50 protein-coding genes, 2 riboswitches and 1 other annotated feature (2 of these 53 cut by a window edge) are annotated in these 57,671 nt (G+C 41.4%); of the genes, 48 read left to right on the top strand and 2 right to left on the bottom strand.

Annotated elements, in window-relative coordinates; genetic code table 11:
- The 42 genes from mraY to ACQV1I_RS17905 form a co-directional block, all read left to right on the top strand.
- On the top strand, positions 1-877 hold the 3' portion of the coding sequence (gene mraY / locus ACQV1I_RS18110; RefSeq protein ID WP_018671863.1) for a phospho-N-acetylmuramoyl-pentapeptide-transferase. Its footprint begins 89 nt before the window's first position; the window shows 877 of its 966 coding nt (coding positions 90-966); the start codon falls outside the window, past its left edge; its stop codon occupies positions 875-877.
- 1 nt (position 878) lies between these two features.
- Positions 879-2,252 (top strand): UDP-N-acetylmuramoyl-L-alanine--D-glutamate ligase, encoded by a 1,374-nt coding sequence (gene murD, locus ACQV1I_RS18105; RefSeq protein ID WP_116333440.1) that lies wholly within the window; start codon positions 879-881, stop codon positions 2,250-2,252.
- A gap of 67 nt (positions 2,253-2,319) precedes the next feature.
- A complete protein-coding gene (gene spoVE, locus ACQV1I_RS18100) occupies positions 2,320-3,411 on the top strand; it encodes a stage V sporulation protein E (RefSeq protein ID WP_018671861.1) in 1,092 nt (363 codons plus the stop codon).
- Between the two features lie 30 nt (positions 3,412-3,441).
- Positions 3,442-4,542 carry an undecaprenyldiphospho-muramoylpentapeptide beta-N-acetylglucosaminyltransferase gene (murG, locus tag ACQV1I_RS18095; RefSeq protein ID WP_116333439.1) on the top strand — a complete coding sequence of 367 codons (1,101 nt, stop codon included), beginning with the start codon at positions 3,442-3,444 and terminating at the stop codon, positions 4,540-4,542.
- Positions 4,543-4,641: 99 nt separating this feature from the next.
- On the top strand, positions 4,642-5,547 hold the full coding sequence (gene murB, locus ACQV1I_RS18090; protein WP_116333438.1) for a UDP-N-acetylmuramate dehydrogenase: 906 nt from the start codon (positions 4,642-4,644) through the stop codon (positions 5,545-5,547).
- 15 nt (positions 5,548-5,562) lie between these two features.
- Positions 5,563-6,819: a UDP-N-acetylglucosamine 1-carboxyvinyltransferase gene (gene murA, locus ACQV1I_RS18085; protein ID WP_094699527.1), complete on the top strand. Its 1,257-nt coding sequence runs from the start codon at positions 5,563-5,565 to the stop codon at positions 6,817-6,819.
- An 89-nt stretch (positions 6,820-6,908) separates the two neighbouring features.
- Entirely contained in the window at positions 6,909-8,030 is a 1,122-nt protein-coding gene (locus tag ACQV1I_RS18080) for a cell division protein FtsQ/DivIB (RefSeq protein ID WP_438769617.1), read from the top strand.
- A 71-nt stretch (positions 8,031-8,101) separates the two neighbouring features.
- Complete coding sequence (locus ACQV1I_RS18075; protein ID WP_026315174.1) at positions 8,102-8,815, top strand: DUF881 domain-containing protein; 714 nt, start codon at positions 8,102-8,104, stop codon at positions 8,813-8,815.
- Between the two features lie 11 nt (positions 8,816-8,826).
- Entirely contained in the window at positions 8,827-9,567 is a 741-nt protein-coding gene (locus tag ACQV1I_RS18070; protein WP_018671855.1) for a DUF881 domain-containing protein, read from the top strand.
- A gap of 2 nt (positions 9,568-9,569) precedes the next feature.
- Complete coding sequence (locus ACQV1I_RS18065) at positions 9,570-9,920, top strand: small basic family protein (RefSeq protein WP_003336699.1); 351 nt, start codon at positions 9,570-9,572, stop codon at positions 9,918-9,920.
- Positions 9,921-10,089: 169 nt separating this feature from the next.
- The gene (ftsA, locus tag ACQV1I_RS18060; RefSeq protein ID WP_031413478.1) at positions 10,090-11,349 is read left to right on the top strand and encodes a cell division protein FtsA; all 1,260 of its coding nucleotides are present in this window, start codon (positions 10,090-10,092) and stop codon (positions 11,347-11,349) included.
- Between the two features lie 117 nt (positions 11,350-11,466).
- On the top strand, positions 11,467-12,615 hold the full coding sequence (gene ftsZ, locus ACQV1I_RS18055) for a cell division protein FtsZ (protein ID WP_116333436.1): 1,149 nt from the start codon (positions 11,467-11,469) through the stop codon (positions 12,613-12,615).
- A 227-nt stretch (positions 12,616-12,842) separates the two neighbouring features.
- Positions 12,843-14,225, top strand: a complete 1,383-nt coding sequence (locus ACQV1I_RS18050) for a radical SAM/SPASM domain-containing protein (protein ID WP_094699525.1) — start codon at positions 12,843-12,845, stop codon at positions 14,223-14,225.
- A gap of 46 nt (positions 14,226-14,271) precedes the next feature.
- Positions 14,272-15,735 carry a radical SAM/SPASM domain-containing protein gene (locus ACQV1I_RS18045; protein WP_116333435.1) on the top strand — a complete coding sequence of 488 codons (1,464 nt, stop codon included), beginning with the start codon at positions 14,272-14,274 and terminating at the stop codon, positions 15,733-15,735.
- A gap of 372 nt (positions 15,736-16,107) precedes the next feature.
- On the top strand, positions 16,108-17,340 hold the full coding sequence (locus ACQV1I_RS18040; RefSeq protein ID WP_116333434.1) for a peptidase: 1,233 nt from the start codon (positions 16,108-16,110) through the stop codon (positions 17,338-17,340).
- Positions 17,300-18,019, top strand: a complete 720-nt coding sequence (locus tag ACQV1I_RS18035) for an ABC transporter ATP-binding protein (RefSeq protein ID WP_236645710.1) — start codon at positions 17,300-17,302, stop codon at positions 18,017-18,019. Before ACQV1I_RS18040 ends, ACQV1I_RS18035 begins: the two co-directional genes overlap by 41 nt.
- Before the next feature lie 4 nt (positions 18,020-18,023).
- Positions 18,024-20,582 carry an ABC transporter permease gene (locus ACQV1I_RS18030; protein ID WP_116333433.1) on the top strand — a complete coding sequence of 853 codons (2,559 nt, stop codon included), beginning with the start codon at positions 18,024-18,026 and terminating at the stop codon, positions 20,580-20,582.
- A gap of 27 nt (positions 20,583-20,609) precedes the next feature.
- A complete protein-coding gene (locus ACQV1I_RS18025) occupies positions 20,610-23,483 on the top strand; it encodes an SAM-dependent methyltransferase (RefSeq protein WP_116333432.1) in 2,874 nt (957 codons plus the stop codon).
- A gap of 199 nt (positions 23,484-23,682) precedes the next feature.
- On the top strand, positions 23,683-24,699 hold the full coding sequence (spoIIGA, locus tag ACQV1I_RS18020; protein ID WP_094699520.1) for a sigma-E processing peptidase SpoIIGA: 1,017 nt from the start codon (positions 23,683-23,685) through the stop codon (positions 24,697-24,699).
- 1 nt (position 24,700) lies between these two features.
- Positions 24,701-25,423 carry an RNA polymerase sporulation sigma factor SigE gene (sigE, locus tag ACQV1I_RS18015; protein ID WP_018671850.1) on the top strand — a complete coding sequence of 241 codons (723 nt, stop codon included), beginning with the start codon at positions 24,701-24,703 and terminating at the stop codon, positions 25,421-25,423.
- 193 nt (positions 25,424-25,616) lie between these two features.
- On the top strand, positions 25,617-26,396 hold the full coding sequence (gene sigG / locus ACQV1I_RS18010; RefSeq protein ID WP_018671849.1) for an RNA polymerase sporulation sigma factor SigG: 780 nt from the start codon (positions 25,617-25,619) through the stop codon (positions 26,394-26,396).
- A gap of 211 nt (positions 26,397-26,607) precedes the next feature.
- Positions 26,608-26,886, top strand: coding sequence for a YlmC/YmxH family sporulation protein (locus ACQV1I_RS18005; protein WP_094699519.1), 279 nt, complete (start codon positions 26,608-26,610; stop codon positions 26,884-26,886).
- Between the two features lie 116 nt (positions 26,887-27,002).
- Complete coding sequence (gene pgeF / locus ACQV1I_RS18000; RefSeq protein WP_116333431.1) at positions 27,003-27,833, top strand: peptidoglycan editing factor PgeF; 831 nt, start codon at positions 27,003-27,005, stop codon at positions 27,831-27,833.
- On the top strand, positions 27,830-28,534 hold the full coding sequence (locus tag ACQV1I_RS17995) for a YggS family pyridoxal phosphate-dependent enzyme (protein WP_018671846.1): 705 nt from the start codon (positions 27,830-27,832) through the stop codon (positions 28,532-28,534). The genes pgeF and ACQV1I_RS17995 overlap by 4 nt, the downstream gene beginning before the upstream one ends.
- Before the next feature lie 39 nt (positions 28,535-28,573).
- Complete coding sequence (locus ACQV1I_RS17990) at positions 28,574-29,008, top strand: cell division protein SepF (protein WP_094699517.1); 435 nt, start codon at positions 28,574-28,576, stop codon at positions 29,006-29,008.
- A 25-nt stretch (positions 29,009-29,033) separates the two neighbouring features.
- A complete protein-coding gene (locus ACQV1I_RS17985) occupies positions 29,034-29,297 on the top strand; it encodes a YggT family protein (RefSeq protein WP_018671844.1) in 264 nt (87 codons plus the stop codon).
- Positions 29,298-29,313: 16 nt separating this feature from the next.
- The gene (locus ACQV1I_RS17980) at positions 29,314-30,087 is read left to right on the top strand and encodes an RNA-binding protein (RefSeq protein ID WP_094699516.1); all 774 of its coding nucleotides are present in this window, start codon (positions 29,314-29,316) and stop codon (positions 30,085-30,087) included.
- Between the two features lie 105 nt (positions 30,088-30,192).
- Positions 30,193-30,675 carry a DivIVA domain-containing protein gene (locus ACQV1I_RS17975; protein ID WP_018671842.1) on the top strand — a complete coding sequence of 161 codons (483 nt, stop codon included), beginning with the start codon at positions 30,193-30,195 and terminating at the stop codon, positions 30,673-30,675.
- Positions 30,676-30,757: 82 nt separating this feature from the next.
- Positions 30,758-31,008: a binding site (T-box leader), on the top strand.
- Positions 31,009-31,124: 116 nt separating this feature from the next.
- Positions 31,125-33,905, top strand: coding sequence for an isoleucine--tRNA ligase (gene ileS / locus ACQV1I_RS17970; protein ID WP_201747395.1), 2,781 nt, complete (start codon positions 31,125-31,127; stop codon positions 33,903-33,905).
- A 154-nt stretch (positions 33,906-34,059) separates the two neighbouring features.
- Positions 34,060-34,830 (top strand): TraR/DksA C4-type zinc finger protein, encoded by a 771-nt coding sequence (locus ACQV1I_RS17965; RefSeq protein WP_094699514.1) that lies wholly within the window; start codon positions 34,060-34,062, stop codon positions 34,828-34,830.
- A 15-nt stretch (positions 34,831-34,845) separates the two neighbouring features.
- Positions 34,846-35,967, top strand: a complete 1,122-nt coding sequence (locus tag ACQV1I_RS17960; RefSeq protein WP_094699513.1) for a mandelate racemase/muconate lactonizing enzyme family protein — start codon at positions 34,846-34,848, stop codon at positions 35,965-35,967.
- Between the two features lie 45 nt (positions 35,968-36,012).
- Positions 36,013-37,503, top strand: a complete 1,491-nt coding sequence (locus ACQV1I_RS17955; RefSeq protein ID WP_116333429.1) for an MFS transporter — start codon at positions 36,013-36,015, stop codon at positions 37,501-37,503.
- 167 nt (positions 37,504-37,670) lie between these two features.
- Positions 37,671-37,772, top strand: a riboswitch (SAM riboswitch).
- Between the two features lie 192 nt (positions 37,773-37,964).
- Positions 37,965-38,891, top strand: a complete 927-nt coding sequence (locus ACQV1I_RS17950) for an ABC transporter permease (RefSeq protein ID WP_116333428.1) — start codon at positions 37,965-37,967, stop codon at positions 38,889-38,891.
- A gap of 3 nt (positions 38,892-38,894) precedes the next feature.
- Positions 38,895-39,848: an ABC transporter permease gene (locus ACQV1I_RS17945; protein ID WP_094699510.1), complete on the top strand. Its 954-nt coding sequence runs from the start codon at positions 38,895-38,897 to the stop codon at positions 39,846-39,848.
- A gap of 15 nt (positions 39,849-39,863) precedes the next feature.
- Entirely contained in the window at positions 39,864-40,877 is a 1,014-nt protein-coding gene (locus tag ACQV1I_RS17940; RefSeq protein WP_116333427.1) for an ABC transporter ATP-binding protein, read from the top strand.
- A gap of 2 nt (positions 40,878-40,879) precedes the next feature.
- Positions 40,880-41,872: an ABC transporter ATP-binding protein gene (locus ACQV1I_RS17935; RefSeq protein ID WP_116333426.1), complete on the top strand. Its 993-nt coding sequence runs from the start codon at positions 40,880-40,882 to the stop codon at positions 41,870-41,872.
- 33 nt (positions 41,873-41,905) lie between these two features.
- Positions 41,906-43,531, top strand: a complete 1,626-nt coding sequence (locus tag ACQV1I_RS17930) for a peptide ABC transporter substrate-binding protein (RefSeq protein WP_116333425.1) — start codon at positions 41,906-41,908, stop codon at positions 43,529-43,531.
- Between the two features lie 194 nt (positions 43,532-43,725).
- The gene (locus ACQV1I_RS17925; protein ID WP_018671832.1) at positions 43,726-44,025 is read left to right on the top strand and encodes a DUF3899 domain-containing protein; all 300 of its coding nucleotides are present in this window, start codon (positions 43,726-43,728) and stop codon (positions 44,023-44,025) included.
- 54 nt (positions 44,026-44,079) lie between these two features.
- Positions 44,080-45,273 carry an amidohydrolase gene (locus ACQV1I_RS17920; protein ID WP_094699506.1) on the top strand — a complete coding sequence of 398 codons (1,194 nt, stop codon included), beginning with the start codon at positions 44,080-44,082 and terminating at the stop codon, positions 45,271-45,273.
- A gap of 24 nt (positions 45,274-45,297) precedes the next feature.
- Entirely contained in the window at positions 45,298-46,548 is a 1,251-nt protein-coding gene (locus ACQV1I_RS17915) for a M20 family metallopeptidase (RefSeq protein ID WP_116333424.1), read from the top strand.
- 117 nt (positions 46,549-46,665) lie between these two features.
- Positions 46,666-47,157, top strand: a complete 492-nt coding sequence (locus ACQV1I_RS17910) for a hypothetical protein (protein WP_147304247.1) — start codon at positions 46,666-46,668, stop codon at positions 47,155-47,157.
- Positions 47,158-47,293: 136 nt separating this feature from the next.
- Positions 47,294-47,377, top strand: a complete 84-nt coding sequence (locus tag ACQV1I_RS17905; RefSeq protein ID WP_018671828.1) for a putative holin-like toxin — start codon at positions 47,294-47,296, stop codon at positions 47,375-47,377.
- A 198-nt stretch (positions 47,378-47,575) separates the two neighbouring features.
- Here the strand turns inward: ACQV1I_RS17905 and ACQV1I_RS17900 are convergent, their stop codons facing one another.
- Together ACQV1I_RS17900 and ACQV1I_RS17895 are read right to left on the bottom strand one after the other, a co-directional pair.
- Positions 47,576-48,058: an NUDIX domain-containing protein gene (locus tag ACQV1I_RS17900; RefSeq protein ID WP_018671827.1), complete on the bottom strand. Its 483-nt coding sequence runs from the start codon at positions 48,056-48,058 to the stop codon at positions 47,576-47,578.
- Position 48,059: 1 nt separating this feature from the next.
- On the bottom strand, positions 48,060-48,974 hold the full coding sequence (locus tag ACQV1I_RS17895) for an NAD(P)/FAD-dependent oxidoreductase (protein WP_116333422.1): 915 nt from the start codon (positions 48,972-48,974) through the stop codon (positions 48,060-48,062).
- Positions 48,975-49,184: 210 nt separating this feature from the next.
- Here ACQV1I_RS17895 and ACQV1I_RS17890 point away from each other — a divergent pair, with 210 nt between their 5' ends.
- From ACQV1I_RS17890 to ACQV1I_RS17865, 6 genes are all read left to right on the top strand, one after another.
- The gene (locus ACQV1I_RS17890) at positions 49,185-51,446 is read left to right on the top strand and encodes a DNA topoisomerase III (RefSeq protein ID WP_094699501.1); all 2,262 of its coding nucleotides are present in this window, start codon (positions 49,185-49,187) and stop codon (positions 51,444-51,446) included.
- Between the two features lie 53 nt (positions 51,447-51,499).
- Complete coding sequence (locus ACQV1I_RS17885; RefSeq protein WP_116333421.1) at positions 51,500-52,678, top strand: DUF418 domain-containing protein; 1,179 nt, start codon at positions 51,500-51,502, stop codon at positions 52,676-52,678.
- A gap of 96 nt (positions 52,679-52,774) precedes the next feature.
- Positions 52,775-52,963: riboswitch (Lysine riboswitch) on the top strand.
- Between the two features lie 222 nt (positions 52,964-53,185).
- Positions 53,186-54,586, top strand: coding sequence for an amino acid permease (locus tag ACQV1I_RS17880; protein ID WP_376786035.1), 1,401 nt, complete (start codon positions 53,186-53,188; stop codon positions 54,584-54,586).
- 323 nt (positions 54,587-54,909) lie between these two features.
- Positions 54,910-55,569, top strand: coding sequence for a DUF4912 domain-containing protein (locus ACQV1I_RS17875; protein WP_197261407.1), 660 nt, complete (start codon positions 54,910-54,912; stop codon positions 55,567-55,569).
- A 189-nt stretch (positions 55,570-55,758) separates the two neighbouring features.
- On the top strand, positions 55,759-57,186 hold the full coding sequence (locus ACQV1I_RS17870) for a phosphoglucomutase/phosphomannomutase family protein (RefSeq protein WP_116333418.1): 1,428 nt from the start codon (positions 55,759-55,761) through the stop codon (positions 57,184-57,186).
- A 228-nt stretch (positions 57,187-57,414) separates the two neighbouring features.
- Positions 57,415-57,671, top strand: partial view of a serine/threonine protein kinase gene (locus ACQV1I_RS17865; protein WP_116333417.1) — the beginning only. 421 nt of this gene lie beyond the right edge of the window; 257 of the gene's 678 nt are visible here — the first part of the coding sequence; its start codon is at positions 57,415-57,417; its stop codon lies beyond the right edge, outside the window.

Raw genomic sequence — 57,671 nt, 5'->3', positions numbered from 1 at the left:
CCGATTAAAGTTTGGTCAAAGCATTCGTGAAGAAGGCCCCAAATCTCACCAGAAAAAAGCGGGAACACCTACTATGGGGGGAACCATCATTGCCATGGCTCTCCTATTAACCGTGTTAAAATTTTCGAAGTGGAACACGGAGTTGTTGTTTTTAATTGTTGTTACGTTTGGATACGGACTTATCGGTTTTCTTGATGACTTCATTAAAATTAAAAGAAAACATAATTTAGGCTTAACTGCGAAGCAAAAGTTCTTAGGCCAAATCCTATTAGCGATTGGTGCTTATTATTTACTATTGCAGATGAATCATCCAACAACGCTGACCATTCCAGGAACATCTTTAGGGATTGATCTGGGATTCTTCTATTTCCCTTTCCTCGTTTTTCTACTCGTGGGAAGTACAAATGCTGTTAACCTTACAGACGGCTTAGATGGATTGCTGGCAGGCACAAGTGCCATTGCTTTTGGAGCCTACGCGATCATTGCTTGGAATGCGTCAAATATGGATACGGCTATCTTCAGTGCAGCTGTGGTTGGCTCTGTTCTGGGCTTCCTCGTGTTTAATGCTCATCCAGCACGGGTATTTATGGGTGATACTGGCTCACTTGCCTTAGGGGGAGCGTTAGCAGGGATTGCGATCATGACCAAAACAGAATTGCTACTGGCGATTATCGGAATTGTTTTTGTCATTGAAACGCTATCGGTTATTATTCAAGTTGTGTCTTTTAAAACTCGCGGAAAACGAGTTTTTCGTATGAGTCCCTTACACCATCATTTTGAGCTAACTGGTTGGTCTGAATGGCGTGTGGTGGTAACATTTTGGCTTGTGGGCATTCTATTTGCCGGATTAGGTGTTTATTTAGAGGTGATACGTTAACATGGATATGTATAAAGGAAAGCTCGTTGTTGTATTAGGTCTGGCGAAAAGCGGTGTGGCGGTTGCAAAACTGTTACACCGTTTTGGTGCTATTGTCATCGTAAACGATCAAAAATCACGTGAGGAAGCTACTGGCTATGAAGAGCTGGAAGAGCTAGGGGTACAAGTTATTACTGGTGGACACCCGAATGATCTCATCTCCAAGGATGTAGCATTAGTGGTTAAAAATCCTGGGATTCCTTATGAATCAAAGCCTGTTCAGCAGGCTTTAGCAATGTCAATTCCAGTTATTACAGAGGTAGAGCTAGCCTATCGTTTGTCCAAAGCACCATTAATCGGTATTACTGGCTCTAATGGGAAAACCACGACGACTACCTTAGTAGGACTTATTTTACATGCAGCTTCAGTGGATGCTATCGTCGGTGGAAACATTGGCACGGTGTTATGTAGTTTGGCGGAAGAGATGAAGCAAGATCAGTATTTAGTGGCTGAATTAAGTAGTTTTCAATTGATGGGGACCGATACGTTCCGTCCTCATATTGCTACGATCTTAAATCTGTATCCGGCGCATCTGGATTATCATCATTCGTTTGAAGAGTATACCAAGGCAAAATGTAAAATTTTTGCCAATCAGACGAAAGACGATTATGCAGTTCTGCCATATGATCATGAACCCGTGATGCAGGTTTGCCAAAACATTCGAGCAAAAGCCTTTTATGTGAGTATTAAACAAGAGGTCCCTTGTGGGGCATTTATCAAGGATGATATTGTCTACTTTAAAAATGAGGATGGCAAGCTAGATGAGATTATGAAAGCTACAGAAATCTCATTGCCTGGGGAATTCAATCAGGAAAATGCACTGGCGGCTATCGTAATGAGTAAATTAGCTGGTGCAGACTATGATGCAATGAAGCATGTATTACGTAGCTTTAGTGGTGTTGAACATCGTTTAGAATATGTCGATACGATTGATGATGTTAAATATTATAACAATTCCAAAGCTACTAACTCCGAAGCTGCTATTCGTGGTATTGAAGCATTTGAGGAGCCGGTTGTCCTTATTGCAGGTGGACTAGACCGGGGGGTAGATTTTGCTGAATTAGTTACACCATTGAAAACCAAAGTAAAAGCAATTGTGACTTATGGGCAAACCTCGCCCGTTTTACAGAAAAGAGCCGAAGAAGCAGGGATTGAACTTCGTTTTGCCGTCGATACTGTAGATAGTGCTGTTAAACAAGCAGCGGCTATCGCGGAAGCGAACGACGTGGTCTTGTTAAGCCCGGCTTGTGCTAGTTGGGATATGTTTCCTTCCTATGAAGTAAGAGGGAGCATGTTTAAGGATAGCGTGCATAAACTTAGAAACAAGCCTATATAAACATGTCCCTTTGTGAGCTAAGACAAAAATGAAATCAAAGGGACGAGGTACGAAAGGATGGCTTGCTATGAGTAAAGTACGTTCCGCCCCTGATTTTGTTATCGTTTTTGTCACTCTGCTCCTGTTAGGAATAGGGATTGTGATGGTTTACAGCGCCAGTGCCGTATTTGCCCAACATAAATTCCAGGACCCGTACTTTTTTACCAAGCGGCAGATCATCTTCGCGATATTGGGTATTGTTTCCATGTATGTGATGATGAATATTGACTATTGGGTATGGAAGAAATGGGCCAAAGTCGGATTTATCATAAGCATGGCGTTGCTCGTTGTGGTTCTGATTATCGGGCGAGAAGTTAATGGTTCAAAAAGTTGGCTTGGATTTGGCTCCTTCGGTATCCAGCCTGGGGAATTTGCCAAATTTGGGGTTGCTGCTTTTTTAGCCAGATGGCTATCGGATAATCAAAAGAATATCGTTTACTTTAAAAAGGGATTGTTTCCTGCATTGATAATCCCAGTTGCATGTTTCGGGTTAATTATGTTACAACCTGATTTAGGGACTGGAAGCGTGTTGATGGGTATGGCGGTTCTAATGATTTTTGCCTCTGGAGCAAGAATAAGTCATTTTATCGGGTTGGGGATGATTGGAGTCGCTGGTTTTGTTGGCTTGATTCTTTCAGCACCATATCGAATGGCCCGGATTACCTCATTTCTTGATCCATGGTCAGATCCATTAGGCTCGGGCTATCAAATCATTCAGTCACTATATGCAATTGGGCCAGGCGGTCTGTTAGGACTTGGATTGGGAGAGAGCAGGCAAAAGTTTTCCTACTTACCTGAGCCTTATAATGACTTTATTTTCTCCATTATTTCTGAGGAATTAGGCTTTGTTGGCGGGACGCTAGTGCTGTTATTATTCTTGCTGCTATTATGGCGAGGTATGCGAGTAGCGATTACTGCTCCTGACCTGTTTGGGAATTTGTTGGCTCTTGCTATTATCGGCATGATCGGCATCCAAGTAACGATTAATGTAGGCGTTGTAACGGGGATGTTTCCTGTAACGGGTATTACCCTGCCATTTTTAAGTTACGGTGGTTCCTCGTTAACGCTAATGCTTACACAGGTAGGCATCTTGCTAAACATCTCCCGCTTTTCCAGATGACAGATAACATAAATAGAGATGGGTGATATTATGAGAGTCGTGTTAACAGGGGGAGGAACTGGAGGACACATCTATCCGGCGCTTGCGGTTGCAAAAGAAATTTTGCGTCATGAACCGCAAGCTGCCTTTTTGTATATCGGTACCCATAAAGGGTTGGAATCTACTATTGTCCCCAAATTTAACATTCCCTTTCAAGCAGTAGAGATAGCAGGCTTTAAGCGAAAACTCACTTTTGATAATGTGCGCACAATCATAAAGTTTATACGTGCGGTCTCTGATTCAAAACGGATGCTAAAAGAATTTAAACCAGACGTTGTTATTGGAACAGGCGGATATGTTTGTGGACCAGTTGTGTACGCAGCAGCAAAGCTTGGTATTCCGACGATTATTCACGAACAAAATATTGTACCTGGTATTACAAATAAATTTTTATCTCGTTATGTGAAGCAGATAGCAGTCTCTTTTGAGGAGTCCTTGCCATTTTTTCCACAGGCAAAAACAAGCTTTATTGGTAATCCGCGAGCTACGGAAGTCATACATAGCGATCCTAGTAAAGGAAGAAGCATGCTAGGACTACCACGCGATAAAAAGATAGTACTAGTTGTTGGGGGGAGTCGTGGGGCTAAAGCGATCAACGAGGTGACGCTCGCATCACTAGCTCAGTTTCATACGTATTCTGACTGCCACTTTGTCTATGTAACGGGTGCTGTTCATTATGAATCGATTAATGAACGTGTTGAGCAAATGACAAATCGACCAAGCAACTTTACGTTGGTTCCATACGTCGATCATATGCCAGACCTACTTGCAGCAACACATGTGATCATTAATCGAGCAGGAGCCTCTTTTTTAGCAGAAATCACGGCACTTGGTATACCGTCGATTCTCATTCCATCTCCGTATGTAACGAATAATCACCAGGAGAAAAATGCACGAGGATTAGAAAGAGCCGGTGCGGCAGCCGTCATAGTCGAAAAAGAGTTAACATCAACAAAACTGATGTCCACGCTTCATAGCATGTTGACAGACGAACAAAAGTGGAGCAATATGCAAAAGGCGTCACTCTCATTAGGAATGCCAGAAGCTGCAAGTAGTCTTTATCAACAGATAGTAAAAGTAGTAAATCGCTAATAATAGGCGTTTGTCACGCTAGATCGGAAATGCGCATAGTATGAGAGCAAACGCGTGATTGAAAAAGTTCCGACCTAGCATTTGTGTCAGGAGGTTCTTATGAGGCATGTAGCAGAAGCATTAGAACAAGCAAATGTTGGAAAGGTTTGGGTTGAAGAACCTCTCGCCAAGCATACCACATGGCGAATAGGGGGACCGGCAGACCTGATGATCCAGCCTACAGATAAAGAAGCGCTCATTCGGGCGGTTCAAATTATCCATCAACATGAAATTCCCTGGACTGTTATTGGGCGCGGTTCCAACCTTCTAGTGAGGGATGGAGGGATACGTGGAGCCGTGTTTAAAGTGGCTCAGGGTTTAAGTCACTGCGAGTTTCAGGGAGAAACGGTGTGTGTTGGTGCAGGGTACTCTATGGTACGCTTAGCAGTAGAGGCAGGAAAGCAGGGCTTGACTGGATTAGAATTTGCAGGCGGGATTCCTGGATCTGTTGGAGGAGCTGTCTACATGAATGCCGGGGCGCATGGATCTGATCTTTCACGTATTCTAACAAGTGCCGAAATCCTTTTCAACGATGGAGAGACGAAGATAGTTAACAAGGAAGAGATGCAGTTTAGCTATCGCACTTCCCTATTGCAACAACGCAAGGGTATAGTTATTGAAGCTACTCTTCAATTGCAGACCGGTGACCGCAGAGAGATTGCAACGTCGCTGGCAAAGTTTAAAGAGCGCCGGCTCAGTACGCAACCTTTCAACTCACCTTGTGCGGGTAGCGTGTTCCGTAATCCGCCTGGAGATCATGCAGGGCGTCTGATTGAAGCGTCAGGGCTAAAAGGCTTTACCATTGGGGGGGCTCAAATATCAGAGATGCATGCTAATTTCATCGTAAATCGAGGAGGAGCCACGGCGACCGACGTCCTCACCTTAATTGAGCATGCTCGTGCTACGGTACTGAAACATTATAACGTAGATCTGCATACGGAGGTTTTGGTGATCGGCGAGGGGTAACACGGAGGTGAAAGTTTGGAAGCTTTTGCTATCGAAGGTGGAAAACCTCTGTCCGGAACGCTACGGATTCATGGAGCCAAAAATGCTGCTCTGCCGATTCTAGCTGCGACTGTACTCGCTGAAGGGCAGTTTCATATCTACGATGTACCACATTTGAAGGACATAGAAGTAATGCTCAAAATTTTGAGCGAAATTGGAGCGAAAGTAAGTCACGAAGATCATACTGTCACGATTGATACAGTAGGTATCAATCAGACTCAAGTACCTGAAGATCTAATGGGACAAATGCGTTCTTCCATTTTCCTTATGGGCCCACTATTAGCTCGTTTAGGGGAAGTAACAATTTCACGTCCAGGGGGCTGTGCCATCGGGGAGAGAAGAATTGATCTTCATCTTTCAGGCCTAGCTGCTTTAGGTGCCCAATACATTGATGCTGAGGGCTACATTACTTTCCGTTCACCAGCGCTCGAAGGTACTAAAATATTCTTAACGTTTCCAAGTGTAGGTGCAACGGAGAATATTATGATGGCTGCTGTTCTGGCAAAAGGTACAACCCGGATTTATAATGCCGCACGCGAGCCCGAAATCATTGATCTGCAAAATTTCCTAAATTCAATGGGAGCAAAAGTCCGCGGAGCAGGAACGGATACCATAGAGATTGACGGTGTTCCAAGGCTGAGAGCCATCAGTTATCGTGTTATCCCGGACCGGATCGTGACGGGCACGCATCTGTTAGCTGTAGGATTATCAAAAGGTCATATAGAACTTAGTAATACGATTCCAGAACATTTAACAGCTTTGGTTGAACTGGTACGTGGTAGTGGTGTTGAAATCAAGACATACCATGATATAATGGAAATAAAAAACACTTCTCGTCCACGGGCGATTAATCGCATTATGACGTCTCCCTATCCTGGTTTTCCAACCGATTTGCAAGCACAGATGATGGTGTTTCTATCTTTAGCAAATGGAACCAGCTTGATGAAGGAGACAGTGTTCGAAGGCAGATTCAGGCATGTTACTGAATTAGAGAGAATGGGTGCTTCCATCTTTGTTGACCTAGGAACAGCTTTTATCCGTGGTGTGGATAGGTTTTATGGGGCTACAGTGGAAGCTACAGACTTGCGTGCAGGAGCTGCACTCGTATTGGCTGGTTTAGCTGCCCAAGGCACTACTTATGTTGAACAAACGCAGCATATAGATCGAGGGTACGAACGTATCGAGAGACAACTGCAACAGTTGGGTGCCTCTATCTCTCGTATAACCATATAGCATACAAAAGTGGGGGAGCGGCATGGATGTTATGCCGCTTTTCACGCTGTAAAAGGATAGGGAATAGCGAACCGTAGGGGGGAGAATATTTGAATAGGTATAGAGACGACAGAATACCGCTCGTTAAAAATGCTACGCCGCGCAAGAAAAAAGGAAACCGCCGTTTAATTATTATTCTGGCTATCTTTTTCTTACTAGTCTTAGGCGTGGTATTCTTCCGCTCTCCTTACAGTAAGGTAACTGATATTCAAGTCTATGGTAATATTTTATACACCAAGGAGCAGATTATTCAGGCGTCCACTCTTACCAACGGCATGCAGTTTTTAAATGTATGGGATAGCGATGTTGAAGCAGGTATTTCCACATTAAAGGGTATCAAAGATATCTCTATCTCTCGTGATTTCCCTGGTATCATTCGCTTAAATATTCAAGAATACCGCCGAACGGCCTTGTATGTAAATGGACAAAAGCAGCCTAGCTATTTATTGGAGGATGGGACGATCTTAGCTCCTCCAACCCAAGTCCTTATGATGGACAGACCCATTATTCAATCTTGGGCAAGTAAAGATCCAAAAATGTTAAAGCAGTTGGCTGAAGCTCTTGTTTCACTACAAGGAGGCGTTTTACACCAAATCTCTGATCTATCGCTAGTACCTACCAAATATGATAATCAGCAAGTGGTGCTAAATATGCGGGATGGGAATGAGATTCGTAGTACTCTCTCGCAATTAAAGAAAAAACTACCCTGGTACCCGTCCATTGTTCAGGAGATTCCTAAGGAGCAAAAAGGAATTGTTAACCTATTAGATGTGACATGGTTTGAGGAATACGGTCATCATGTGACTAACCAACAACAGTTACAACAACTAACAAATCCTGATGGTAGCTTAACGAATGAGTCAGGCACAGGTACAGATACGTCTGCTAATGGAAGTACTGAGAATCGTACGCAGGATCAATCTTCACAATCACCGGACAACAACGGTCAAAATAATAATAGTAACCAAAAGAATGGACAAAATACCGACAATCAACAAAATGACATTCAGAATAATGGAAATGATAACCAGAATGAAGGTAGTCGGAATACCTCGAGCACAAACAATAATCAGAACCAGAATCAGAACCAGAACCAGAATCAGAACAATAACCAGGCTAATAGTAATCAAAATAACCATTCAACAGAAGAAACAACTACTTCTTTTGAATAAAATTCGAGGAGTTCAAGCAACTAATAGAGCCAGCTAAGTGTCTAGAAGGAAAATGAAAGGTGACAAAAGGCATGCGAGTTAGGAAATTTCATGTTTATCTTACGCTGGTCATGTTTAGTACCGGATTTCTGATGGCTAACTCCATCGAGCTGACCCAGCTACACAAAAAAGTGGTGCAAACAGAAAAAGAATTTCAGCAGGAAACCAAGCTGAATGAACGCATTATTGCCGAACGGGAAAAGAATCGGGCACTTGAGCAGCAATATACGGAAACTCAGCGTAAAATATCTCAAGTAGAGACAGCTATGGCCAATCATCAATCTGAAGCGGCATCGCTCCTAACAGCTTTAGACCGCTCGCGTCTACTGGCTGGAACGGTACCGGCGACAGGAACTGGTTTAATGGTTACCCTTCGAGATAACCCTAGTCCAATTAGCACTAATGTTGTACAAAATATTGTCCACGAACAAGACATTTGGAGAGTGGTAAATGAGCTATTTGTTGCTGGGGCAGAGGGAATTAGCGTGAATGATCAACGCTTGGTTACCAGCTCCTCGATCCGTTGCGTTGGACCTACTGTTATTGTAAACGGGGTAAAATCAGCAGCGCCTTTTGTAATTAAAGCAGTGGGAGATCCTGTTACTTTAGAAGGAGCGCTTCATTTACCAGGCGGGGTGATTGATTCATTTGACGGATTTATAAAAATTGAAACGGCGAAGAAAGATTCCATAGAACTACCTGCTTTTGTAGGTGAAGTGAAAATGGGAACAAGCTCTTCCTCCTAACAGGTGATACCATGCTGGAAAACCGTAAAATTACGTTTATATTAACCATTATTAGTGCTATCATAGGAATTATGCTAGCAACCCAAATTCAGAGCACAAAGCATCCTAAACAAGCGGATGCGAGAAGTGTGATTGAACTTCGTAAAGCTCTACTGAAAGAACAAGAAAAAAGTAAGAACCTTTTAGCCGATATATCTAAACAGGGAGAACTTTTAGCCCAATATGAAGCATCTCTAAGTTCTGTAGAGACAATCGGTGTTATGAAAGAAGAATTAAACCGAACCAAAAAATTAGCAGGTCTTGATGTTGTAGAAGGAAAGGGTATTATCATCCGTATTGAGAACATGGAGGTGCCAACTGGCAATCAGTGGGAAGAGGATGCTCCTCACGAATCAGCATCGAGCCTGATGCTGGATGTTGACTTGCGTTGGTTGACCAATGAGCTTTTAGCAAATGGAGCTACTGTGATTGCTATTAATAATAATCGGCTTATTTCTAATAGTTCAATCCGAAATGTAGGCGAAGAAATCCAAGTGGACACAAAAACGATTCGCTTGCCGTATGAAATTAAGGCGCTTGGAGATCCAGATACCTTACTGAGCAGTATGAAGCTAGAAGGTGTTGAAAGCACGTTTCAATCGATGAATAAAATTGTAAAAATGGAAGCACAGGATCATCTTATTATCCCGCCGTTCACAGGGAACAAGCAGATGCGATTCATGAAACCGGTGAAGTCAAAAGGAGATTCATAATAATGTGGTTGCCGATTGTAGGGTTGATTGCAGGAGTAATAGCGGGATTTTATCTAAACATCAATGTACCTCAAGAATATAGTAGCTATGTATCAATTGCATTGTTAGCTGGTTTGGATACAATTTTTGGTGGCATTCGGTCCTATTTGGAACGAGTGTTTAATGTTCGGGTCTTTTTATCTGGGTTCTTTTTCAATACGCTGTTTGCCGCTGGACTAGCTTTTTTAGGAGCTTTTCTCGGCATTGATCTATACATGGCAGCGATTGTTGCATTTGGGGTACGCTTATTTAATAATCTGGCTATTATTCGTCGCATTCTGCTGGCAAAATGGTTAAATAAGCGCGATGTGTAAATAAATGAGCATCGGGTTCAACAAAATTATAACTTGGTTACAATTACCATTGTGATTTTTAAAAAAGATTGTAAGAAAAAAAAGGGAATGGGTATCCTGTGTGGAATAAAATATGCAGATGTCATCACTTATTTAAAGTACAAGTTGAACTAGGGGAGGTGTCACTGGTTTGGTAAACAGTCAAAATGATCTTATTGTCAGCATCGATATTGGTACCTCTAAAGTACGCGTTATGATTGGGGAAGTAAATAACGGTAATATCAATATTATTGGTGTAGGCCAATCCCATTCAGAAGGCATTAGCAGAGGAACTATTGTAGATATCGACCAAACCGTGCATGCAATCCGAGAAGCAGTCGATCATGCTGAACGTATGGTAGGGGTAACAATTGAAGACGTTTATGTCGGAATATCTGGCACCCATATAGAGCTATTCGAAACGCAGGGCGTGGTAGCCGTTTCCAGTGAAGACCGCGAGATTCGTGAAGAGGATATTGATCGTGTTGTTCAAGCTGCAAAGGTTGTCGCACTTCCGCCAGATCGTGAAATTATCGATGTCGTACCGACGGAATTTGTTGTTGACGGTTTAGGAAAGATAAAAGATCCTCGGGGAATGATCGGCGTTCGTCTTGAGATGGAGGGTACCATTGTCACAGGATCCAAAACAGTGATCCACAATGTTGTACGATGTGCACAACGAGCTGATTTGCAGGTTGCTGGTATCTTTTTGCAACCATTGGCTGCAAGCTCCGTCGCTTTGACTAAGGACGATAAGAATCTAGGTGTCGTTCTAGTCGATATTGGTGCGGGCTCGACCACCATCGCAATCTTTGAACAGGGTCAATTAGTAGCTACTTCCACGCTCGCAATCGGTGGAGACCATATCACCAATGATATTGCTCTCGGTTTACGCACACATACAGAAGTAGCAGAAAAAATGAAACGAAAACATGGGTGTGCTCTGATTGATGAAGCATCCGATGAAGAAAAGTTCAAGGTAACACGTATCGGCAGCGAAGTGGAGAAACAATTCACTCAAGTCGATCTTGCCAATATTATCGAACCACGTGCCGCAGAGATTTTCAATTTGATTGAAGACGAAGTGTATCGTCTTGGGTTCCAGAATGAAATCGCTGGTGGATATGTTTTAACCGGTGGCACGGTTTGCATGCCAGGTATGTTGGAGCTTGCTAATGAAGAGCTTGCAGCACCTGTCCGCATTGCTATACCGGATTATATTGGTGTGCGTGACCCGGGATATACCATCGGTGTGGGCCTCATTCAATATGCCTCGATGCTGACGAATTATACGGCCAAGAAGCCTGCCCCTGCAAAAGCGGCAAGCCGTCCGGCACCATCAGCACCGAAACGGGATTCTCAAGGGAATTTCATTGAAAAGATGAAGAATTGGTTTAGCGAATTCATTTAAACAAACCAACCGAACAGATAAAGAAGTTCAATAAAATTCGCCCCGTCGTCCTACAACAACGGGTTTTTAACAAAATTGAGAAAAGCGTGTATGAATGAATGAGGAGGAACTTTCAAGATGCTCGAATTTGACTTGGATATGGAACAATTAGCGCAAATCAAGGTTATTGGTTGTGGCGGCGGTGGCAGCAATGCTGTAAACCGAATGATTGCAGGCGGTGTAAAAGGTGTTGAATTCATTACGGTGAATACTGATGCCCAGGCGCTACACCTGTCTAACGCTGATATCAAGCTACAAATTGGGGAAAAGTTGACACGTGGTCTTGGTGCCGGTGCGAACCCTGATGTAGGTAAGAAAGCAGCAGAAGAAAGCCGCGAATTGGTTGAGAATGCACTGCGCGGGTCTGATATGGTATTTGTTACGGCAGGAATGGGTGGAGGTACTGGTACTGGTGCAGCTCCTGTGATTGCTGAAATTGCTAAAGAATTAGGCGCCCTAACAGTTGGTGTAGTAACAAGACCGTTCTCTTTTGAAGGCCGTAAACGCTCTTTGCAAGCCGAAGCAGGTATTGCTGCTTTAAAAGAAAAAGTAGATACACTCATTGTTATTCCAAATGATCGTCTACTTGAAATCGTTGATAAAAATACGCCTATGCTAGAAGCTTTCCGAACAGCTGATAATGTACTAAGTCAAGGTGTACAGGGTATCTCTGATTTGATCGCAACCCCTGGTTTGATTAACCTTGACTTTGCTGATGTCAAAACAATTATGACTGAACGCGGATCTGCTCTTATGGGTATTGGTGTAGCTAGTGGAGAAAATCGTGCAGCAGAAGCCGCTCGTAAAGCAATCTCCAGTCCATTACTAGAAACTTCTATTGATGGAGCTCGTGGTGTATTAATGAATATTACAGGTGGTAATAGCCTGAGCTTGTATGAGGTAAATGAAGCAGCTGATATCGTTTCCTCTGCAGCTGATCCAGAAGTAAATATGATTTTCGGTGCGGTTATTAACGAAGATCTAAAAAATGAAATTCTTGTAACAGTTATTGCAACTGGTTTTGCTGATAACCAACGCCATGTTCCGACGGCAACACGTCGCCCACAGGCTGAACTACAACAACAAGCTACTCGTAGCACAGCACCGCAACAAACATCCGCTCCGTCACGTTCACGTGAAATGGAAGAAGACAAGTCTATTAATCTAAGCAATCTGGATAATCTAGACATCCCGGCATTCTTGCGCAATCGTCGTCGTAAGAAATAATAAATCGGATAAAATAGAGTGGAGGAAGAATCATCTTCATTCACATCTAACAAACATAGAAAAACCTTGTTTTCTGTAAAGAGAGCAAGGTTTTTTGTTATTTTATTTATTGCATATTCAATTAAAAGATTTAATGTTAGAGAATATTTAATACATTGGACTTATTTTACTTATTTTGGTATATTAGCATAAATATGTTTGTTTGAAAGGAGAGATAATAAAAGGGTATGCACACTAATCGTTATCGTTTAGAGTACCCACTTAAGGAAGAAACACTACTCATAAATACGTTGAACGGTGCCATTGATATTATTCCTAATGAATTGCACCTGTTGCTCCGCCAGCTTCCCCATATGGATGAACATAAATTGACAGCAGAACAAATGGAAGCTGTTTCCTATCTTAAAAAACGAGGGTATATTTATCATTCAGAGCAAGAAGAGGACGAGATTCTTGAGCAAGCAATGATGTTTGCCAGAAAAACAGAGGTCATGCAGTATGTAATTTGCCCAACTTATACTTGTAATTTTCGTTGCCCATATTGTTTTGAAAGTCATGACCTTCATGAGAAAATGTCTCTCCTAACCGATGAACAACTACAGGAAATCTGGAAAGCCATTGATTTCTTTCACCAAGAGAGTGGTTTGAAAAAAGGTATAATTAATCTCTTTGGTGGCGAGCCATTATTGCCATTTACAGATGGAATTGTGCGCAAAATTTGTGAAAAAGCTGTTGAACTAGATTTTAAAATAGGCTGTAATACAAATGGATATCATTTGCCACTTTTTGTAGAGCTCTTGGAAAAATATAAGGATCGACTTCACTTAACGATCACAGTAGATGGGCCAGAGCATGTTCATGATCAGAGACGAATTCTTGTAGGAGGAAAAGGTACCTTTCAAAAAATTGATAATAGTATTTTAGATGTACTAAATCGCGGAATATCAACTACAGTCCGTGTTAACATCGACAAGACAAACATAGACTCTGTTTTCAGTTTGATAGAGCATTATAAAAGAAAAGAATTATTAGGTAGAGATGGTTTTACGATACATTTTGCACCCGTGACAGATCATACATGCCAAAGTACAGGGGACAACCTTATGCAAGGAATTGAGATCCTGAGACATTTGCATAATGACATTTCCAATCTTGAGGAATTGGAGGCTCAACAGAAAATTGTAGTTGGCTCCGATTTGTATCGATACATCTATTCTGTATCACAATTAGATCCCGAATTACAAAAAAAAGCAATTCCATTTCTGCCAAACATCGTGTTTTGTGAATCTGTACAAGGTAGGAGCATTTCTTTTGGTCCTGATAATCACATGTATGCTTGTGCAGATTTGATTGGACGTGCTGCATTTAAGATTGGTGATTTTTATCCCGATTTTCACCTAAATGAATGGAAATGGGAGAAGTGGAAACAATTTAATTCACTTACGATACCACAATGCCGTAGTTGCTCTTCAGCACCAATTTGTGGAGGAGGATGCGCCGCTGAAGCATTGGTGGTTCATGGAAATTTAGATCAACCGAATTGCACGCATGCAGGGAAACAAGTTCTATCATATCTTGACTCCATTCGAAATGAACTCACCACTATTTAATTATAAGATTAAGTAGAAATCCTTTGAGTATAGAGGGAGGATAGGCATGTTTTATAGTACGTATAATTCATTTCATAAGCTTTCAAATGGAAGCTATGTTATCGTCAATTCTTTAAGTGGAGCAATTGATACAATTGAGGCAGATGTAAAAGAAGTACTAGATCAGATAAAATCAAAAACATTACGTGATTCTAATGAAGAGCTAGACAATCTTATATCTTACTTATATAAGCGTGGATATCTATTTGATAGTAGGGAGCAAGAATGGGAGAAATTGATTAAGCTTAGGGATGAAATGAATGCGCAGTTACAAGCCTCTTCATTAGGTGTTGTATTTAGTGTTTGCATTACGTACATGTGCAATTTGCGATGTCCTTATTGCTTCCAAGGTCATGATATTCACAAAATCAATCATTCGCTTTCAAAAGATGAAATAGATAGCATGTTTTTTGCTGTTGACCGTATCCTCGATTCTGAACAGACGAGGGGGAGGTTTCAGAATGCTCAGCACACCATGCTATTATATGGTGGCGAACCATTACTTCCTACCTCAAAGAAGACTGTGCATGAAGTAGTACATCGTGGTATTGAAGAATACGGGTTCCGTGCTTATGCAATTACAAACGGTACTTTCTTACATGAGTATTTACATTTTTTTCATCAATATAAGGAGATGTGGGATTTTTTTCAAATATCAATTGATGGACCCAAGCGTATCCATGATCAAAGAAGAATGACAGCTGGTGGCCAAGGAACCTTTGAGAGGATTGTTTCTAACATTGACTTGGCACTCTCACATGGATTCAAGATTGCCCTTCGTACAAATGTCAACAAGGATAATGTCCCCTATCTATATGAATTAGCCGAATTAGTTGAGCAACGTGGCTGGCATGATCATAGCTTGTTTGCTTGGCAAATTTCACCGGTCTACGATCATTATGCAGAAAACCTTCCTAATCATATGCCCGAACATCATCTACTCATCGCTCTACAGGAACAATTCGGAGAGTTAGAATCGTTTATGGATAAATTTAACGCCACCCTTGGTACAGACCTGCGGATGAGAACTTCTAGAATACGTCAAGCTCTAAAAGCAAAAGGCTGGTCAAATAATCCTTGTGATTCCTGTAGCGCCTCTATTCCTTCCTCCATTCCTATATTCAAACAATGTAGTGCTCGCGATCATCGCTATTATACTTTCGGTTCAGAAGGGCTTATATACGCCTGTCCAGAGACTGTTGGACGCAGGGAATTAGCAGTAGGTAGCTTTTATCCAAGTTTCAAGATGAATTCAGACAAGCACAATATGTGGAATCAAGATTTCACTACTTCACAACAATGTAGCTCCTGTAGTATCTCTATGTTCTGTGGAGGCGGTTGTGCTTATTCTAACCTGATGAGAAATGGTGCTGTTAATAAACCATATTGTAACTTCTCCCATCAGACAGTTTCCACCTACATCAAGTTAAACGAAGATAAGTTTCTACCTGTATCACCCCTTAATAATTGATTTTATTTAGTGTGATTGGTGAGTGCACCACCTCTCATACTAATTAAAATAACAAATAATGATTATGGGAGGTAGTAATTATGTCTTACAAAGTACGTTCTATTAACGAAAACGAGAATCTGTGGACTAACTTAACTTCTGAGATGGAAGACCTTGAAAACCGTGATGAAATGGCATCTGCGAATATTATTAGTCCTCAAATTACTTGGTGTATAGATTGTTGCTTCAAGATTTAAAGGAATAATATATTTTGTCGGTGGCCAATAAATTACCATCAATGGCAATTTAATTCTCTCTTGTACGAAAAACTCCGCAAATATTTTTGCGGAGTTTAGATTCTTAATAGTTAGAAGGAACAATGGGGGGACAAGGATGGAACTTCCAAAATTGATTCCGTATAAAACAATTCAGATGGATGTAGCAGAAGAAGGGGAGAGGTACATCTTAGCTTTTGAAAATCAATTTCAACTAAAAGTAACGGTGAGAATGAAAGAGTTACTTGCCTATTTGAATGGCACCCATACTATTGAGTATATTTGTGAACGTGTTAAGCAAGAGATGAACCTAATCATTTCACCACAGGAATTAGAGATACTCATTGAAAGTCAGCTAAAGCCCAAGGGTGTACTTGTACATCATACGGTTAAAGCTAAGCATGAATCGGCGATTATGTTTCGTACGCCTCTCTTTAAAGGAGTGCGTTTAAAACGCGCTGTGATACCTTTTTATTTTTTATTTGGTAAAACGGGAACTATTGTATCATTCCTAGGGATTTCGATTGCTATAGCATTGTTTATGTATCACTTTCAAGAATTTCAGCTTGTTTCTCACTTGGGATCAGTGAATCAGGTTGTAGTAGCATTCGTCTTATTTATTATTTCTTTATTTTTACATGAGCTTGGACATATAGTAGCAGCTTTTCGGTATGGTATTGTTCCTCGTGATGTAGGAGTAGGACTATATATGCTGATGCCAGCCTTTTTTGTTGACCTAAGTGAATTGTGGCAAATACCTCGATCTTACAGAGTCGTTGTGAATGTAGCAGGGGTCTACTTTCAATTAATTTGCTTTGGCATACTTGAAGTCTTGTTGCTCTTAACCAATTATCAGGCAATAGCAATTGCAAATGTAATGATTCTGACAAATGTGCTTTTAAATTTGAATCCATTGCTTAGGTATGATGGTTTCTGGATTTTGACAGATATAATGGGCATTGCAAATCTCCATCCGAGAGTGAAAAAAATGGTTATTTATTATTTTAAAGGATATATCCTTGGTAAAGATGAGTTTCAAATGAAATATAAAGATGTTTTAGTGGCCATGACGAGCAGGATGCAACGAATTTTCTTGTTATATGCAGTGCTGTATACGATAGCGATTTTTTTTGTCTTGACGATTGTATTGGGGGGCTTAATTAGAACAGTTTTCATTGCTGATTCCTTAAGCTGGGAAAATTCTAGAGGTATCGTGTTAATTTTGGGAGTGATATTTCTGAGAACGCTTGTATTATTATGTAGTAAGATCAAAGTAACAGTAAAAAAAAGGAATAGAAGGGGGTTAAAGGGTGGGTGTCGCAATAGTGAAACCAATCATCCGAGTTCGTAACATTGTTAAAGAATATGAAACGGAGGCAGGTAAGATAAAAGTTCTGAAAGGAATTAATACTCAGTTTCTATCTGGAGAAGTGGTTAGCATTATGGGACCGAGCGGAAGTGGGAAGTCGACCCTGCTAGGAATTCTAGGGACGTTGGATGTTCCCTCACAGGGGCAATTATTCATTGAAAATCAGGATGTGACGATACTGGAAGAAACGGACTTGGCTAGTTATAGGGCTAATAAAATTGGTTTTGTCTTTCAGTCTTACAATTTAATTTCTACTATGAGTGCTTTAGAAAATGTCATGTTACCGATGATGTCTATAGAGGGTATGGATCGAAGGCAAATGCAACAACGTGCTAAGGAACTGCTTGTGTTAGTTGGTATGAAGGATAGGATTAATCATTTGTCAACGCAGTTATCAGGAGGGCAACAACAACGAGTTGCTCTAGCACGCGCTCTGGCAAACAATCCTTTGGTTGTCATAGCTGACGAACCAACTGGCAACCTAGATCAAAAAACTGGAAAAATGATATTAGATTTGATTTTTTCCTTACGAGATCGTTTAAACATGGCCTTTATTTTAGCCACACATGATCCAAATGTAGCTAGCCTTTCCGATAGAGTGATCCATCTATCTGATGGCATGATTGATCAAGAAATTGTTAATTTACCAAAAAGGAAGTGAGCAAATGATTTTTAAATCTGCCTATCGTAGCATATATAGAAGTCCGCTACGCTCTTTGTTCACTTTAATGACTATCGCTGTCGGGATGGTCAGCTTCTTCTGCATGTCGACTTTGACAGAGTTAGTACCTCAATCAGTTAATCAATCGGCCAAACAATTACTTGGAGCCGATATAGCAGTTCAATCCTATCTTAAACCGACAACCATACAACATATGCAGCAAATAGTCCCAAAGTCAGATTGGCAAGCGCTGACAGGTGCTTTCGTTTCATTGTCAGTGATTACTTCAGAAAAAAAGACCTCAAATATTGTTATTAAAGGGGTTGATCCAGAAGTATATCCATTTTACGGGAAAGATAAATTTACAGATCTTCGTGGATTAAATGATACAGAGGTGCTTCTATCTCAACAGGCAGCAGATCGATTGCAAGTGAGAGTTGGTAGCACTGTTTCATTTGTAAATAATCAGAATGGCTCTTTGGACACTTTCCGAGTTAAAGGTTTAGTAAATGGTGTAAAAGAATCCTATACGGATAGTGACTTTTGGGGAGTTGCATATATGTCGTACTCTAAAAGTCTAGAGCTTTTTAGAGCTTCAACTGGAACGGTTAACGAAACATTTATCCAATTGAACGATCCAATCACGTCTAGTTCGGTGAAAGAAAAGATCCAGCATAACATGAGTGGTTCTCAAGTAACGGACATCAATGATAAAAAGGTACAAGTCTTGGAAGGCTCAAAGGGTACCTTGTTAATCTTACAAATGTTTTCGCTTTTAGCTATCGCTATAGCTGGAATTACAATTTTTAACACGATGAAAATATTGATGGCTTCACGTCTTCGTGACATAGCCATTATGAAATCGGTTGGTTTGACTATTCGAAAGATAAGTCGCTATTTCTTGTTTGAGTCAGCTTTGTTGGGACTGGTAGGCACAGTAGTGGGGATTCTGGTGGGCTGCTTAATCGGAATGGGAATAACAATGTACATTGCTAACATGCTTTCGATTCCAATGGTATGGCATTTGTCAACTCAGTCTGTAATATTTTCGCTTGTTGTGGGAATAAGTGTGGCTCTCATTTCTGCATGGTCCCCCGTTTATGCAGCTGTCCAGATTTCGCCTATGGAATTATTAAGGGATGGGGCTATTGTGAGCAAGAGAAACAAATTACCCTTTAAAGTTGTACGACGGCTGTTTTTCATCATTTGTTTAGAGGTGGGCATTTATTTGCATGAAACGCTTCTCGCTAGTAGCCAAGATTCAGTGGTTTTCAAGTGGATTGCTTCATTTGTACTCTCTATGTTGATCCTACTCTTCATTTTACTGTTTATGAAGCTTATCCTCTTTGCCTATGGATTGTTATTTAGACTCTTAGGCTTATGCAAAAGTTCGGTTCCTATTAGTTGGTATTTACCACTCCATAATCTTGCGACAGATTACAAAAAAAATGCCTTACTTACAGTTACATTGTCTGTGGGGGTTCTGTCTGTGGTCGCTAGTCAGTTATTTACCGATAATTTAATTCATTCCGTAGAACGACAAATGGAAACGCAATTAAAAGGTAACATTGTTCTTTCTTCAGCAGTTGTAGACGAACGAGAGGTTGATCAACAACTACAAAATATGACAGACATAACACGGTTTGTAAAAGGCTACGAAATCAAGGGTACTTTTAGTCGTATCAAGGGTAAGGAGGCAACCGAGGTATTCCAAGCGGTCACTTCTAAAAGGAAGGTAAGTTATTTGAACTCCACCACGGTCTCTATCCAAGGTATAGATTCAGAAACAAATGAAAAGCCCTATAAAATCAAAATAGGCCGTGATTTGAAAGCGAATGAAGTTGATGAGGGAGCCGCCGTTTTATTAGAGGATTATCAGAAGGATCTGGGACTTCAAGTCGGGGATCGTATAGAAGTAAGAGTTAACGACAAGAGCATTTCACTTGAAATAGTGGGTTTTTTTGAGTCTGGAGTTGTTAAAACCGTGGATATTCGTATTCCATCTAGTATATTAGAGACTTATGGAAATCCGACCCGCTTACTTTACTATGTTGAGGCTTCTCCTAAGCATTTTCAAGAGACTTTAGCGACACTTAACCAAAAACTGCCTTCCTCAGCTATTGCCTATTCGGTAAACAGTACAATAGTTGAAAGCTTGCAAAAGACACTTAACACTCAGAGTACTTTTTTTACGGCAATCGCTTTCTTCTCATTCTTAACTGCAGTACTTATGATTGGAAACCAAGTGGTCATTTCCCTATTACAAAAAAATCGAGACGTAGCTATTCTTAAAACCATTGGAATGTCTACCAATCGCCTATTACGTTCTATTTTAGCCGAAAACTTAATTCTCTCCTTCATTGCAGGTGCCATTGGATCCATATTCGGATTAGTATTTGCTCTTCTCGCGCTAGGTTTGTTTGTGAAGGGAAACATAGATTTAAGTCTTACTTGGGTTGGTTTAGGAATCTTATTGTCTATGCTGACAACAGCTATAGTGACATTCGTGGCCTCACTACAATCGCTTGCTAGTAAACCACTTCAAATGTTGCGAGGAGTTTAACGTTTTTATGTAGAGGAGGAAAATAAGGTGGGGAATGATACGATCCAAACAAGTAAAAAGAAAAGGGATCAGTTTGAGCAATTTATGTACAAAATTACAAAAACAGTAGGTTCCTTGAACAACCAAGTACCTTCTGAGAAAAAGCAAGACAGTAAGAGAGGAGATTTGATTATACTTGGTGCGGGAATTGCATCTGTTGGATTTACAATGGATGCAGAAATGTACATTCGTAGAGCAGATTCCGTATTTTATGTTGTCACTGACCCTGTTACAGAAGTGTGGATAAACAAACTGCGTCCTGATGCTTATGACCTCTCTACTCTTTACAATGATAATAAACCGCGCTACAACACGTATATGCAAATGACAGAAGCGATGCTGTATGACGTCCGCCAAGGTAGGACAGTTGTTGGCATATTTTATGGTCATCCAGGCATTTTCGCACTATCCACTCACCGTGCAATTATGATTGCTCGTCGAGAAGGACATCGTGCGGTAATGAAACCAGGAATATCTGCTTTGGACTGTCTCTGTGCAGATTTGGGGGTTGATCCCAGTTACCCAGGCATGCAGACAATGGAGGCAACTGACATGCTTCTTCGTGGTAAAAAACCTGATACGACTCAGCATGTTATCTTGTGGCAGGTTGGGCTAATTGGAATTTATGATTTCAGACGAAGGGGATTTATCAATAAAAACTTTAATATTTTCATCAGGTTCTTACAAAATGTATATGGAGAGGACTATTCAATTACACATTACGTTGCCGCTTCTTTTCCTACTCTTGCTCCACTGATTCAAAATTTTACATTACGAGAGCTACTGTATCCAGACATACAAGCAAAAGTTCAGAGCATGTCTACTTTCTATCTAGCGCCAAAGGATGCTACCGAATGCAATTTAGAAATAGCAATACAATTGGGTATGGCCAAACCAGATAGCAAACCGTGGATGTACCCTACCACAAAAGAAATTGATGCATATGGAGAGCGTGAGCTACAAGCGATTAGAGAATTAGCAGACTTTCGTGTTCCACCTGATTATCAGGTTCAGGAGGAGACGCGCGCAGCTGAATTTATTTTACAAGCTGGTCAAAATGTAGACTTACAAGAGCTCTTTCTTCAAGATCCTGTTACATCTGTTTCAAAGGATGTCTTTCCTGGTTTAAATGCATGGGAGCAAAGGCTTTTATCGAGCAGAAATCATGCATCGATAATGTGTGCAGTCAAGGGATCACAGACCCCATTGGCTCCTAGCGAACATTTTATAGTTGACCTTCTTTTAAACCCTGAACTGCGCAAGGCATATAGTGTTATCTTACTTAGCAATAGGGAGAAAACTGAGGGTGAAAAGATAATGAATCAATGGCTGGTAGCTAGAGGGTATCAGACAAATATGAAAGATGTTGATGTGGCGTTATCTAATGTAGCTACTACACTATTATTACCTTGGGTAGGTGTCTATTTCAGTAAACAGGCTGACATGGTTCTAACCATAATAAGTGATTCTCAGCATAATAGTGACAGTAAGATATATCTAAATAATACTAGGATTCGGAAATTTACCTTTGCGAATTCAACATTGTCCTTCTCTACAGAAGATGGAAACCCTTATAATGCCGTTATCACTCTTTCTATGCCAAAACCTACTAAAAGTAAAAAATTTACAAGGTCATTCAGAGGCGAAATTTGGAATTCAGATAGACAGGTATTTGAAAATAACGTTGAAGGAGTTGAAATATCCCCAACCCAAGAGTTTTTGCAAAATGCTGTTAATGGTAATGAGCTAGTGTATGGACAATATTTGATTCAACTGTTTCAAGACGGTACTTGGAGTTCATGCAGAGGACTTTACTATGATAGCAATATATTAAGGATTGGTAGAACTCGAATCCATGCCTTTACCCAAACAGATAACGTCCTTACTTGGGAGGGAGCGGGTGGGGAGTATAATAGTGGACAACTACATGTTCGTCTCGATCCACTCACCTACTCATATGTCGTGTCAGGTTTTGTATGGGAAGAAGGACGTGCACAATCAAGCAGTCCTAATATTCGTGGTCAATATGTTCCTAAAGCAATCCAACTGTGGAGAGGGAGTTACGCTACTGCTATAGATGACATGATAGGCCCTACTTTACATATTGCTGAGGAAAATGAGACAGGATCGTTTGAAATTCTATTGGGAAAAACTAAGGTTCAGCACTATACTTTTCAAAATAATGTGTTACAGGCGATGGTTGATGAAGAAACCTCCTTCGAAGTTGTTTTCCAGTATTCAGAGAGTACCTCACGTATTTTCCAAGGCATACTGCGGCAAAACAACGCCTCCCATAGCTGGACTTCTCAGGAAGTAGCTTCGACACCGGAAGCCTGGCTTGGAGTATATAGGGGTACTTTTTTAGATGACGACAGAACCTTTAGACCTTCACCACTTACACTACATGTAAAATTAAACAATCAAGAGCTATCCGTGCAGCTCTCAAATGGAAAAACAAGTAGAAAATTATCTCAAGTTGTTTTTAATTCTAAACATAACGGACTTGCTTGGGCAGAGAACTTCGATACACCTGAATGGGCGCCGTATTCAAATGGACTCATTAAGTTCTACGTTGATCCTGATACAGGTAGGTTTTTGTTCAATGGGAGCTTGTGGGGGGATGACGATTTACCACCGAAGCATGCAAACTGGCGAGGACAAGCACTATGGACGAATATGAGAGAGGAATGTGAGGGTAAAGAGTCCCCTTCTGAGGTTTGGAATATTCTTTCTATGCTGTCGTTAACATTATCAACGTCTCTATTAGGAGGCTGGTGGGACCTCTGGTGTTCGTCTCTTCATGCAACACAATTCTGCTATAAGCAAATGAGTTTACTAGAAGTGACCATGTTATCAGAGTAAGTACGAAAGGAATTAAGCGCTTCAGATAAAAAAGCAGTCTTTCCAAAAATAATGAGGAGGACTGCTTTTTTATCTGAATTTTTTCCTACCGTTACCTTGTTTTTCAACAAAAAAAGGGAAAAAACGCGGTCAAGTTTTGACAGACTTTACATATACATTGAGATATACTGTTTTTGCCAGACGGAGGTGAAGACAGTATATGGTCGTCTATCTGGATATCATTCTACTCCTGAACTTTGTAATTGATGCCTTATTATTATGGTTTACCGCTTTTTTTCGAAAAGAACGAATTGTTTGGTGGAGATTATTACTTGCATCAGCAGTAGGTAGCTGTTATGTGGCCTTTTACTTTTTTCCATTTTTTTCAGGAATATATGCGTGGTTTACAAAGCTACTTTTCTCTCTATTTATTTTATGGATTGCATTTGGATTTAAGCGAATTACACATTTTTTACATCATCTGGCTATTTTTTATTTTATTTCATTTGTTTTTGGTGGGGGGGTATATGCCCTTACTCTATTGACTACAAGTCAAAATGAAATCATTCAAGGCATAGTGGTCACTCATAACGATAGTTTTGGAGTAGGAACAAAGCCAACGTTACTCATCGTGTGTCTAGGGATTGTACTAGTATTTCTGTTAAGCAGGAAAAGCTATCAGTCAATCCAGGAACCAAGAAAAATAGAAGCATTTTTAGTGGAGGTAGAGGTGAAAATCTCCAATCAAATGATCTTGTGCCGCGGATTGGTAGATACGGGCAACCAATTACATGAACCAATAACGCGTATCCCAGTCATGGTTATGGAGTGTAGATTATTTGAACAGGTTTTGCCATTACCTATTTTAGAAGTAGCTAGAGAGGAGGGAGAAAAGCTTCAGCGACTGGAGAAAACGATGGATGAACTTCCGCTGGAGTGGCAAGGACAATTACGTCTCGTACCGTTTCGGAGTGTTTCTAGAGGAATGGATTTCATGGTAGCCATTCGTCCAGAGCAAGTGACGGTGATACACAATGGGCTACGCCTCGTTACAGAACGCGTATTAATTGGATTAAACCCGATTGCGTTATCAGCAGACGGCAGATATGAATCGATTGTGCATCCTGCATTAATCCAACGAGAAGAAATAAATGAAGTCATCAATGAAACCGAACCAGTTCAACCAGCTAACAAGATACAAGTAGTTCATACATCATCATTAGAACAGGAGGGCTAGCATGTACGTAAAAATTCGTCTATATGTCCAACTAATGTGGTATCGCATCTTGCTAAAAATTGGAGTGAAAGCAGAAGAAATCTATTACATAGGTGGCAGTGAAGCGCTTCCCCCGCCCCTAACACGCGAAGAAGAAGAAATCTTGCTCACTCGCCTTCCATCCGGTGATGGGGCCGTTCGAAGTATGTTAATTGAACGCAATCTACGTCTTGTTGTCTATATTGCCCGAAAATTTGAAAATACAGGTATTAACATTGAGGATTTAGTTAGTATTGGAACGATTGGTTTAATTAAAGCAGTGAATACTTTTGATCCTGAAAAAAACATCAAGCTGGCTACCTATGCTTCCCGTTGTATCGAGAACGAAATTCTGATGTATTTGCGCCGTAATAATAAGATACGTTCAGAGGTATCATTTGATGAACCATTAAATATTGATTGGGATGGAAATGAGCTACTACTTTCTGATGTATTGGGTACGGAAAATGACACGATTTACAAAAATATTGAGGACCAGGTTGATCGAAAGCTATTGCATAAAGCGCTCGACAAGCTCTCTGACCGAGAGCGCGTGATTATGGAATTACGCTTTGGCTTAGCTGGAGAAGAGGAGAAGACGCAAAAGGATGTAGCTGATCTATTAGGTATCTCACAATCCTACATCTCGCGTTTAGAAAAGCGAATAATTAAACGACTACGAAAAGAATTTAACAAAATGGTATGACGCATAATTTATGAACCTCTGGAAATACTGTTCCTATCCATACCAGAAAGTGGTTATTACGAAACCATTTTCCCTGCCACCCTGTTTTATGAAATGGGATCATTTGCCTCTCCTCCCTCGAATGCTGCGGGGAGAGGGCAATAAGGCAGAGTACATACGGATAGGGACTTTTTTTCTCTGAGGAGGGAATGGTGTGTCACGCAACAAGGTTGAGATTTGTGGAGTAGACACTTCAAAGCTTCCGGTATTAAACAACAAAGAAATGCGGGAGCTCTTTGAACGATTACAGAGCGGTGAGCACTCTGCCAGAGAAAAGTTGGTGAATGGGAACCTACGTCTGGTGTTAAGTGTTATTCAACGGTTTAATAATCGTGGAGAATATGTAGACGATCTGTTTCAGGTGGGTTGTATCGGTTTGATGAAAGCGATTGACAATTTTGATCTTGGGCAGAACGTTAAGTTTTCGACATATGCGGTTCCCATGATCATTGGAGAAATCAGACGATACCTGCGCGATAACAATCCGATTCGCGTATCACGTTCCTTGCGAGATATTGCTTATAAAGCGTTGCAAGTACGCGACAGTCTAACGAATAAGCACTCACGTGAGCCCACCATCATGGAAATTTCTAGTGCTTTAAATGTTTCGAAAGAAGATGTTGTGTTTGCTCTCGATGCGATTCAGGACCCCGTTTCTTTATTTGAGCCGATCTATCAGGACGGTGGAGATCCTATCTTTGTAATGGATCAGATTAGCGATGAAAAAAACAAAGATATCTTCTGGGTCGAGGAGATTGCTCTTCGTGAAGGTATGCAACGTCTAGGGGATCGGGAAAAAATGATTCTGTCCATGCGCTTCTATGAAGGGAAGACCCAGATGGAAGTAGCAGAGGAAATCGGGATATCACAAGCACAGGTCTCTAGGTTGGAAAAAGCGGCGATTTCCCATATGCAAAAGCATGTTCAATCGTAGCTAATACAGCACAAAATGACTGAATGCACCAAAGGCCATTTCCCATTGGCAAAAATTATAGCAGGCTTTATACCCATGCCTTGTTCAAGCGATGATATGTTGCTTGAACAAGGCTATTTTTAATGGAACTACTTTTTAAAATGTAAGACACATATACATAGTAACGAAGGCTTGTAGGCGAGTAGTTGAAAAGAAAGAGTGGTGAACTCTCATGGTGAAAATTTCGGAATTTCAAATCAAAGAGGTCGTCAACATTATAGATGGAAAGCGTTTAGGACAAATTTCTGATTTGGAAATCGACTTAAAAGCAGGACGTGTCGAAGCGATTGTCGTCCCAGGTGAAGGCCGTTTTTTTGGGTTATTTGCAGGTTCAAATGAGCATGTTATTCCTTGGCGAAATATTGTTAAGATTGGAAAGGATGTTGTATTGGTACGTTTAGAGGAACCAATTAGACTGGAGTCCAAGCGTGCAGATGAGGAGCTTTCTTAAAAATTGACAAAAAGGACAACAGATATCGCAAAAATCCGGGTGATTTACTTGCCCTGACCGCTACAAAACCAGTAAGATATTAGAAAGGGTATTGGATACGAGAGGAGAGCAGATACATGGAGCCATTTCAGTTAAACAATACGACCCGCACTCTACATCTGAAGAAATGGGAGTCTGCTTATCCTGGACTAACAGCAGGATTTACGACAAGGTGGGGGATGGAGAGTACAGATCGCCCGCAAATGTGTAATTTGGGATTACATGTGGGAGATAACCCTAACCATGTAATTAAAAATCGCCAAGAACTTGCTGATCATCAAGGATTTTTGTTTGATACTTGGACCTGTGCTGATCAGATACATGGCAATAAAGTAACCAAAATTTCTGCCGGCCAGATTGGAGCCGGCAGAGATAGTTTAGAGAGTGTCATTGCAAATACAGATGGATTGTATACCACTGAGCAAGGTGTCTTTTTAACTTCCTTTTATGCTGATTGTGTTCCCCTCTTTTTTCTTGATCCATTCCGCAAAGCAATAGGACTGGCTCATGCAGGGTGGAAGGGGACGGTTTCCTTAATCGGACGGGAAATGGTGGAGGCCTTTCGTCGGGACTATCAGTCGAATCCAGAAGATATCTATGTAGCAATTGGACCTAGTATCGGGGTCTGTTGCTATGAAGTGGACGAGCGCGTGATGCAACAGGTTCGTACAGCAACTTCTCAATGGGAGCAAGCTGTAAAGCCTAGTAACAAAACCAGTCATGGTATGTTAGATTTACGCCAATTAAATCAGTTGATAGTTGAGGAGGCAGGGATTCTTGCCGACCATATTAGTACGACACATTATTGCACAAGTTGTCGCAACGATTTGTTCTTTTCGCATCGAAAAGATCAAGGTAACACAGGTAGAATGGCTTCATTTATTGGGTGGAAGGAGCAAACAACATGACTAGAATGGTAGCAAAAGCTACAGTTGAACAGCGTATGGTCGACATTGAACAGAAAATATCGGCAGCTTGTAAGCGATCAAATCGTCAGCGTGAAGAGGTAAAAGTCGTAGCTGTGACGAAATATGTAGATACGCCTGCAATAGGAGAAATCATCGCAGCTGGGCTTACCCACATTGGGGAAAATCGAATTCAAGATGCTCTTCCAAAATACGAAGCGTATAAAGACAAGGCGGTCTGGCACTATATCGGTCATTTACAAACAAACAAGGTAAAAGATGTAGTGGGACGATTTACTTACATACATTCCCTAGACAGATTATCATTGGCCCAAGAAATCGAAAAACGTGCTAGTAAGCTAGGAATTGTCGTTTCTTGCTTTTTACAGATAAATATTTCCCAAGAGGAAACAAAATTTGGTTTACATCCAGATGATGTCTTGGCTTTTGTCAAAGAAATTAGTAATATGGAACACATAAGCGTTGATGGATTAATGACTATGGCACCGCAAACAGAAGACCCCGAAGAGATTCGGTATGTGTTTCGGGGCTTGCGCGAATGGCAACAACGACTCAAAGAATGTAACCTACCTCGTATAACTGTCCGGGAATTATCAATGGGCATGTCTGGAGATTTTGAGATCGCGATTGAAGAAGGAGCCACGTTTGTGCGGCTGGGCTCCGTACTCGTGCAACCGGAATAGCAGAATAAGAGCGGCTTTGTCCGGAGAGGAGGAAGGAATTTGGGTGTCATGAATAAACTTATGAATTTTTTTGGTCTGGAAAATGAAGAGTATGTGGAAGAGTATGTGGAAGACGAGCGTGATCAGGAAGCTCCTCCTAAGAAAAATGGGCAGAAATCATCATCAGCGGCAGGAAGTAATGTGGTGAGCCTACATGCAGCCAGAGACCGGGAAGGTATTAGGCTCATGCTATTTGAACCACGTCATTATAGCGATGCACAGGATATCGCAGACAGTTTGAGAAATAGAAGACCTGTTGTAGTTAATTTACAACGTGTCGAGAACGATCAGGCAAAACGCATTATTGATTTCCTCAGTGGAACGGTATATGCCTTGAATGGAGACATCCAGAAGGTAGGGGAACAAATTTTTGTTTGTACGCCTGATCATGTAGATATCCAGGGAACCATTTCAAGCGTAATAGTAGAAGAGTAAGACATCAAGTTACTGGGGTGAACAGATGTATACATTGGTTGCAATTATTAATTTTGCGTTTCAAATCTACTTTTACATGGTAATTGCCTATGTCTTTATGTCATGGGTACCACAAATGAGGGAAACGTCTATTGGTCAATTGCTGGAACGATTGGTAGAACCTTACCTATCTATTTTCCGTCGTTTCATTCCGCCTCTTGGCTTTATTGACTTATCTCCGATGGTTGCAATGCTTGCATTGTATTTTGCTAGAGAGGGCCTATTTTCTCTATTGAGTAGGTTCTTGTAAAGAGAGCGATAAGTAGATGAGTATTTACCATCATTTTAAAAAAGAAGAATATCCATTCGTAGAACGGGCGTTGGAAATGCTAAGGTTAGTGGATGAGCGGCAAATCATGCGCTTAACGGATTTCCTTGATCCACGTCAACTTTTTATCCTACAAAGTCTAACTTCACAAGTCCAAGACGTCAAAGTATCGGCATCGGGTGGATACGATGGTGCAGAGAGGGTGCGTGTTTTACTACACCCTTCCTATATCGTACCTGAGGATGTCGATTTTCGCTTGCGATTGTTTGAAATTAAGGGGAATCAACGTTTTGTTGCATTGGAACATCGGGATGTAATGGGGGCATTATTGCATGTAGGCTTAAAACGGGAAAAATTCGGTGATATCTTGCTTGGCGAAGATTCGTGTCAAACAGTCGTAGCCGAAGAAGTGGCAGATTTTGTACGAATGCAGGTTACTAACATCCATCGAATTCCCGTTAGTTTGCAAGAGCTACCTTTAGCGGATCTCAAAGTACCTGAGAAAAAGGGAACAAACAAGACCTTCACCGTGCTATCTGCCCGACTGGATGCCATTATTGGAGAGGTGTGTAACCTTTCACGAGCAAAGGCGTTGCTTCCAATTCGTGCTGGGAAATGCAAAGTGAATCATAAAGTCGTCGAAGACCCCTCGCATAATATTAATCAAGGTGATATGATTTCGCTTGGTGGCTTTGGGCGTTTTGAAATTACAGAGGTAACTGGCCCGACTAAAAGTGGTCGCTTACGTCTGACAGCTTTTATTTTTTCATGATTTCTCGCATTTTTTCCCGAGTCATGGCAGGAATTTTTATAGAAACTGTCGAAAATATGGGGTAACTTGCCAACATAAGAAAACGGGGAAAGTGAGGAACTGTCTATGCCATTAACGCCTCTTGATATACATAACAAGGAATTTAGTTCCGGTTTCCGCGGTTATAATGTGGATGAAGTCAATGAGTTCTTGGACCAAATCATAAAAGACTTCGAGCTTATGATCAAGGAAAAAAGGGAAATTGAAGAGCGTATGTCGCTATTAACGGAGCGTTTGGACCATTATAAGAACTTAGAAGAGAATTTGAGCAAATCAATTCTAGTTGCTCAAGAAACAGCAGAAGAAGTGAGAAACAATGCGCGTAAAGAGTCGCAGTTGATCTTAAAAGAAGCTGAAAAGAATGCCGATCGAATTATCAATGAAGCCTTGGCTAAATCACGCAAGGTAGCAATTGAGATTGAAGAGCTGAAAAAACGCGCTTCTGTCTATCGCATGCGTTTTCGTACATTGCTTGAAGCACAATTGGAAATGATAGAGAATGGCGATTGGGACGATTTGCAAAAAATGGATTCTTCCTATGAAGGATAACGAACGGAATAAAGCATTGACGTTCTGTTAAAGATGGAATTATAATGTATAGCAAGTTTTTATTCAGTTTTTACCCATATACCAAACAACGATGATTGGGATAGTAAAGGTGCCAAAATCCGTAACAGAGAGCCAGGCGGTGGTGAAAGCCTGGACGGAGCTGACCCTCGAAAATCACCCAGGAGTTCAAACCTGAAAGCGTCTAGCATGATGTGAGTAGGTGAGCGTTACATTCACGTTACGAATGAAATGAGTGGACATGAAAAAGGCGGGTCATCTTGCCATATCATGTTTATTAGGGTGGTACCACGGGAAGCTTTTCTCGTCCCTACGGGGATTAGAAAGGCTTTTTTTGTTGGAAAAAATAGCTGTATATGCTAAATAGCCTGTAATCACCCGTCAATAAAACTGGTATCGTAACTATAATCAAGGAGTGAATACAGATGAGTATCGATTATGGAAAGACGCTTAACCTGCCAAAAACCGAATTTCCAATGCGTGGAAATCTGCCAGTTCGTGAGCCAGAGGTAGAAGCAAGATGGGAAGAAATGGACATCTATAAACAAGTTTTGGAGCGTACTAAGGATCGCCCAAGCTTTATTCTACATGATGGCCCTCCTTACGCGAACGGAGATATCCATATTGGTCATTCTTTAAATAAAACATTAAAGGATATTATCGTACGCTACAAATCAATGGCTGGTTTTTATGCGCCGTATGTTCCTGGTTGGGATACACATGGTCTACCGATTGAACAAGCAATTGTAAATGCACAGAAATTAGATCGTCGTAACATCGAAGTTAACGATTTTCGTAAACGTTGTGAAGAATATGCGTGGAGCTATGTAGAAAAACAACGCGATCAATTTAAACGTTTGGGTATTCGTGGCGATTGGGAAAACCCTTATGTAACTCTGCTACCTGAATATGAAGCGGCCCAAATTCGAGTGTTTGGTGCCATGGCTACAAAAGGTTATATTTACAAAGGTCTGCGTTGTGTATATTGGTCTCCATCTTCTGAAACAGCCTTAGCTGATGCAGAAATCGAATACTACGACAAACGTTCTGCATCTATCTACGTGCGTTTCATGGTGGGTGATGGAAAAGGTAAATTAGATCAAGACACTGGTGTTATCATCTGGACAACTACTCCTTGGACTCTGCCAGCCAATAAGGCTATCTCGCTAAATCCTGATTTGGAATATAGTGTAGTGGTTGCAGATGGAAATAAATATCTAGTAGCTTCTGGTCTAGTAGAATCCGTAACCAAAGAAATTGGTTGGGAGCAAGTGGAAGCTGTACAAACCTTTAAAGGTTCTGATTTAGAAGGAATTGAAACACATCATCCATTCTATGAGCGTACTTCTCCAGTAATTTTGGGTGATCACGTTACATTAGACGCTGGTACAGGTTGTGTTCATACTGCCCCAGGACACGGGGAAGATGACTTTAACGTTGCTAAGAAATACAATATCGAAGTACTATGCCCAGTTGATCATGAAGGAAAGCTGACAAAAGAAGCACCGGGCTTCGAAGGTCTGTTCTATGAAGATGCCAACAAAGTGGTATCTGAAAAACTGAAAGAAAACGGAGCTTTGTTAAAATTAAGCTTCATCACTCATTCCTATCCACATGACTGGCGTACGAAAAAACCAATCATTTTCCGTGCGACAGAACAATGGTTCGCGTCTGTAGAAGGCTTCCGTAGCCAAATGCTACAAGCTATTAAAGATGTAAAATGGACTCCACATTGGGGCGAAACACGTCTTGCTAACATGGTGGCGGATCGTAATGACTGGTGCATCTCTCGTCAGCGTGTTTGGGGAGTGCCAATCCCAATCTTCTATTGTAAAACATGCAACGAACCGATCATCAATGAACAAACTATTGATCATATCGCTAACTTGTTTGCTAAAGAAGGCTCTGGTGTGTGGTTTGCTCGTGAAGCCTCTGAGCTAATCCCAGCTGGATTGACTTGCAAGTGCGGTTGCAAAGAATTCCGTAAAGAAACAGATATCATGGACGTTTGGTTTGATTCAGGTTCCTCACATGAAGCAGTATTGCGTCAACGTGACAATCTAAGCTGGCCTGCTGATTTGTATTTAGAGGGTTCTGACCAATATCGTGGTTGGTTTAACTCTTCTCTATCCACTTCGGTAGCTGTTCATGGTAAGGCACCATATAAAAGCATCCTAAGCCATGGTTTCACATTAGATGGTGAAGGACGTAAGATGTCTAAATCACTTGGGAATACGATTGTTCCAAAAGAAGTAACAGACAAGCTGGGTGCTGATATTTTACGCCTGTGGGTTTCCTCTGTTGACTATCAATCAGACCACCGTATTTCTGATGCGATTCTTGCTCAGAATGCAGAGGTATATCGTAAAATCCGTAATACATTCCGCTTCTTGCTTGGTAACTTGGCTGGCTTTGATCCAGCGAAGGATCGTGTAGAGTACGATCGCTTGCCTGAGTTAGATCGCTTTATGTTGGCAAAAGCGGCAGAAATGGTAAAACGTACACGCAAAGCATACGATGAATATCAATTCCATACTGTATATCAAACTGTGCATAACTTCTGCACGATCGAGCTTTCTTCTTTCTATATGGACATCTCTAAAGATCGTTTATATGTAGAAGCACCAAATGGTGAAGAGCGCCGTGCAGCACAAACCGTTATGTATGATATCTTGCTTGATCTAGTGAAATTGTTGTCACCAATCATCCCGCATACAGCAGATGAGGTATGGCGTTTTATTCCAGGCGTAACGGAGGAAAGTGTACAGCTTACCGATATGCCAGAAGCAAATGAGCAACATTTATTCAGTGCAGAAGAGCAGACAAAATGGACGACTTTCTTAGAAATTCGCGATGAAGTGTTAAAAGCGATGGAAGAAGCACGCCGCAACAAAGTATTTGGTAATTCCGTTGATGCTAAATTAGTTCTTTACCCACACACGCAAGAAGTATATCAAACGCTTATGGATATGGAATATTTAGCAGATCTATTTATCGTAGCAGATATTGAAATGCATGAAGCTGGTACAGAAGCACCTGCGGAGGCTGCTAAACTAGAAGGTATTTCCGTAGTTGTACTTGCGGCTGAAGGTGGAAAGTGTGAACGTTGCCGTGTCGTGAAAGAAGACGTAGGAACAGTGGAATCGCACCCATCTACATGCGAGCGTTGTGCTACGATTGTTGACGAACATTTTTCACATGTAACCGAGTAAATTTACTAGGATAATTCGTTACAAATACCAATTTTATTGATTTTACAAAGAACGTTCTTGTTAGGGAAAAAAATTCCCTAGTAAGAACGTTTTTTTGTGGGGCATACTACCAAAACGAGAGAGCTCTACACTTTTAAGTTAGGATGGTGCCCAGATGAATAAACAGATGCTGGCTCATGCAAAGGAGAGACTCCTTGATGAGAAGGAGAGCATAACAAAACGTTTAGAGGAAAACGATCACTATGGCATGAAAAGCGCTATGGGTGAAACTACCTCTGAGCTTTCCACTTATGATAATCATCCTGCCGATGTTGCTTCTGAATTATTTGAGCGGGAAAAAGATATCGCCTTGTACCAACTGGATCGCGAAACATTAGGCGAAATAGATCAAGCACTAGAGCGTATAAATGCGGGGACATATGGAATTTGTACAGTCTGTGGAAAAGAAATTCCAACCGAAAGATTAGAAGCATTACCACAAGCACTTACATGCAAAGAACATGCCCCAGCTCCTGCTGTAAACAATCAACGTCCAATTGAGGAGCAGTTTATGGAACCAGCCTTTGGACGAACTTCGATGGATGAAAAAGAAGCGAATTTCTTTGATGGGGAAGATGCATGGCAGATTGTTGAGTCATGGGGAACCTCTAGTACTCCCTTTTCTTTTCAAGACACGGATAAAACAGATTATAACCAGATGTATATTGAGTCAGATGAAGCTGATGGTTATGTAGAAGCCGTGGAACAGATAGGCTACACCGATATGTATGGCTATCATGGACCAGACAGTGTTCATTTTATGCGGAGCCGTACGTATGATCGTTACATGGATCAAAACGAGGGAAAAGGTTTAGTCGTATCGTATGACCAGTATTTAGACGACTTGGCCAAGCAGGAAGCGGATGATGATCTTAGCAACTTGTAAGATGGAGGTATTTAGTTGATTATAGAGCGGATTGAAACATACCCCTGCCTCCACAGGTTACGTGAGCCTTATGGCGATGCAAATGGCTACAAAAAGTATCGTTCCTGTTACATGATTAAAATTGTGACATGCTCTGGTTTGGAAGGCTGGGGAGAATGTATTGATTGGCTACCTACGCTGGAAGTAGGCTTTCGCAAACGAATCATTCCTTACTTAATTGGCAAGCAGGCAACGGATCGAAATAAACTGGTCACAGTTGTGAAAAAGTGGCATCAACGAGCTGCTACCGCCGTTAGTATGGCCTTGATGGAGATTGTGAGTAAGAGTGGGGGACTACCCATATGCGATCTATATGGAGGGATGTGGCGTGACACAATACCCGTCTATGCTTCGCTACAATCGTATCGGGATACACCTTACTGGGAACAGCAATCTTATAAACAAGTGGAACAGGCCTTACTAGATGGTTTTCAGATGGCTAAAATTAAAATTGGTGGGAGAACAATCAAAGAGGATCAAGCTCACGTACAACTCTTAATGGCTAAGCTCGACTCCCAAATGTCTTTTGCCCTGGATGCAAATCAGAGCTATGACGTGGCTAGTGTAGGAGCATGGCAGCAACTTTTTTCAAAATGGGGAAATTTGTTGTGGCTAGAGGAGCCCATGCCCATGGATCGCCTACATGATTATGTTTTATTGCGGTCTAAGCTACCTATTCCATTAGCAGGTGGAGAAAATATCTTAAATGTAAAAGCTTTTCACAACCTATGCCAGATCGGAGCGATTGATATTGCCCAACCTGACCCGATGCATGAGGATGGGATCGACGGGTATCGTCATACGCTAGTAACCGTACGTAGTTTTGGCTATCGTGTTTCTCCACATGTATTTGATGGTGCCTTAACACGGTTGCATGCATTATTTGCGCAGGCTTGCCTGCCTGCATGGAGCAAGATGACAGGAGATGAAATAGAACCTGTTGAGTGGGATATTATGGAGAACCCTTTTACCCAATTAATTCCTCTCTCACCACATCAAGGAGTGGTTACGTTGCCAAAAGGAGTGGGACTTGGTATAGAGATCGATACGGATATCCTAGCCCACTATAGCTGGGATGGTAGTATATATCAGGCCTAAGTTATCATTTCATGATTACGTTGATCGTTTAAGAAAAGAGGACGTATGATGGCTCAAGCGCAAAATAACACGAAAAACCTCATAGGATTAACAGGTGTTCCGCTGGTTATGGTACTTGGCAATTCGATGTTAATTCCCATATTACCAACAATGAAAACACAATTACACCTAACTACTTTTCAAACCAGCTTTTTAATTACAGCTTTTTCTATTGCTGCCGGGATCATTATTCCACTGGCGGGTTATCTATCTGACCGATTCAATCGCAAAGTGGTTATAACAATTGCTTTAACGTTATATGGAGCAGGCGGATTGCTTGCTGGGTTAGCGTCATTATGGTTAACCAATCCCTATTGGTTGATTATTTTAGGCAGGGTATTACAGGGGATAGGTGCGGCGGGAACATCGCCTATTGCCATGGCGTTAGTAGGAGACTTATTTGATGGTGCATCCGAAAGTAAAGCGCTTGGATTATTGGAAACCTCTAACGGATTGGGTAAAGTGCTAAGTCCAATTTTAGGCTCTTTATTCGCTTTATGGACATGGTATGCAGTTTTTTTGGCATTTCCGGTCATTTGTGCTGTGGTACTAACTATATTTTTGTTATTAGTAAAAGAAAAGAAACAAAATAAGCAGCCTAAGTCAGTTAAAGAGTATCTTGGTTCGATTGGCAAGGTATTTAAACAAAATGGAAAATGGTTAATCCCAGCCTTTTTTATTGGTAGCATATGCTTGTCTACGTTATTTGGTGTGCTTTTTTATCTATCCGATTTACTGGAAGAGACCTATCAGATTGATGGTGTGTTAAAAGGTGCTTTTTTAGCTATTCCCTTGCTGGCTATGAGTATAATGGCATTTATCACAGGGACTATTATTAAAAAGAGATTAACTGTGATGCGCTACTTTATTATTGCAGGGATGCTCTTACTTACCATCTCCTATGTTGGGGCAAGCTTTGTTTCTAACGTTTATTTCTTAATTGGGATTCTTGTATTTGGTAGCGTGGGAACAGGAATGATTCTACCGTGCCTCAATTCGATGATCATTGGGGCGGTTACAAAGACAGAGCGTGGAATGATTACGTCTTTGTATAATGGTGTCCGCTTTATTGGAGTAGCGCTGGGGCCGCCGATTTTTACATGGTTGTTGGGATTTTCGACGGGTGTCATGTTTTATTCGATTGCTTCCGTCACGTTACTATTCGCTATAATTGCATTTTTTACTATCACGCCACAAAAAGACACCAATTCTCAAGGAGCTACGGAGGAAGGAACTGCAAAAAAAGAGTCTTCAGCAGTTAGGAAAACGGGCGCTTCGACAGAATCAGCAGGTTCTAACAGCGAGAGCGAAACCTCCTCAAAGGACAAGAGCTTAGTGGATCAAAAGGCTTTGGATGAGATTACGGTGTTGTTAGAAATGCGGGAGGAAACAAAAGAAGAACAAAAACAGGGGCAGTTAAAAAAAGAACTGGGATTGGACCCGACAGATCTATTTGAGAAGCTGCTTACCAAAAAAGAAAAAGAGAAATCGAAATAGGTGATTTTAGCCTCCAGATGTGGGGGTTTTTTTGTTTCTAAGATATTGTATATAAAAAAATTACTACTAACATAAATAAACAAATGTAAAAACTGACGTGATTCTATTGACATTCCTAGTAACGATGATATGATAATTTATAAATTGATCCGATAACTTTATACAACTTCTTATCAAGAGCGGTGGAGGGACTGGCCCTATGAAACCCGGCAACCTTGATTCATTCAAAAGGTGCTAAATCCAGCAGAAGTATTTCTGAGAGATAAGAAGAATGGCACATACTTATACATGAAGCCCTTCTTCTTAGAGAGAAGGGCTTTTTTGCATACGTTTTTCACATAAAATACGGAAATACAAATAGCAAAGGGCGATAGCAGAGGGAAAAATGTATCCTTACAAGCATATAACCAAGTATTCCGATATAAAAATAAGGCATTAGAGAGAAGCGGGGGAAACTAGGCATGTATCTGTTAAAAAGAATATGTACCATGCTGATTACATTATGGATTATCGTGACACTAACCTTTATCATTATGCAACTGATACCGGGTGATCCGTTTGCTACTGATTCGCAAATGCTACCAGCAGATGTAGTCCAAAATATGCGAGAAAAATATAATCTGGATAAACCAATTGCCCAACAATATTTGTTATATCTAAAGGATTTGGCGCTGTTTGATTTAGGACCATCTATACAATCAAAATCACGTGATGTAAACGCATTGATTGCTTCAGGATTTCCTGTATCGGCTACGCTAGGATTACAATCGTTATTCTTAGCCTTATCGTTTGGTATTTCCTTAGGAATAATCGCAGCTCTTTATCATAACAAATGGCTAGATTACGTTTCGATGTTTATCGCTATCATTGGGATTTCTGTCCCAAGCTTCATTTTGGCTCCACTGCTAATCAAATTGGTTGCGGTTGAGTGGAAGCTCTTGCCGGCTGCCTCCTGGGGATCGTGGAAACACTCAATCCTGCCGTCTGTTACGTTGGCGGTCGGTCCAATGGCTATCATCGCCCGATTTGTCCGTGCTAGTATGCTTGAAGTCTTTAGTCAGAATTACATGAAGACGGCAGAGGCAAAAGGCTTACCTACGTTTGCGATAGTGGTAAAGCACGGAATTCGTAATGCATTGATACCTGTTTTGACATTTATCGGGCCGTTGTTTGCAGCGCTGATTACAGGTACGTTTGTGGTTGAGAAAATTTTTGCTATCCCAGGTATTGGCAAGTATTTCGTAGATGGCATCTTTAATCGTGATTATCCAGTTGTAATGGGAACAACTGTTTTTTATAGCACGGTCCTGATCTTGTCGTTGTTTTTGATCGATGTGTCTTATCGACTGGTGGACCCAAGAATTAAGCTAACGAGCAAGGGGGACTAACAGATGGCGCAATCTTCATTCCATTCTGAACAAGATCATCTTTTTCGACCTGTTGATAAGCGAGTTTTTGAAGAGAATCGAATTGATCGACCCAGCTTAAGCTATGGGAAAGAAATACTGCGAAAAATCATACAAAACAAGCTAGCGATGCTTGGTTTTAGCTTATTGATTCTTGTGGTTATGCTTTCATTGATCGGTCCTCATCTTGTAGCTTTTAGTCCAGAGAAGCAAGATTTGATGCTTGGAAATCTCAAGCCTTCCGACACTCATTGGTTCGGAACAGATGATTTGGGACGTGATATGTGGGCACGTACCTGGGCAGGTGGACAGATTTCTCTCTTTATCGGTTGTATAGCAGCAACCATCGATTTATTGATTGGTGTAGCAGTGGGGGGAGTCTCCGGTTATATGGCAGGACGCGGCAAGGTAGGGGATCGAATTGACAGCTTCCTAATGCGTATTGTCGAGGTTTTGTATGGCATTCCTTATTTGTTGGTTGTCATTTTATTGATGGTGGTCTTAGAACCAGGGTTATCTACTATCATTATTGCGCTTTCCGTGACAGGTTGGGTTGGTATGGCTCGCTTAGTACGTGGTCAAGTATTGCAGCTAAAACAGCAAGAATTTGTCCTAGCAGCAGAAAAACTAGGAACCTCCCACGTCAAAATTATTTGGAAGCATCTGTTGCCCAATGCTTTAGGAATTATCATAGTGAACCTGACCTTTACGATACCACAGGCTATCTTTGCTGAATCGTTTTTAAGTTTTCTAGGTTTAGGAGTACAAGCACCTAGTGCTAGCTGGGGAACAATGGCTAACGATGGTATTGGGGTTATTTTAAATGGTCAGTGGTGGAGACTGTTTTTCCCGGGATTATTTATTTCACTAACCATGTTTGCTTTTAATGCTTTCGGAGATGGCTTACAAGATGCACTTGATCCTAAAAATAAAAAATAGAGGGGAGGGATAATCATGAAACATTTGCTAGAGATAAATGAGCTGCAAGTTGGTTTTAAGACATATGGCGGTGAGGTTAAGGCTGTTCGTGGGATTTCGTTTTATGTGGATAAAGGAGAGGTGGTAGCCATCGTTGGTGAGAGTGGCTGTGGCAAATCAGTTACAGCACAGGCAATCATGGGGATGATAAAGGAAGGAAATGGTATTAGAACGGAAGGCTCTATTCGCTTTGCTGGACAGGAAATGACAGGTTTGTCCAAAAAGGCATTGCAGGAGATCAGAGGTTCCAAAATAGGTATGGTGTTTCAAGATCCGATGACGTCACTAAATCCTACAATGAAAATCGGCAAGCAAATCGCAGAGGGCCTCGTAAAGCACGAAGGTCTATCCCTACAAGAGGCACAGCAAAAGACGATCGATCTGTTGCGCCAAGTGGGTATCCCAGAAGCAGAGAAGCGGTATCATCAGTACCCGCATGAATTTTCGGGAGGAATGCGTCAGCGGGTCGTAATTGCGATTGCGATTGCCTGTAGCCCACAGCTATTGATCGCTGATGAGCCAACGACTGCATTAGACGTGACTATACAAGCGCAAATTCTTGATTTACTGCTTGAATTACAACAAAAAACCAATACTTCGATCATTATGATTACTCATGATTTAGGGGTCGTTGCAGAAATGGCACAGCGAGTTGTAGTAATGTATGCAGGTAAAATCGTAGAAACGGGAACAGCCGAGGAGTTATTTGAATCGCCTAGCCATCCGTATACAAAAGGGCTGCTAGACTCGGTACCAAAGCTGGATCGAGCTGGGAAGCATAGATTAGTTCCGATCGATGGGGCTCCGCCAGATTTATTTGCTCCGCCAAAAGGATGTCCATTCGCTCCTCGATGTCCATATGCGATGGAAATTTGCGTGGATCATCTACCACAGACGACTTCATTTTCATCTACGCATCAGGCGAGCTGCTGGTTACATGACCCAAGGTCTCCACGACAACAAGAATTCAGAGCAGCAGGGAGGGCTTAAGAATGGTACGAAACCTAGAGATTACAGAAGATAGAGAACAATCCGAAACTCTATTAGAACTACGTAACGTAAAAAAATACTTTTCTTTAGACTCTGATCAAACGGTGAAATCGGTTGATGACATTACGTTGTCCATTAAAGCGGGTGAAACCTTTGGTCTGGTGGGGGAAAGTGGGAGTGGGAAATCAACGCTGGGACGCACAGCGGTCGGATTGTATCAGCCTACAGATGGACAAATTCACTTTGCGGGTAAAGACATTACAACCTATAGTCGACAGGAAAAGCGTGAATTCAATCGGAATATGCAAATGATTTTTCAGGACCCATACTCCTCCTTAAATCCACGTATGCGAGTGGGTGACATAATCGGAGAGGGAATGGACGCCTATGGCATTGCGAAAGGAGCAAAACGTACAGAGCGTATCTATGAGCTGTTAGAAAAGGTGGGCTTGCGACCAGAACATGCAAAACGATATCCTCACGAATTTAGTGGGGGCCAAAGACAGCGAATCGGGATAGCCCGGGCATTAGCAGTAGAGCCTACTTTTATTGTGGCAGACGAACCTATCTCCGCCTTAGATGTTTCCATTCAGGCACAGATTGTCAATTTATTAGAAGATTTACAACAGGAACAAGGACTTACCTATCTATTCATCGCACATGATTTGGCGATGGTGAAGCATATCAGCGATCGGATCGGTGTTATGTATTTAGGTCAAATGATGGAGGTTGCAGATAGTGAGACATTATTTCACGAGCCACTTCATCCATACACACAAGCATTGTTGTCAGCGATTCCAGTGTCATCTACAACAGAAAAGGCAAAGAAAGAACGTATCGTGTTAACAGGCGAGTTACCAAGTCCGTTGCAACCACCGATCGGATGCCCGTTTTCAACCAGATGTCCAGATGCAATGCCGATCTGTAGAGAAGCCAAACCAGAGTGGAGGGAGGTGAAGCCGGATCACTGGACGGCTTGCTACTTGCACCATTAAGAAAAGAGAGAGATAGACGAGGAGGAACCATCATTGAAAAAGCTATTATCGCCAGCGTTAGCTATGCTATTATTCCTAGTACCCACTTTGACTGCTTGTGGAAATCAAACAGGTACAGCAGGTACGCCTGAATCAGGAGCAAGTGTTAAACAAGAATTGACAGCCAATTTGGCAGGTGAGCCATACTCACTTGATCCTGCTATTGCTACGGATACGAAATCTTTTTGGATTATCGATCATCTTTATGAGGGACTATATGCCTTTGATAAAGAAGGAAATGTGGTAGAAGGGGCTGCTAAAAAAGTAGAGATTTCTCCAGACGGAAAAACTTATACATTCACCATTCGTGACGACGCCAAGTGGTCAAATGGTGATGCTGTTACAGCCAAGGACTATGAATATTCCTGGAAACGTGTCTTAAATAAAGAGACGGGAGCTACTAATGCATTTTATTTGTACTACATAAAAGGTGCAGAGGCTTATAATAAAGGGGAAGGGAAAGTAGAAGATGTCAAAGTAAAAGCTACTGACGATAAAACACTGGTAGTGGAGCTGAACGCACCTACTTCCTATTTCCCAAAAGTAATGATGAACAATGTCTACTTTCCCGTAAATCAAAAGGTTATAGAAGGAAATAAAAATTGGGTAGCAGAAGCAAGTACACTAGTATCCAATGGAGCTTATAAATTAGCTAGTTGGGAACATGACAGTCAATTAACACTGACAAAGAGTGAATCCTATTGGAACAAAGCTACTATCAGTATGGATACACTGAATTTTAAAATGGTGCCAGATGCAACTACTTACTACCAAATGTACAAAACAGGTGAGCTAGATATCATTGATACGTTGCCGATCGATGCTATCGACCAAGAAAAGAATAATGAAGAATATGTAAGTTTACCTAAATTCGGAACTTATTTGTATACTTTTAATGTGACACAGGAGCCGTTTACCAATGCTAAAATCCGTCGCGCATTTGCCTTGGCTGTTGATCGTGATCAATTGACGAAAAATGTGACGAAAGCAGGTGAGACACCAGCATATGCTTATGTGCCACAGGGTGTTAAAACAGCCGGTACTGACTTCCGTGGAGAAAAGCCAACCTATTTCACGTTTGATCCAACCGAAGCGAAGACGCTATTAGCTGAAGGGATGAAGGAAGAGGGATGGAGTAAACTGCCTACGGTCACATTGAAGTACAACAATGCGCAAAACCATAAAAAGGTAGCGGAAGCCCTACAACAAATGTTTACAACTAATCTTGGCGTCGATGTGAAGCTGGAAAACCAAGAGTGGAAAACGTACATTGATACCTACAAACAAAGTAACTTCCAAATGGCTCGTATGGGCTGGATTGGTTCTTTCCTTGATCCTGTTGCAATGCTCGATTACTATTTAGGCGAGAGTCCGAATAATCAAGCCAAATGGGTAAATCCGAAATTTGACGCGTTAATGGAAAAAGCAAAAGTGGAGCAAGATGAAGCAAAGCGTAATCAATACTTACATGAGGCTGAAGATATTTTCATGCAAGACTTGCCTGTGCTTCCACTCTTCTTCTATTCACAAAACTATTTGAATACCAAAGCATTGAAGGATGTAACATACAGCGTGTATAAGACTCCAGACTTGCGTTGGGCTAAAAAAGTAGCAGAGTAACAAGTAGGGCTAGTTTGTAGTAAATTGTTTCTATACGTATACCTGACAAATCTTAGGTCTGCTCCTGCCTCAAGAGGAGCGGACCCTTTTTTGAATAAAATCACATGCTGCAAAGTCACTACGCTATATAACACCAGCTTGGTTCATAAGAGCATCAGGAAAGTAAGAGGGTTCACCAGTAAAGGAGAATTGCTATGGATACAATTATGGATACGATGTTTCTAACAGGCTTACTCCTGGTGCTGGGAGGAGCGATTATTTATGTATGGTTAACCAATTTTTTTGCTACGTTTATGAAGGGATTTTACCTATTAGGTAGCACCTTATTTAAAAAATCCAAGGCACTTCAGCAAATTGATGCACAGCTTGCAGAGGATACAAACCTGCAAGAATGGAAAAGAAAACGAGCAAGACAACTGATGGTGCTCCTGTTAGCGGTAGGAATGCTTCTGATCATTCTGTCTCTGATTTGGGCTGGCATCCAGTTGTCATGACACCATATAGTAAAAATGGAGTAAAAATTTTAATGTGAAAAGGGGAGTATACATATGTCAGCAACAGTAACTATCATTACGAACGCAACAATCATCTTGGGTGATGGACAGCAAATTGATTCAGGTACCATTTTATTGGCAGAAGGCAAAATTAAGGCGGTAGGTACAACAGAAGAGGTTGCAGAGCAAATCAATCAGATAAAAAATCAATATAAAGAGGTAGTTACCATCAACGCAGAAGGTAAGTATGTTACACCAGGAATCATTGATGTACATACCCATCTTGGTGTCCATGAGGAAGGTATCGGAAGGGAAGGGCATGACTATAATGAGACGAGCTCCCCAGTGACACCTTATGTGAGAGCATTAGATGGAATTAATCCTTTTGAAAGAGGTTTTCTTGAGGCTCGAAAAGCAGGTGTAACAACTGTTCAATCCATGCCAGGTAGCGCTAATGTAATTGGTGGCGAGATGGTTGTCCTCAAGACGGCTGGTACGATTGTAGATCAAATGATTGTGCGAGAGCCGTCTGGAATGAAAGCAGCTTTCGGTGAAAATCCCAAGCGTGTCTTTGGCGCTAAAGACAAGGCACCTGTTACGCGGATGGGGACTGCTGCATTGTTCCGACAAGAATTTATCAAAGCGAAAGAATATTTGGAATCTAAAGAAAAAGGAGAAGCCGTGAAACGAGATTTAGGCCTAGAAAATCTAGTAAAGGTGTTGAAGCGAGAGATTCCCCTACGTGCTCATGCTCATCGTGCTGATGATATTGTAACAGCACTTCGTTTAGCGGAGGAATTTGATATTGAAATCACAATAGAGCATTGCACAGAAGGGCATAAAATCACGGATTTCTTACTCGAAAAAGGGGTTCGCGTTTCCGTGGGACCTACTCTTTCCTCGCGGTCCAAAATTGAACTAGCAGATAAAGGCTTCCATACACACCTTGCCTTAGCAGAAGCAGGTGTACCTTTTAGCATTACCACAGATCATCCTGTGGTAGGAATTGAGTACTTAGTGACGAGTGTAGCTCACGCTGTAAGCGATGGTTTGGATGAAGCGTTAGCATGGCAAGCCATCACACTTCATGCTGCCCAACATCTGGGTGTAGAAGACCGTGTTGGCTCTTTGGAGGTTGGGAAAGATGCTGATGTGGTTATTTGGAGTGGACATCCGTTTCAAATACAAAACAAAGTAGAAAAGACATTTATCAATGGCGAAGTGGTGTATGAACGTGTAGAAAAATAAGCAAAATGAAGCAGGTGGATTATTATGACAGTAGATCAGACAAAGGGCATCCAAGTGGGGACGAATGTAACTCAGTCAGAGTTGGAAAATAGAATTATTACCTACGTAGAACAAAACAAGCAGCAATTTATTTCTGTTAGTCATGCCATTCATGAGCATCCAGAGATTGGCAATGAGGAAGTGTATGCGCAAGGGTTGTTAACTACTTTATTGGAAGAGGCGGGCTTTCAGATAGAAAAAGGGGTGGCTGGTCATGCTACAGCTTTTCTTGCACGTAAAAAGTTAGGGCAGAAAACAGGACCTACTATTGGTTATTTAGCTGAATATGATGCTCTACCAGGCCTAGGTCATGCGTGTGGACATAATATTATCGGTACAACAAGTGTGCTTGCAGCCATTGCGTTGGGTGAAACCCTTCAAGAGACTGGGGGAGAGGTTGTAGTGCTAGGAACGCCGGCAGAGGAGGGCGGTCCAAACGGTAGTGCAAAAGGTAGCTTTGTTAAACATCACTTGCTGACAGGAATTGACGCATGTATGATGGTGCACCCATTTAGCCACAATCGCATTACGGGGACAACTCTTGCTGTCATCCCTCTTGATTTTGAATTTATCGGGAAGGCGGCTCACGCAGCGGCTGCACCAGAAGAAGGAATTAACGCACTAGATGCAGTCATTCAATTGTTCAATGGGATCAATGCCCTACGTCAGCATGTGACTGCGGATGTTCGCATTCATGGAATTATTACCCATGGTGGTGACGCACCTAATATTGTACCTGAATATGCTAAGGCTAGGTTTTATATCCGTGCAGCTACGCGTCGCAGATGCTTGGAAGTGACGGAACGCATCAAGCACATCGCTCAAGGAGCGGCATCTATGACAGGCGCGACAGTCAATATTATCGCTTTTCAAAATGAAGTAGATGATATGGTGTTAAATCGAACATTCGATGGAGTGTTTCAAGCGCAAATGGAACGGTTTGGTTATAGGGTCGATACTCGTCATCAGGCGGGACTAGGTTCTACAGATGCAGGAAACATCAGTTATGTGGTCCCAACCATTCATCCATACATTAAAATTGGATCAGAAGAGCTGGTTTGCCATACAGATGCGTTTCGTGAAGCTGCCAAATCCTCGGAGGGTGACGCAGCACTGATCGTTGGTGCTAAGGTATTGGCTTTGACAGGTTTTACTTTACTGACGAATGAGGCTGTGTTAACAGAGATTAAACAGGAATTCTCTCAACGAAAACAGGAGCTAGCTCAACAGTCGTAAACGGCTGGGGGGCAGCTCCTGCTTTTTTGTATCTATAGGCTATTCCTGAATTGGGAAGTGGAAGGTTGTAGAAAATATTCGTAAAATTTACTGTTTTTTAGAAAGCTGGATGTTAAGATGAAAGGGAAAAAACACGTTACATATTCACATTTCAGGTCTGTAGAGGTGATGTATGTGTTATTGGTCAGGAGAGTAATAGTTGCCTGTCTATCGGCATTTATCTATGCATTCTTATTTACTTTTATAAATGAGCTAATTCAAGGTCAATCAGCTGACCCATCTCGTACTATGGTGTTAAGATTTGAATCCATTTATTCAATCGTACTTTTGTTATTTATCACATTCGGACTGTTCAGCTCATTTGTGTTCGATTGGGTGGTGGGACTTGCTCGAGTGGAGAAACAATCTTCTTACCTGTCAAGCCTTGTGGTTTATGCACTTGGTGGTTTGTTTGTTTCACTTCTGATGGAGCTTATATTTTTTAAAAAGCTTGAACTACCATTCTTATCCTTATTAGCTTTTGGTGTTGCCCCTAGTCTGGTGTTTTATCACATTGATTTGATTTTATTAAAATTCATGCCAATCCTGACAAAAATTACGCAAAAATAAATTTCCTCACAAAATACGAAGAAATGTAATCCTGTTGTGATGGGGATATGTTATAATTTTCCTTACTACAATAGCCTATGAACTCAAAAGTGGTCGGCTCACCCCTAGATAAGATACGCCAGAAGGGGGTGAGAACATGGAGGTTTATCAAGCGCTGTCCCTGATGTTCATGTTTGGGATGTTCTTATTAGCTTTGTTAACCTACCTGAAAAAGAAATGACCTCATGCTGTGCACAAAGCACAGGAGGTCATTTCTTGTCTATTGCTGATGAGCTGATCCACCGAAGGGAACCAACTATTGTAGAGGGCTGTGAGTGCGGCAACACTCACGGCTTTTTCTATATTACCATATGCAAGTAACTACATTTTAACACAAAAGGGACAAGGTGACTAAGCCTGTCCTTAAAAGACGTTCAGCTCAGATTTTTGCGATGTAGCCTAAGTCACGTAATCGAGCGATGGTCAGTGGATAGACCTCATCTTTTAAAAAAGCACTATACCGTCCATCTGAGCGCAACTCCTCGGCAGTTGGAAGTTCATTAGCGAGAAATGCCCCACCAACCGATCCTTCTATAATAGTAGCGACCTGTCGTTCCGCTTCCGCTACATAAATATCTTTGACAATCGAATCTCCGACCGTATACTGACCGATTTTAATGATGGAGGATAAGTGATAGCCTGTCTCTTCATATGTCTCTCTAATGGCCGCAGCAATGCTTGATTCACCTGGTTCTACTTTCCCTCCAGGAAGCTCATACCCTCGTTTAGTATGGATGGTGAATAAAAGCTTGCCTTGATAAAAAGGAAAAACGAGGACGTGCTTAGCCTGTTCCTCCCGAAATTCCGCTGGATCAAAGCTTAACGTCATGGGTACGCCTGTCGTATCGTAAAAATTGTCCATATTAGGCCTCCTTGGCATGTAAAGCAATGTGTTTTGCGGTTTTCATAGCCTGACCGATGGCAAGTGAAAGACTAGCATAATCACTTCCATTTGTAATGTCACCAATGGCGTATACCCATTCATGAGAAGTACGCAAATGCTCATCAACTGTTAAAAATCCGCCCATTTTATCCACTAATTCGGCCACTGACATACTGTTAGCAGCGATACCAATACGAGGTAAAATCCAGTCCACTTGCAAGCGGCGAGTCTCTTTCTGATTCGTTTGTAAGTGAACAGAGCATCTATAGCCTTCCGATTGCGTTGCTTTTACTTCCGTTTCCATCCAAATGGTCACGTTAGGTAATGAAGTGGCTTTTTGCACCCATTCCTGTCTGCCACGAAACTGATGATTACGGACGGCAAGCCAAATATGACGCGCGTAAGCTGACAGATTACAAACACTTTCTAATGCACGATCGCCACCGCCAATAACCAGAATATCCTTTTGATCTAATAAATGAGCCTCCGAGGATGTAGAAAACTCTGGTCCTAGCACATGGGTAGGGACATCTGCAAGCTGCGGCAAATGAACAGGACTCACTCCTGTGGCAACGACTACATAATCCGCTTGATACGAGGTTTGTTCTGTATGTATAATTTTTGTTTGATAATCAATGCTACGCAGGCTTTCTTGGTAGTGAATTGGTATTTGTAACACCTGCACACTTTCACGCAAGTCGGTCAGCAATTCCTCTCCATTTGCATATAGTTTGGGGGGGAGGTCCCAAATGCGATTATGAATATAGTGAATTTGGCCACCAAGCGTATCGCTTTTTTCTATTACGAGGCAAGAAAGCCCAAGCCGTTTGCACCAAATTGCAGTGGAAATACCTGCCATCCCAGCGCCTGCGATCAGCACTTGAACACGTTTCATTTCATTTCCCCCGCTTCTTGCTAAGATGGTTGCTTCTTTTCATTATAACAAATATCACTGAGCTGGGGGATACATTAAGCAAGTATGACCTTAAACCACAAGGATTCCTCCTACACAAGATTGTATAAGCGGGCAAAACACGGTAAACTAGAAAACAGTTTTTTTACTAGATCAGAAGAATAAAGCTATTGATAAAAGGGAGTCATTTACATGAAAGTCATTATTGCTGAAAAACCTGATCAGGCCTCAAAGCTCTCGGGCCCATTTACACATAAAAAACAACAAGGATATATTGAAATCGCTCCCCATCGCTTATTTCCAAAGGGAGCATTGGTGACTTGGGCTGTAGGTCATATTTGCGAATTAGTTCCACCCGAAGAATACAATCCTACGTGGAAAAAATGGAGCATACAGACACTGCCTATGATACCGGAACGATTTCGCTATCAGGTAATGAGATCAAAGGCCAAGCAATTTACGATTATTAAACAATTGCTAAAACGCACAGATGTCACAGAAATTATCCATGCGGGGGACGCAGGGCGTGAGGGTGAACTCATTATCCGTACGGCTATAGAGCTTGCTGGTGTAAAAAAACCAATGAAAAGACTATGGATTTCTTCCTTAACGGACCGTGCAATTGTGGAAGGCTTTGAGCAATTATTAGATGAATCACACACGCGTAATCTATATTATGAAGCGTACAGTCGCTCCTGTGCAGACTGGCTAATTGGTATGAATGCTTCTAGGATTTATACGATCCTTTTTAAGCAAAAGGGTGTTTCGGATGTGTTTTCTGCAGGACGTGTACAAACACCTACTCTAGCGCTCGTTGTCAAAAGAGAGAAAGAGATTGCCAATTTCAAATCCGAGCCATTTTGGGAAGTGATGGCTTCTTTTAACATAGAAGGTAAGAAATATGAAGGTATTTGGCAAAAGGACGGAGAGTCCCGCCTATTTGATGAGCAAATGGCTATTCGCATAGCTCAATTCTGTGAGAAAAAGCCTGCTAGTGTACAGGAGGTCAAGAAAGAACGCAAGGAATTTTTACCACCTTTCCTATTTAATCTTTCCTCCTTACAGGCAACCGCTAATAAGATTTTTAAGTTTTCGCCTAAAAAGACGTTGGATGTAGCTCAGCAATTATATTTGAAGGGATTTTTGTCCTATCCGCGTTCCGACTCCAGCTTTGTTACGCCGGGAGAAGCCAAGAGTTTTCCAGAAATTTTGTCCAAGCTCTCTAAAAAGAAGGAGTTTCAATCATTCTTTCCTACACCAATCCAATCAGTAGCGAATAACAAACGCTATGTGAATGAGAAGAAAGTGACGGACCACTACGCCATTATTCCTACGGAGCAAGTGCCCCAGTTGGACAAGCTCTCTGCTGACGAACGCCATATCTATGATTTAGTGGCACGCCGTCTGATTGCTGCCCATTATGAGCCGGCGATTTTTGACTATACCACCATTACCACTTTAGTGGATGGGCGAGCAACATTTATAAGTAAAGGGAAATGCCAAGTACAAGCAGGCTGGCGAACGGTTTTATTTCAAGGTCAAGAAGAGGACGATAAGGATAAAGACGAAGAAAAACTCCTACCACCTGTTGAAAAGGATGAAATAGGGAAGGTAAGTCGTGTAAAAGTTAAAGCGGGAAAAACGCAACCGCCTAAACGCTATACAGAGGGCCAGTTAATTACGCTAATGAAGACCGCAGGTAAGCATTTAGAGAATAGTGAGTGGGAAAAAGTCTTGTCTAAAACGGAGGGACTAGGTACCGAAGCTACACGAGCTGGTATTATTACAATGTTAAAAGATCGAAAGTATATCGAGGTGAAGAAAAACCAAGTATTTGCCTTAGAGAAGGGGAGCCTTTTAATTGATGCCATTGGAGATAAGATCCTCGCCTCTCCAGAGATGACGGCTCGCTGGGAACAACGGTTAGCAGAAATTGGACAGGGACAGGCTTCTGCGCAGGAGTTTATGGAGCAAGTCAAAAAACTTGCTCATAAGATTGTTCAGGATGCTACAGAGCAATCTACTACATGGGATTTTACAGGCATGGATATTGAGACAATGCCTAAGCAAGCATCCAAGTTTACTGTAGGTAAAAAGGTAGCGATATGTGCTGGCTGTAAAGGCTCTATTGTAGATAAAGGAAATTTCTATGGGTGCGATCAGTATAACAAAACTGGTTGTAAAATTACTCTGCCGAAAAAATTACTTGGTAAATCATTGTCTGCCACCAATGTAAAAAAACTGATGGAAGAAGGAAAAACCGGATTAATGAAAGGCTTTAAAAAAGGTGACAAGACATTTGATGCCTATTTGAAATGGGATTTGGAGAAAGCACAATTTCAGTTTGAATTTGAAGCAAAAACAGCTTCTTCGGATGCAAAGGAGTATAAAAAGGCAGGCTCAAGAGCACCGAAAGGGAAAAGGATTACAGAAGCGCTATATTCTACTGAGTAGAAAAGAATAAAACAAGGCAAAGTAACAAACAAGAAAGGAAGGGGGTGTGATGTATGAATCAAGCAAGACCGATTTCCGTTAACGATCGAATAACATCGATCGATACAATTAGAGGCATTGCTATCTTGGGTATATTTCTGGTGAACTTCCCAGCTATGCTAGGAATTCAACCTCTAGACACAAGGGGATATACCCAAGGCATGGATGCAGTGTTTCGGTTTGGCTATGACTTATTTATTCAGACAAAATTCTACTCTTTGTTTGCCTTTTTGTTTGGATTGGGGTTTTATCTATTTATGAGTAGAGCAGAAGCGAAAGGATACGCGATGAGAACCCTGTTTTCCAGGCGTCTAACTGTGCTGTTCCTTCTGGGATGCTTACATTTTCTTCTGCTGTGGTATGGTGATATTTTACATATGTATGCATTAGTGGGACTTTTACTGTTATTTTTTTATCGTCAAAAGGCATCAGCATTGTTTGTTTGGAGTATTTTTTTAATGGCTCTGTTTATGTTATTTATCTGGTTTGCTTTTTCCGGTGATGTTGATTTAGGTCAAACAGTATTATTGGAAGCTCCTTGGTTTAATGGACTAGAAGACTATACACAAAAAGTAAGTCAACGCTATGAAATGTTGAGTGGAATCCAGATACTCAATGTAATCATCTATATTCCTGAATTACTAGGACTTTTTTTGCTGGGATTGTGTGCAGGAAAGATCAACTTTTTTCAACGTGTCCATGAATGGAAACGTGGATTGCGCATCACTCAGATCGTGAGTCTAGTAGTAACGATTCTGTTATTTATTCCGATGTTCCGTTTTTATTTCAGCCATGATGTCTATGTGTCTGAAGAAATTCAAAAGTACATTCAATTGACAGGAAAAACGCTGTTTGTCTTTTATCTCGTTTCTATCGTTCTGTTGCTGGAAAACAAACGTTTACGAGAAAAAATGCAAGGTTTTACATATGTGGGACGAATGGCATTAACCAATTATTTATTGCAGACATTGATAACAGTCATATTGTTTTCCCTGTTTATTCCCAATACGGCAGGTATTCCACTGTGGATTGGATTTATATATTGTATTACGATCTATCTATTACAGGTAATGTTTAGTAAGTGGTGGTTATCTCAGTACGCTTTTGGACCAATGGAATGGCTGTGGAGATGCGCAACTTATATGCAAAAGCAGCCTTTACGGCTGAAAGAACAAAGTCATGGTAGATCATAGTCAATAGAAGGCTATAAAAAACTAGTTGAAAACTACTGCTTTATCATCTATAATTACATTATCTTTTTTAATAAAATAGCAAATCCTCATCATATCTGGTGAGGTAGAGGTTGCGGTATTTAAGAGTATGCTGGACGAGACACAGAGAAGTTGTAGACTCCATCAGAAAGGAAAGACCGCCGAAGTTTGTACAAAGACTCTGTAATGTACAGGCTGGGGCTGTTTCCGAAAGGGGCAGAACTGTCACGTTTATTTGCCGAATAAGCGTGTTGTGCTATCTTCATGGAAGGTATGATGCGGGTCATGTATAAATCCGTCGTCAGGTTTTGATTGGCGGATTTTTTATATTCCCACTCCTTCCTTGCATGTATCTATGAACAGACAAAGGAGTGTTTTTTTATGCCACAAGCAACATCAAGGAACGAAAGGTCAACAAACACATCGGCTACTAGAGACGGGGGACAACCACAAGAACTGAAGCGTGGTCTAAAGGCTCGTCACCTCACTATGATCGCTCTTGGCGGTTCTATTGGTACAGGGCTATTCCTTGCAAGTGGTGGAGCCATTTCCCAAGCAGGTCCTGGTGGCGCGATTTTAGCATATTTGGCTATTGGTATTATGGTGTATTTCTTAATGACTAGTTTGGGTGAGATGGCGGCTTTTATGCCAGAGTCAGGCTCTTTTAGTACCTACGCAACCAAGTTTGTAGATCCTGCTCTTGGCTTTGCGTTAGGTTGGAACTATTGGTATAACTGGGCCATTACGATTGCAGCCGAATTATCTGCGGCGACGCTTTTAATGAAATTTTGGTTCCCGGATAGTTCGTCAATGTTGTGGAGCGGTTTATTTTTAGCTTTGATGTTTGGTTTAAATTATCTATCTGTAAAAGGCTACGGGGAGTCTGAGTTCTGGTTCTCTATGATTAAAGTAGCAACGGTTATTATTTTTCTAATAGTTGGTATCTTAATGATTTTTGGTATTATGGGTGGAGAGGCTGTTGGCTTTAAGAACTTTACCGTTGGTGATGCACCATTCCACGGAGGTTTTATGGCAGCCCTTGGGGTGTTTATGATTGCCGGCTTTAGTTTCCAGGGCACAGAATTAATCGGGGTAGCAGCAGGAGAGAGCGATGATCCACGTAAAAACATCCCGAAAGCTATCAAGCAGGTATTCTGGCGTATTCTGTTGTTCTATATTTTGGCGATCTTGGTTATTGGTTTGTTAGTTCCGTACACCAGTCCGAATTTGGTGGGTGGCGATATAGATACGATTGCAATTAGTCCGTTTACGATGGTATTTGAAAAAGCAGGTTTGGCTTTTGCCGCTTCTGTGATGAACGCTGTTATTTTATCCGCTGTACTGTCTGCGGGTAATTCCGGTATGTATGCTTCTACACGTATGCTGTGGGCGATGGCGAAGGATGGGAAAGCACCTAAATTTTTTACGAAACTAAACCGTCGCGGTATTCCGATCTACTGCCTATTGATGACAGCATCAGTTGGTATGGTTGCTTTCTTCGCTTCTCTTTTCGGTGATGGAGTTGTATATACATGGTTACTTAACGCTTCTGGTATGTCTGGTTTTATTGCCTGGTTGGGTATTGCCATTAGCCATTATCGCTTTCGTCGGGCGTTTGTGGCGCAAGGGCATAGTTTAAGTGAATTGCCGTTTAAAGCAAGATGGTTCCCATTCGGTCCGCTGTTTGCTTTTATGCTATGTATGGTTGTTATTTTGGGACAGAATTACGAGGCATTTATTGGAGATCAAATTGATTGGAACGCCATGCTGGTATCCTATATCGGTATTCCAATCTTCCTTGCCTTATGGTTGGGATACAAATGGACCAAGAAAACAAAGATTGTAAAATTAAAAGAATGTGATTTTAGCAGTGCGCATGTAAGAGACTAGTATATAGAAATTTTTCATAGCATGATAATAAATATAGGAAAACCACTTACCAAGCATGAGGGAGAAATTCTGAAGCTTGTGAGTGGTTTTTTGTATATATGTGGGTTCTAAGGAGTCTTTTACCCACTTGGATACCTCGCCTTGCCCTTTTTTAAAAATTTAGTGAAGATAAAAAGTTTGTCGAACGACCATTCTCTATGCCGAACGTTTTAGATGGTATCGACAAAAGAAGAAAAGTTATGCGTTCAGCGTTCGACATGATTTTAAGATAAGCTCTTTTATACTTAAGAGCAATGAGTTAAGCAGAAAGGAGCACAACCTTCATGATTACAAGAATCCTACAAATGCGAGCGCAGTCCCTATCACTACAAGAGATCGCTACAAGGTGCGAGATGACCATTGGCCAAGTGAAATACCAACTTCACAAATTTGGACTGAAGTCGCAGGCTAACAAAGAGAGCAGCAAAGGCGTAGCAGAGGAGTCCTTCGTTAATTTGTTCATGGGAAAGGTTGTAAGCCCACCTTTTTATCCTGCTGTCTATCCATTGGAAACGGACAGAGGGGAGAGCTATACAACTCAGGCGAAAGATTTTTTAGCTGAACAAGCGCAGGGGCGAGCTGCCGATGATGAAAAACGAGTCCCTATCATAGCTGTTATCCCAACGGCACCTGATACTGTGTATATCCATTGGTATATTTCTAAATATCGCCTGCATATGATTGCAGGGTACCTAAATGAAGATTGGGCGAATATTACACAAGGAATTCGTCTTTATGAAGTGGAGGAAAGCATGTCATCTAGTAGGGAAGTGGGGTATAAAGACGTGTACATGAAAGAAGAAGCAGAATCTTGCTATGTTGAACATTTGCAAACCGGCAAACAGTATGTAGCAGAATTTGGGCTTTATGCTTCTGGCCAATTTTGTCCGATCATGCGGTCTGAAGGCGTGACATTGACAGCTTACCGGTACGCTGCATGGTAAAGAATCAGGGGAGGGCACCCCCGATGTCTAGAGAAGAAATAGAGAATACATACATTTAATTAAAGGCGGCCAGCGTGCCGCTTTTTTATTTGTTTATGTGCTAAAACCTTCTATCCTACTATTTCCCTTCATAAAGTATAAATGGAGTATTTGACCCGACTATTACTTGTCTAGTGTGGAGGGAATCAAATGGAAAAACAGATTATTTTTGGAACAGATGGCTGGAGAGCTGTGATGGCAGATCAGTTTACGATGGAAAATGTACGGACAGTGGCAAAAGCAATTGCCTGTTATACAGAGGAGAATGGGTGGATAGATCGGGGAATAATTGTGGGCTATGATACTCGTTTTATGGGACGAATGTTTGCTCAAGAGGTTGTACGTGTGTTGACAGCTCACGGCATTCTTTCTTTTTTGGTAAGTGAGCCGACACCAACCCCTGTCGTTGCCTTTGGGGTAAAGCATTTTGGAGTAAGCGGGGCGGTGATGTTGACAGCTAGTCACAATTCCGCAGAATACAATGGAATCAAATATATTCCCGAATATGCAGGGCCAGCTTCTCCTGATATTACCCAACGTTTAGAGGTATTGATTCAACAGATTGAGGTGAGCGGAGAACAGGTACAGACATGCTCCATCGAGGAGGCTAAAAATGGTAAGCTATATCAACCCATTCACTTAAAGCCTCACTATGAGGCGCACATTCGCAGGCTTATTCGAATGGATGTATTACAGCGAGCAAACCTAACTGTAGTCGTAGACGCCATGCATGGGGCAGGGAGTGGGTATATGAGTGCTCTATTACAGGAGGCTGGAGTTGCGGTTAAAAGCATCCGTGAAGAAAGAGATCCGTTATTTGGCGGAGGTCTACCAGAGCCAAATGAACATCATTTAGCAGAATTGTCTCGTCAAGTTTTGGTCGAGAATGCGGATTTGGGTGTAGCCAACGATGGAGATGCAGATCGGTTTGGAGTCGTGGATCGACAGGGGAGGTATCTATCTCCAAATGAAGTGCTTACGCTACTGACTTATCATATGGTTAAAAACCGAAATGGTCAGGGTAAAGTCATTCGGACGGTAGCAACCACTCATCAACTAGATCGCATTTGTGAACATTATGGATTGGAATTAATCGAGACACCTGTTGGGTTTAAATATATTGGGGCACAAATGCTCAGAGGCAATGTGCTTATTGGCGGTGAGGAGAGCGGAGGAGCGAGTATTCTGGGGCATATTCCTGAGAAGGATGGAATCTTAATGAATTTATTAATTGCGGAAATGTGTGCAGTCGAGGGGAAGAGCTTAGACGAGATTAAAGAGGATATCCACCGCCAATTTGGACGTATGTATAGTAGTAGGCTAGACATTCGCTTTAAACAAAAGGAAGCTTTTTTACTTCGTTTTAAAGAGAAGCCTCCACACACGATCGCCGGGTATGCGGTCGAAGCCATTCATACACAGGATGGGTTTAAGCTCTTACTAGAAGGTGGACACTGGGTATTAATACGCCCATCTGGCACGGAGCCATTATTACGGATTTATTGTGAGGCAACGGGGTCAGAAGAGTTAGAACGGCTGAAAGAGGCTGTGAGGGATTGGTTTGAGGAAACTAATTAATTGACCAAACAGAAGCTTTTAACCACAGATAAGAAAAAATGATTTGAAAGAGACCGGCTTCTAGTGAGTTGGTTTTTTTCTCATGTCAGTAAAAAGTATGCAGGTCAAATGAAATGCATGGCGAAAAGTTCTTTCTAGAAAAAATTACTCTGATAAAAGGAACAATGTTTCTCGCATCTTTCTTTGTTACAATAACAGTTAAGATGTGAAGATGAAGAGAGGGTACCGATGAAATTGGAGCAGGTTCTTTTAGATCGGTTTTTAGAAGAAGTAGTATTGGACTCACCTTCTCCCTATGACCCTGTTCAAGTCCTTTATGCTCCTCATCCCTGGGAGATTGTTGGAACTGGTAATTACGCAGGTGTATTCTGTCATCCTGACTATCCTGACGTTGTTGTTAAACTATATGCACCAGGAAAGCCAGGAATTGAAGAAGAGAGTGAGGTATATCGTCGGCTAGGTGAATCAAAGTATTATCCGATTTG

The sequence above is a fragment of the Brevibacillus sp. JB24b genome, from assembly GCF_051713385.1.
In the GTDB taxonomy this organism is placed as follows: Bacteria; Bacillota; Bacilli; order Brevibacillales; family Brevibacillaceae; genus Brevibacillus_B; species Brevibacillus_B laterosporus.
The sequence above is the reverse complement of the archived record's forward strand: the minus strand, read 5'-3'. Positions and strand labels throughout refer to the sequence as shown.

Bases quoted from the DNA above. Each gene is read 5' to 3' on its own strand.
- murD (WP_116333440.1), top strand. From the start codon at position 879: ATGGATATGTATAAAGGAAAGCTCGTTGTTGTATTAGGTCTGGCGAAA.
- spoVE (WP_018671861.1), top strand. From the start codon at position 2,320: ATGAGTAAAGTACGTTCCGCCCCTGATTTTGTTATCGTTTTTGTCACT.
- murG (WP_116333439.1), top strand. From the start codon at position 3,442: ATGAGAGTCGTGTTAACAGGGGGAGGAACTGGAGGACACATCTATCCG.
- murB (WP_116333438.1), top strand. From the start codon at position 4,642: ATGAGGCATGTAGCAGAAGCATTAGAACAAGCAAATGTTGGAAAGGTT.
- ACQV1I_RS18075 (WP_026315174.1), top strand. From the start codon at position 8,102: ATGCGAGTTAGGAAATTTCATGTTTATCTTACGCTGGTCATGTTTAGT.
- ACQV1I_RS18070 (WP_018671855.1), top strand. From the start codon at position 8,827: ATGCTGGAAAACCGTAAAATTACGTTTATATTAACCATTATTAGTGCT.
- ACQV1I_RS18065 (WP_003336699.1), top strand. From the start codon at position 9,570: ATGTGGTTGCCGATTGTAGGGTTGATTGCAGGAGTAATAGCGGGATTT.
- ftsZ (WP_116333436.1), top strand. From the start codon at position 11,467: ATGCTCGAATTTGACTTGGATATGGAACAATTAGCGCAAATCAAGGTT.
- ACQV1I_RS18050 (WP_094699525.1), top strand. From the start codon at position 12,843: ATGCACACTAATCGTTATCGTTTAGAGTACCCACTTAAGGAAGAAACA.
- ACQV1I_RS18045 (WP_116333435.1), top strand. From the start codon at position 14,272: ATGTTTTATAGTACGTATAATTCATTTCATAAGCTTTCAAATGGAAGC.
- ACQV1I_RS18040 (WP_116333434.1), top strand. From the start codon at position 16,108: ATGGAACTTCCAAAATTGATTCCGTATAAAACAATTCAGATGGATGTA.
- ACQV1I_RS18030 (WP_116333433.1), top strand. From the start codon at position 18,024: ATGATTTTTAAATCTGCCTATCGTAGCATATATAGAAGTCCGCTACGC.
- spoIIGA (WP_094699520.1), top strand. From the start codon at position 23,683: ATGGTCGTCTATCTGGATATCATTCTACTCCTGAACTTTGTAATTGAT.
- sigE (WP_018671850.1), top strand. From the start codon at position 24,701: ATGTACGTAAAAATTCGTCTATATGTCCAACTAATGTGGTATCGCATC.
- ACQV1I_RS18005 (WP_094699519.1), top strand. From the start codon at position 26,608: ATGGTGAAAATTTCGGAATTTCAAATCAAAGAGGTCGTCAACATTATA.
- pgeF (WP_116333431.1), top strand. From the start codon at position 27,003: ATGGAGCCATTTCAGTTAAACAATACGACCCGCACTCTACATCTGAAG.
- ACQV1I_RS17995 (WP_018671846.1), top strand. From the start codon at position 27,830: ATGACTAGAATGGTAGCAAAAGCTACAGTTGAACAGCGTATGGTCGAC.
- ACQV1I_RS17985 (WP_018671844.1), top strand. From the start codon at position 29,034: ATGTATACATTGGTTGCAATTATTAATTTTGCGTTTCAAATCTACTTT.
- ACQV1I_RS17980 (WP_094699516.1), top strand. From the start codon at position 29,314: ATGAGTATTTACCATCATTTTAAAAAAGAAGAATATCCATTCGTAGAA.
- ACQV1I_RS17975 (WP_018671842.1), top strand. From the start codon at position 30,193: ATGCCATTAACGCCTCTTGATATACATAACAAGGAATTTAGTTCCGGT.
- ACQV1I_RS17965 (WP_094699514.1), top strand. From the start codon at position 34,060: ATGAATAAACAGATGCTGGCTCATGCAAAGGAGAGACTCCTTGATGAG.
- ACQV1I_RS17955 (WP_116333429.1), top strand. From the start codon at position 36,013: ATGATGGCTCAAGCGCAAAATAACACGAAAAACCTCATAGGATTAACA.
- ACQV1I_RS17950 (WP_116333428.1), top strand. From the start codon at position 37,965: ATGTATCTGTTAAAAAGAATATGTACCATGCTGATTACATTATGGATT.
- ACQV1I_RS17945 (WP_094699510.1), top strand. From the start codon at position 38,895: ATGGCGCAATCTTCATTCCATTCTGAACAAGATCATCTTTTTCGACCT.
- ACQV1I_RS17940 (WP_116333427.1), top strand. From the start codon at position 39,864: ATGAAACATTTGCTAGAGATAAATGAGCTGCAAGTTGGTTTTAAGACA.
- ACQV1I_RS17935 (WP_116333426.1), top strand. From the start codon at position 40,880: ATGGTACGAAACCTAGAGATTACAGAAGATAGAGAACAATCCGAAACT.
- ACQV1I_RS17925 (WP_018671832.1), top strand. From the start codon at position 43,726: ATGGATACAATTATGGATACGATGTTTCTAACAGGCTTACTCCTGGTG.
- ACQV1I_RS17920 (WP_094699506.1), top strand. From the start codon at position 44,080: ATGTCAGCAACAGTAACTATCATTACGAACGCAACAATCATCTTGGGT.
- ACQV1I_RS17915 (WP_116333424.1), top strand. From the start codon at position 45,298: ATGACAGTAGATCAGACAAAGGGCATCCAAGTGGGGACGAATGTAACT.
- ACQV1I_RS17910 (WP_147304247.1), top strand. From the start codon at position 46,666: ATGAAAGGGAAAAAACACGTTACATATTCACATTTCAGGTCTGTAGAG.
- ACQV1I_RS17905 (WP_018671828.1), top strand. From the start codon at position 47,294: ATGGAGGTTTATCAAGCGCTGTCCCTGATGTTCATGTTTGGGATGTTC.
- ACQV1I_RS17900 (WP_018671827.1), bottom strand. From the start codon at position 48,058: ATGGACAATTTTTACGATACGACAGGCGTACCCATGACGTTAAGCTTT.
- ACQV1I_RS17895 (WP_116333422.1), bottom strand. From the start codon at position 48,974: ATGAAACGTGTTCAAGTGCTGATCGCAGGCGCTGGGATGGCAGGTATT.
- ACQV1I_RS17890 (WP_094699501.1), top strand. From the start codon at position 49,185: ATGAAAGTCATTATTGCTGAAAAACCTGATCAGGCCTCAAAGCTCTCG.
- ACQV1I_RS17885 (WP_116333421.1), top strand. From the start codon at position 51,500: ATGAATCAAGCAAGACCGATTTCCGTTAACGATCGAATAACATCGATC.
- ACQV1I_RS17880 (WP_376786035.1), top strand. From the start codon at position 53,186: ATGATCGCTCTTGGCGGTTCTATTGGTACAGGGCTATTCCTTGCAAGT.
- ACQV1I_RS17875 (WP_197261407.1), top strand. From the start codon at position 54,910: ATGATTACAAGAATCCTACAAATGCGAGCGCAGTCCCTATCACTACAA.
- ACQV1I_RS17870 (WP_116333418.1), top strand. From the start codon at position 55,759: ATGGAAAAACAGATTATTTTTGGAACAGATGGCTGGAGAGCTGTGATG.